Raw genomic sequence first — 56907 nt, forward strand, 5'->3', positions numbered from 1 at the left:
TGCCGGCCGTGCTGCTGCTGCCGATCGCCGGCGCACTGGCCGACCGGGTCGACCGCCGGAAGATCATGATCGTCACCGACACCGTGGCGGCGGCCGGCATGCTCGCGCTCGGCGGGCTTCTCTGGGCCGACCTGCTGGAGGTCTGGCACATCTACCTGGTGGCCTGCACCGGCGCGGTCTGCTCGGCCTTCCAACGCCCGGCCTACCTGGCCGCGATCACCCAGCTGGTACCGAAGCGCTACCTCGGCCAGGCCAACGGCCTGGCCCAACTCGGCACCGGTGCGGGCGACATGATGGCCGTCCTGGCCGGCGGCGTGCTGGTCTCGCTGATCGGCCTGCACGGCGTGGTGCTCTTCGACATGGCGACCTTCCTGACCGGCGTCACCTGCCTGCTGCTGGTCCGCTTCCCGGACGCGATGTTCGACAAGCAGGAGGAGCCGCTGCTGCGCGAGGTGGTCACCGGCTGGCGCTACATCGTGCGCCGGCACAGCCTGGTGGCGATGGTGGTCTTCTTCGTGGTGTTCAACTACCTCTTCGCGGTGGCCACCGTGCTGGTCACCCCGATGGTGCTGGCCGGCGGCTCGGCCGTGCAGCTCGGTGTGATCACCGCGGTGGGCGGCGTCGGCGCCATGACCGGCGCCCTGGTGATGGCCCTGTGGGGCGGCACCCGGCGGCGCGCGACCGGCATGATCGGCTTCACCTCGGTGGTCGGCCTGGCCGCGATCGTGACCGGCAGCCGCCCGCAGGCCGCCCTCACCGCCTGCGGGCTCTTCGTCCTCTGGGCGGCGCTGATGATCCTCAACTCGCACTGGATGGCACTGATCCAGACCAAGGTCGGGATGGAGCTCCAGGGCCGCGTACTGGCCACCAACCAGATGCTGGCGATGTCGATGATGCCGCTCGGCTTCCTCACCGCCGGCCCGCTCTCCGACCACGTCTTCGAGCCGCTGATGCGCCCCGGCGGCGCGCTCGCCGACTCGGTCGGGATGGTCCTCGGCACCGGACCGGGCCGCGGCGCCGGCCTGCTGCTCGTCGTGGTCGGCGCGGTGCTGGCGCTCTGGGGCCTGCTCGGCCTCGCCTACCGGCCGCTGCGGCTGATCGAGGACCTGCTGCCGGACGCGCTGCCGGACGCCGAGATCGGTGACAAGGACGCCATCCAGGCCGCGGCCGACCGGCAGCTGGCGCTCGCCGAGGCCGCCCGCACGGGCCGCGCCGTGCTCCCGGGCCCGGCCCGGGGCGGCGGCGCCCCCGAACCGGTCGAGGACGAGCCCGTCGCGCGCGTCCCCGCCTCCACCGGCCGCCGGTAGGCACGACGCCGAACGCCCCCGCCCCTCCACCGGACCGACGGAGGGGCGGGGGCGCTGCGCTTCCCCGGCGCTCGCTACTCGGCGCGCTTGAAGGAGTAGTTGAAGTCGGTCGTGCCGAAGGCGCGCATCAGCTGGATCCAGAACGGCATCAGCATCTCCATGCCCCGGGCGGAGGAGATCCCCCCGAGGTCGATCACCGACCCGGCCGGCCAGCCGAACTCCTGCAGCAGGGACACCACTTCGGCCTTCGCACCGGCGTCGTCCCCGGCCACGAACAGGTTGTGCTCGCCCGGCACCCGGCCCGGGTCGACCATCACCGGCGCGGACAGCGTGTTCAGCGCCTTCACCACCCGGGCCTGCGGGAACTCCCGCTGGATCTGCTCGCCCACGCTGTCGGTGTTCACCGGGTTCAGGCTGAGCTCGCCCTCCGCCGAGAAGACCAGCGGGTTGGAGACGTCCACGAGGACCTTCCCGGCCAGCCGATCGGCGCCCGCCGCCCGAAGGGCCGCCAGCGAGACCGTCCCGGAGGTCGCGTTCAGCACCACCTCCCCGAACCCGGCGGCGTCCGCGAAGGTGCCGTGGTGCCCGTTCGGGCCGGCCTGCTCCGCCCAGGCGACGGCCTTCTCGTTGTCCTTGGTCCGGGAACCCAGCATCACCTCGTGGCCCAGCGCCACCAGTTTGTCCGCGAGCGTCTGCCCGACCATGCCTGTGCCGATGACTGCGAATCGCACTGTTCGTCCGCCTCTCCCGTCGCGCGCCCGGTGGCGCGTGCCGCGACGACCATAGATCAACAGACCCCCGCCGGAGGGCGGAACGCGTCGAACGGCCGACGGCCGAGTGGACCACCCCGCTGGTGGCCCCGACCCCGCCACCGAACCATGGGCGCCATGAACCGAACCAACAGACGCCCCGCCCGGGCCGCAGCCCTGCTCACGGGCCTCGCCCTGCTGGCCCCGGCAGCCACCGCCCGCGCCGACGTCACCACCGTCTCCGTCACCACCGAGCGCACCGCCTGGGACCGCGACGAACCCGGACTCGGGCCCGACGAGGTCGCCAAGTCCGACTTCGGCGTCCGCTTCTCCACCGCCCTCGACGGCCAGGTCTTCGCCCAGCCGCTGGTCATCGGCCCGACCGTGGTCGTCGCCACCGAGACCAACCACGTCTACGGGATCAACGCCAACACCGGGAAGATCACCTGGCACCGGGAGAACGGCCCGGCCTGGCCCTCCGCCGCCATCGGCTGCTCCGACCCCGGTCCCAACGTCGGCACCACCTCCACCCCGGTGTACGACCCGGCCACCGGCACCGTCTACCTCACCAGCAAGGTCAACGACGGGCCCGACGACAAGCACCCGCACTACTACGTGCACGCCGTCGACGCCCGGAGCGGCGCCGAGCGCAGCGGCTGGCCGGTCACCGTCCAGGGCGACCCGGTCAACGCCCCCGGAAAGCCGTTCAACGCCTACCGCTCGCTCCAGCGCCCCGGGCTGCTGCTCCTCGACGGCCACCTCTACTTCGGCTTCGGCTCGCTCTGCGGCATCGGCGACTACATCGGCACCCTGGCCGGCCTGGACACCGCGACCCGCAAACTCACCCTCTGGTCCACGGTGGCCGGTTCCGACACCCAGCGGGCCTCCATCTGGATGGCCGGCAGCGGCCTCGTCTCCGACGGCCCCGGCCGGATCATCCTCGCCACCGCCAACGGCCAGGGCGCCGGCGCCTCACCCGCCCAGGGCCCCGGCAACAAGCCGCCCGGCGGACTCGGCGAATCGGTGATCCGCTTCGCCGTCAACGGCGACGGCACCTTCACCCCGAAGGACTTCTTCAGCCCCTCCAACAACGCCACCCTCGACAAGAAGGACACCGACCTCGGCTCCGGCGGCCCGGTCGCCCTCCCCACCGACGTCTTCGGCACCCCCGCCCACCCCCGGCTGCTCGTCCAGGTCGGCAAGGACGGCCGGATCTTCCTGCTCGACCGCGACGACCTCGGCGGCATGGGCCAGGGCCCCGGCGGCACCGACAAGGCCGTCGGCATCACCGGTCCCCACGGCGGGGTCTGGGGCCACCCGGCGGTCTGGGGCGGCGACGGCGGCTACGTCTACACCGTCGAGAACTTCGGCAAACTGCGCGCCCTCAAGTACTCCGTCACCGCCTCCGGCACCCCGCAGCTGACCAGCGCCGGCACCAGTGCCGAGGACTTCCTCAAGATGTCCGGCTCACCCGTCGTCACCTCCGACGGCACCCGGTCCGGCTCCGCCCTGGTCTGGGTCATCTGGTCCGGCACCGGCCAGTACGGCGAGGGCGGCGAACTGCGCGCCTACGACCCGGTGCCGGTGGGCGGCACACTCAGGCTGCGCCGCTCCTTCCCGCTCGGCACGGTCAGCAAGTTCTCCGTCCCGGCCACCGACAAGGGCCGGATCTACGTCGGCACCAAGGACCACCACCTGGTCGCCCTCGGACGTCCCTCGGCCTTCGCCTGACCCCGCACGAGACCGTCGGCGCACGCCACCGCTCCGGGTGGCGCCGGGAAGCGGCCTCGGTCACGCCTCTCTCCTCGCCGCCAGGCGCCGCGCGGCTCAGCGGACGGATGCTCAGGTCCCGCGCTGGGCAGCGTACTCGGACCGGAGGTCAGCTCGCCCGAGCTACCACGAAGGCGGGCAGGGCGAGCAGGAAGTCCCGGGCCTCGGCGGCCTCCCCGGACGGAACGTCCGGCGGGGGAGCGGCTGCCAGCACCTCGGCGATCTCCCGGTCGGCGGCGGCGACCAGCCCGGCGGCGGCCTCCCGGGCGCTCTCCACGCAGTCGTACGCCGACATCCGGTCGAGCAGCCAGCGGACGTCCTCCGCGGCGCCGGGGCCGCGCTGTGCCCGGGTGCCGTGCAGGTAGTGCTCGGCGCGGGCGCGTTCGGCGGGGGTGCAGCGCTCCAGCAGGTGGATCAGCATCAGGGTGCGCTTGCCCTCCCAGAGGTCCCCGGCGATCTCCTTGCCGTAGTCGGCCAGGGTACCGACCAGGTTGAGCACGTCGTCCTGGATCTGGTAGGCCGCACCGAGGTACCAGCCGAACCGGTCCAGCCGGGCGGCGTCGGTTTCCGCGCCCTCGGCGACCAGCAGGCCGGTCCGGCACGGGTAGAGGAAGGTGTACCAGGACGTCTTCTTGAGGCACATCCGGTAGTAGTCGGCGGGCGCCAGCGTGCAGGCGTTGTCGCGGATCCAGGCGATCTCCATCGCCTGGCCCTCCAGCGACTGGCGGCACATCAGCTCGGTCTCCTCGAACAACCGCCAGGCCAGCTCGCCGCCCAGCTCCCGCCGGTTGGCCATCAGCCGTTGCAGCCCGAGCAGGTTGGTCGCGTTGCCGACGTTCAGCGCGACCTCGACCCCGTAGGCGGCGGAGAGCGTGGGCTCGCCGCGGCGCAGCTCGCTGCCGTCCTGGATGTCGTCGTGGATCAGGAACGCGTTGTGGAACAGCTCGACCGTCACCGCCGGGTTGAGCGCGCGCTGCGGGCGGCCGCCGAACGCGGCGCAGGTGGCCAGACAGAGCGCGGACCGCAGCCCTTTGCACGGCCGGGCCGGGTAGTCGGCGGCCAGCTCGTACAGGTACGGCGGGCTCTGCTCGGGGATGTGGCGCAGCAGCGCCGCCACCGTCCGCTCCCGGTACCGGGCCAGGACCCGTTCGACCAGCTCTTCCCCGCCGGGGAGCGGTGGCGCCGGGGCCGTCACCCCTGGTGGCCTTCGGCCCCGTCGGGGTGCTCGGCCGGGCTCTGCCGCGGGCCGAAGGTCTCCTGCATCGACCGGTTGGCGAAGCCGGGGGCGAGGGTGCTCAGGTTGAGCAGCAGGTCGATGACGTCGTGCGCGTTGTCGGCGAGCCGCCGGGTGTGCTCCGCAGCCTCGCCGCCGGTGTTGCCGAGCAGCCGGTCACTGACGGCGTCGATCAGCTGGTGGGTGTTCTCCGACACCCGCTGCACCAGGCGGCCGAACTCCTCCGGATCGACCCGGTGTTCGCCGGTGAGCCGGTCGCCGGTCGCCTTGGCGTCGGCCAGCCCGGCGGCCAGCTCCCGCTCCAGCACCGCGGCCGCCTCCATGACGGCCTGCGAGCCCTGCTCGCCCAACTCGCTGAACCGACCGGCGTCGGGCATGGCTGACCTCCTGGTTCGCGCCCCGGGGGACCGGGGCAGGCCGGGCCGGCGGCCGGGCAGAGCGCCGCCTCGGTCGCCGATCGTACAGGCTCGTGCGCGGAGCGTGCCGACGATCTTGCAGGGTGTCACCGCTCCGGCGGGGCGCCTTCCGTCCGGCGGGCGCCCCCTGTCCGGGCGGTGCGCCGAGCCGTTCGCGCGCGCCGCGCCCCGGGGTGGCCGGCGCCTCGTTCCCGCAGGTCGGAGCCGTTCCGGAGGCCGCGGTCCGGCGAGTCGGCCCATGCTTCCCGGGTGGTCACTGATAGTAGTTGCGTGGTTGCGCTGCGGGCCCCCTGGGCGGGTCCGGCCGGCCGATCTCGACAGGTGCGCGCCGCTGCCGCAGTGCTGCTCGCCGCGGTGCCCGGGTGCTGGACAAGGAGCGGTCATGGGTGGCAGACAGCGCCCGCCGAGGGCACGGGGCGCCCGGTCGGGCAAGGGCGCCGGAGCGGCGCGGGCCCGGGTGGGCGGCCGGGCGGACGGCGGAGCCGGGCGGGCCGTAGAGAAGGCCCGGCGGCTCAACGGCCGGGCGAGGGGCCGGGTGGACGCCAAGCTGGAGATCGCCCGCCTGGAGGGCTATCTCGCCTGGGAGGCCGAGGTGTCGGCCGCCGAACGGGACGCCCGGGCCTTCGCCGACCGGTTCCCCTGGCTCTCGCCCGGCGAGCGGGAGGGCCTCGAACAGGCCTACACGGCGGACCGCCTGCGCTACGCCGAGGACGTGGTCGACCGGGCCGTGGAGCGGTGCCAACAGCTGGCGGCCCGCTACCGCAGCGAATGCCGCCGGATCTGTGCGCGCTGGGCCGCCGTCTGCGTCGGTGTGACCCTCGCGGCCGCGCTCTGCGCGGCGGTGCCCGCAGCCCTGCGCGGCTGACCGGGCGGGAACGGGACCCGCCGGGGCGACCCGGGCGGAACGGCCGGAGACCGGACAGGGCCCGCCACGCGCGATGCGGCGTGGCGGGCCCTGTTTGCGTCCTGCGGGCGGCCGTGGATCAGCGGATCGACGGATCGACGGATCGGTGGATCGGCCGATCGGTGGATCGGCGGATCAGTGGTGGCCGTGGCCGCTGGTGATCTCCTCGTGCTCCTCGGCGGTGGGCTTGGAGATCTGGCTGCCCTGGCCGTAGAAGCCGCGCGAGAGCTGGGCCCGAATGCGCGTGAACAGGCCGACCTTGCGGGCCACCCCGTTCTCGTCCACCTCGGCCGGCAGTTCGATCGGCTGCGGCTGCGCGTGCGAGGTGAGCGTGTACAACCGCTCCTGCGGCAGCGGCGCGTGCACCTCGACGAACTCGCCGTGCTGCAGCCGGTTGATGACACCGGTCTCCCGGCCGTGCAGCACCTTCTCCTTGTCGCGCCGCTGGAGGCCCAGGCACCACCGCTTGGTGATCACGAAGACCACCACCGGAACGACGAAGAAGCCGACCCGGACGGCATTGGTGATCGTGTTGATCGACAGCTCGAAGTGCGTGGCGAGCAGGTCGTTGCCGCCGCCGGCCAGCAGGAGCAGGTAGAGGCCGACCCAGGCGGCGCCGTAGGCGGTCCGCACCGGCGCGTTGCGCGGGCGGTCCGCGATGTGGTGCTCGCCCCGGTCCCCGGTGACCCAGGCCTCGATGAACGGGTAGCCCCAGACCGCCACCAGTACCAGCGGGAAGATCATCAGCGGGATGAAGACCCCGAGGTTCAGGGTGTGGCCCCACAGGCCGATCTCCCAGCCCGGCATGATCCGGATCAGGCCCTCGGAGAAGCCCATGTACCAGTCGGGCTGCGCGTCCGTCGTGACCTGGTCCGGGCGGTACGGGCCGTACAGCCAGATCGGGTTGACGGTGGCGATCGCCGACATCACGGCGACGACGCCGAACACCAGGAAGAAGAACCCGCCCGCCTTCGCCATGTAGACCGGCATCAACGGCATGCCGACGACGTTCTGCTCGGTGCGCCCGGGCCCCGAGAACTGGGTGTGCTTGTGGTAGAAGACCAGGATCAGGTGGGCCACCAGCAGGCCCAGCATGATCCCCGGGATCAGCAGGACGTGCACGGTGAACAGCCGCGGCACGATGTCGACGCCGGGGAACTGGCTGCCGAAGAGGAAGAACATCAGGTACGTGCCGACGATCGGCACGGCCAGGATCGCGCCCTCCATGAACCGGATGCCGGTGCCGGAGAGCAGGTCGTCGGGCAGCGAGTAGCCCATGAAGCCGTCGAACATGCCGAGGATGAGCAGACCGGCACCGAAGAGCCAGTTGATCTCGCGGGGCTTGCGGAACGCGCCGGTGAAGAAGACGCGCATCATGTGCACCAGCATGGCCGCGACGAACACGATCGCGGACCAGTGGTGGATCTGCCGCATCAGCAGTCCGCCGCGGATGTCGAAGCTGATGTTGACCGTCGAGCGGTAGGCCTCGGACATCTGGATGCCCCGGAGCGGGAGGTACTGCCCCTCGTAGATCACCTCGCCCATGGAGGGCTTGAAGAAGAGGGTCAGCCAGACGCCCGTCAGGATGATGATGATGAAGGTGTACAGGCAGATCTCGCCCAGCATGAAGGACCAGTGGTCCGGGAAGATCTTGCGGATGTTGGACTTGGCCAGCGCGTAGATGCCGAGCCGGCCGTCGGCCCAGTCGGCGAGGGCCTCGGCCTTGTTCGCGGGCGCCGCACGCGTGCTGGTGCTCGGTCCCCGGCGCGACTGCTGGTCGGCTGTCACGACGGGCTCCCCGGCGTCCGCTGCGTACCGACCGCGGAGCCCGCCTGCGGAGCTGCCGGCCGGCGGATTGATGTGATCATGGGACCTCTCGATACGGGGCCGCCGGGTTCGCCGGCGCGCGGATCCGCCGATCCGCTGGCCACGTTGCTCAAAGTGATGGGGCGCTTACTCTGTCATGCTGTCGGCAGGGGGCCGCCTGTGCACGTCCATCGGCCCTGACGGCCGCTCGTGTCGGGCCGTCCGGGGGGTGTGGGGGCCGATCGGCCGCCGGTGGGACCGGCTGTGGTGCGCCCGGGTGCTGTTGACGGGGCGCTGAACCGTTTCGGCGCGCGCCGTGCGCCGGGAGGGCGCGTTCGCAGGCCTACGCTGCGCCAATGGTGGATCACCGGGAACTCTTCGAGGACGTGACCGCGACCCTGGCCCGCGCCGGGTTCGACACCGGGAAGGGCCCGTCGGGCCTGCGGATCGGCCACCGGCCACAGGGTGTGGTGGTCGGCTGGACCCCCGCGCCGACGCCCGCCCGTTCGCCCGGGCCTTCGCCCGTGCCCGTTGACGGGCAGTCGCCCGACGACGGCATCCGGGCGGCGGTGAGCGGGGCGGTCGCCGTGGTGCTGCGCGAGTCCGGCTACCAGGTCGCCGAGGCCGGGAGGGACGGGCTGCTGGTGACGTCCGGTCCCGGCCCGGCCCCGGCGGCGGCCGCCCGGGCGGACGAGGGGGACGTCGTCCCCGAACAGTGGTGGGGCTGACGGGCAGCGGTGGGGCCGGCGTCGGGCAGGGGGTCAGGGCCGGTGGTGACCGCGGTCCTGCCCGTTCGCGTTCGCGTGGCCGTGTCCGTGTCCGTTCGCGCTCGCGTTCGCGTGCCCGCTCGTGTTCCCGTGGCCGTTCGCGAGGTAGTGGCGCAGCGCGTGGACGGGAAGGAACAGCCAACAGGTGGCGAACCACAGCATCACGCCCGCGGCGATCCCCGCGGCGGCCGCCGCGCCGGTGGCGACCCGCAGCAGGAGCAGCAGGGCGGAGCCGACGGCGAGGGCCAGCAACACCAGCCCGGCCCCGACCAGCCGTGCCGCGCCGTCCACCAGCTGGGGCTTGAGCCGGCGGCCGGCCAGCACCCGGTGGTACGAGACGGGCGCGGTCAGCGCGGCCGTGGCCAGGGCGCCCAGGACGACCGCCACCACGTAGAGCCCGCGGTCGAAGGCGCCGAGTTCGGCGAAACGGGGCATGAAGGCGACGCTCAGCAGGAAGCCGAACAGGATCTGCGAGCCGGTCTGCGCCACCCGGACCTCCTGGAGCATTTCGCTCCAGCGCCGGTCGGCCCGCTCCTCCGGCGATTCCTGCCGGCCCGTCCGGGGCTGTGTCCGGGTCTGCTCGGGGGTGGCGGCCGGGCCGCCGGACTCCTGGGTCGTCATGGCCATCGCCTCCCGTGCGCGGCGCGTCCGTGCCGGTCGCTCCGGTGTCCCGGACGGATCCGGCCGCTCCGGCGACGGGAACGCGGGCTTGCTGACCCGGCGTGTATCCGGGCAGGGCCCGGGCAAACGCCGACGCAGGGCGACGCGCGGGCCGGGACCGTCCGGCCGGTCGGGCGTCCGGCGTGGGTCCGAGTGTCCGGCGTGCTGCTTCAGGCGTGGGTCAGCGTCCCAGGGCGTGCTCCAGCTCGCGCTTGTTCATCTTCGAACGGCCCTTGATGTTGCGGTGCTTGGCCTCGTTGTACAGCTGGTCGTAAGTGGGCCCCTGGGCGCCCTGGTGCGAGCGCCGGCCGCCCCGCCGCCCGGAGGAGACGTCGTGCGTGGAGGAGCGGCTGGCGGTCTTCGACTCGCCGTGGCGGGCCCGTTCCTTGTTCACCGTCCGGGCGGCGATCTCCTCGGCCCGCTCCCTGCTCTCGCCGCGGTCGAGCGCGCTCTCCTTGATGTGTTCGTACTGCCGTTCCCGCTTGGGGCTCGATCCTCGGGGCATGGCGGTCTCCTCCCGGGGTTCCCGGCCCGCCGGCCCTTCCGGTCGCGGGTACGGCCGGGCCGGATCTCCCTGCGTCGCGTCTACCCGGGTGACCGGCGGCGAACCACGGCGAAACCGGACGGACCGTGCGGCGGTCGTCGCAGGGCCGGTCCGGCGACTCCTCGGGGTCGGGGCGTCACCGCGGTCGGTGCCCTGCGGCGACCGGCCGCCGGACCGGCCGAACGGGCCTATCGTGGAAGGATCCGGCAGGCGCGGGCGGGAGGAGCCGAGCCCATGAACCGTCACACGCCGAAGAACACCGGCCCGGCGGTCGAACCGGGCGGGATCACGATCGAGACGCGGCCGTGGGCCGAAGGGACGGTGCTCACCCTCCGTGGTGAGCTTGACCTGGACACCGCCGGTTCGGTGGAGGCCGCCCTCGACGCCGCGCTGGCCGGTCCCGCCACCGTCGTCGTGCTCGACTGCGGGGGCCTGGAGTTCTGCGACTCGACCGGTCTGAACGCGATGCTGCGCGCCAGGGCCCGGGCCGAGGCCGTCGGCAGCCGGATCGAACTGGCCCGGCCCCGCCCCCTGGTGCTGCGGATGCTCGAACTCACCGGCGCCACCGAAGCGTTCCGGATCAGGGACGGGACGCCGCCGTAGCGGCCGCCCCGTCGAGGGTGCCCGCCCCGCGCTGGGGGCGCGTCGGCGCCGGGGCTCCGGGGATGCTCCGTGGAGTCTCCGTGCAGGCTCCGGAGATGACAACTGTCACAGGAATGGCGGGCCCTGACGCACTTCCGGGCCTGGTGGCGGGGGCCCTAGCGTATGGGGCATGACGAAGAGCATCGAGCAGGACCGCGACCGCACCGACCTCCGGGTGAGCATCATCGGCGGCCACAAGCTGGCCGGGGCGACCGTCCACGAGCGGACGGTGACGGCCTCGCTGATCGGCGGCGCCGACATCGACCTGACCGACGTGGACCTCCCGGACGGCGCCGAGCTGCGGATCACCAAGCTGAGCCTGATCGGTGGCGTGCACCTCACCGTCCGGCCGAACGTGCGCGTGCAGGTGGGCGGCCTGCGACTGGGCGGGGTCAGCGACGACGGGCCGACCGAGCCCGGCGGCCCGACCGTCCGGGTGGACGCCTGGGGTCTGCTCGGCGGGGTACGCGTGGACCGGGCGTAGCCGGACTTCGCGCAGTCGGCGGCCGGCCCGGTCGGGAGGCCGCCGCCGACGGGCCGCTCACGCCACCCGGGGCAGCGGTGCTTGTCCCGGGGCGCTCAGAACGGAACGGCGGGACCGGACGGGGCCTGCCGTCGCGAGAGGACCACTCTCCGCCGCCGGACCCGGCCCTCGTCCGGGTCGACGGCGATCACCTCGGCGGTGATCCGCCGGCCGACCTCCACGTCCTCGGTCCGTGCCCGCCCCCAGGGCAGATCCGAGGGGCCGACCGATCCCAGTGGTTTCGTGGGGAACCCGTCCAACGTCACCGCCACCCCGTGAGAGCGGGAGATCTCCGTCGCCACCCCGCTGCAGAGGTCACCGACCCGGATCGTCGACAGAAAGCTCCGCACGGCCTGATCGTTCGACGCTGCGTCCATGCCGGTCAGCGTTTCACGGAGGCCGCGCCGACTTGAAGGTCTGCTCACCCGGACCCGCGCCGGTCGAGGCCCGGCCTCACCGCGGTTTCGCCGCCTGCGGGGTTGCTGCCGGCGGGGGCGCTGCCTCCGCCGCCGTTCGGAGCAGGTCGAGGAAGGCGGCGGCGGCCGGTGGTACGGACTGGCCGCGACGGGTGGCGGTCTGCACCAGACGGACGGGGGTGTCCTCGGGGTGCAGGGCGACGAGGGCCACGTCGGGTCGCGCGGCGCGGGCGGCCAGCGAGGGGATGAGCGTCGGCCCGAGCCCGGCGGAGACCAGGCCCAGCTTGGCCGTCCAGCCCGCCACCTCGTACTCGACGCGCGGCCGGAAGCCGCTGCGGAGACAGGCGGACAGCAGGGTGGATTCGGCCTGTCGGCTGCCGGCGATCCAGCTCTCCCCGGCCAGTTCGGACAGCCGCAGCCGGCTCCGGGCGGCCAGCGGATGGTCGTGGGGGAGGGCCACCAGGACGGCGTCCTCGGCCAGCGGCCGGAGGTCGAACGCATCGCCGTCGTAAGGCTGTTCGGGATACCCGACGACCACGGCGAGATCGATCTCGCCGTCCCGCAGCCGGTCGAGCAGCGCGGCCGAGAGCCCTTCCGTGAGCGAGATCGAGACCCGGGGGTGTGCGTCCCTGAAGGCCGCCAGTGTGCCCGGGACCAGGGCGGCGTTGGCACTGTCGAAGGCGCCGACCCGCAGCCGGCCGTGGTTCAGCCCGGCCAGGGCGGCCAGCTCGCGCCGGGTGCCGTCGAGCCGGTCGAGCATCGCGTCCGCGTGCGGCAGCAGGGTGCGGCCCTGCTCGGTGAGGCGGACGCCGCGCGCCAGCCGGTCGAACAGCACCACCCCGAGCTCGGCCTCCAGGGTGGAGATCTGACGGGAGATCGCCGACTGCGTGAACCCGAGTCGCTCCCCGGCGGCGGTGAACGAGCCCGAGCGGGCGGCGGTGCGGAAGACTTCGAACCAGGCCATGTCCATTCCGCATGGCTACCATGCGAGACATTCGCTTGTCGCCTGGATGATCCCTTTCTAGCGTGGACGGCATGGAAAAGATCGCATTTCTCGGGCTGGGCCGGATGGGCCTGCCGATGGCCCGTCGACTCGCCGCCGCCGGACACCCGTTGACGGTGTGGAACCGCAGTCCCGCCAGGACCGAGGGTCTGGACGCCGCATCCTCCCCCGCCGAGGCCGTGCAGGGGGCCGGCCTCGTCATCACCATGCTGGCCGACCCGGCGGCGGTCGAGTCGGTGGCCGACCGGTTCGCGGCGGAGCTGGCGGCCGGGGCACTCTGGACCGACATGTCGTCCATCGGCCCGGACGCCACCGCCGCCCTGCGCCGCCGGCTTCCGGACGGTGTGGCCATGGTGGACGCCCCGGTGCTGGGCAGTGTCGGCCCGGCGGCCTCCGGTCAGCTGACCGTGCTGGCCGGTGGGCGGCCGGAGGACCTCGACCGGGTGCAGCCCGTGCTCGACGTCCTCGGCACCGTGGTCCGCTGCGGCGGCCCCGGTGCGGGTGCCGCCCTCAAGCTCGTACTGATCAGCGCGATGGTCGGGGGAGTCGCGGTGATCGGCGAGGCGCTCGCGCTCGCCGACTCCCTGGGCCTGCCGGAGGAGCTGACGCTCGGTGCGCTCTCCCGGGGGCCGCTGGGTGGTGCGGTGGCACGCGCCCGGAGCACGGACTCCGACTTCCCCGTCCGGCTGGCGGCGAAGGACCTCGCCCTGGCGGGCGGCGGCCCGGTCCTCGGTGCCGTCCGGGACGTCCTGCTCGCCCACCCGGACGTCGCCGAGCAGGACCTCGCCCGGGTGGTCGACGCGATGCGGCGGCGGTAGTAGGGGGACGGCCCGGCCCGGACCCCCGTGCCGGGCCGGGCCGCCCCGATCCGGCCGCCCCGGCGTCGGCCGCCACGATCTCGCAGCCCCGGGGCCGGCCGGTTGCGGGGGTCAGGCCGCCCAGCGGGAGACGGCGAACCCTGAACCGGTGCGCCGGACTTCGGCGGCCCCGGAGCCTCCGAAGTGTGCCGGGATGACCAACTCCCGCTCGTCGGACGCCCGTTCGAGGACGCGCAGTCGGCTGGCGGCGGCCTGCGCCGGGTCCTCGCAGAAGCAGCTGTTGCTGGAGGGGTGCAGGAGCTGCACCGGGCTGTGCAGCAAGTCGCCGACGAAGACGGCCCGTTCGCCGTGCGAGGCGAGCCGCAGCACCGAGGATCCGGGGCTGTGGCCGGGCGCCGTCTCCAGGGTCAGCCCGTCGTCGATCCGGTGGGTGTCCTCCCACAGCACCGCCTGCCCGGCCCGCTCGACCGGGAGGATGCTGTCGGCGTACATCAGCCGGCGGTCCTCCCTGCGGCCGCGTTCGGCCTCGGTGCCGGCCGCCGGGAGCGGGGCGCCGTCGGCCGCGTCGGCGGCCAGTGCGGCGTGGTCGGCGGCCGGCATGAGGTACACGGCGTTGGGGAAGGCCGGCACCCAGGCGCCGTCCCGGTCAACGGTGTTCCAGCCGACGTGGTCGGCGTGCAGGTGGGTGTTGACCACCACGTCGACCTCCTCCGGCCGCACGCCCGCCGCGGCGAGCCGGGCGGGGAAGTCGCCCTGCCGCTGGTGGAACTGCGGGGTGTGCGGGCGCTCGCGCCCGTTGCCGACGCCGGTGTCCACCAGGACGGTACGGCCCTTGTGGCGGATCACCCAGGTCTGCAGCGCGGCCACGTAGCTGTCGGTCGACGGATCCCAGTGGTCGGGCGCCAGCCAGTCCTCGTTCTCCTTCCAGGCGGTCGCCGCCAACCCGGGCACGATGGCCTGGGCCGGCGCGAACGGCCCCTGCCACTCCACGACCCTGATGATCTCGGCGTCCCCGAGCACGATCCGTTCCATGATCCCTCTCCCCACAAGCTCCGGCGGCGCTCTCTCGTCCCCCGCTGCTCCAGAGCCTAGGAGGAGCAGATTGAGTGGCTCAATACCTGTTCTGCTCACTTCGATACGCGATCGGCTCAGTGCCGCTCCGCGCGGGCTAGCATGGGCTCATGGACGTGGTCAGTGACGCGATTTCGGCCGTGCGGATCGGACGGCCCTCCTCCAACCGGCTGCGGGTGGCGGGCCGGTGGTGCACCCGGATTCCCGGGTACGACGGGGCGGGGTTCCACGTCGTACTGGAGGGCGGCTGCTGGCTGCTGCCGGACGGCGGCGCGCCCGTCAGCCTCGGTGCCGGTGACGCGGTGCTGCTGCCGCACGGCACGGGCCACGTGATCGCGAGCGAGCCGCTGGAGCCGGCCGAGGCCGAGCGGGCGGTGCCGATCGACCGTCTCCTCGGACCCGGCCGGCCGGTGCCGCCCCCGGCGTCGCCACCCATGGGCAGTGCCGAACCGGGTGCTCCCGTGGCCGAGTTGCTCTGTGGGAAGTACCGGCTGGACCACAGCCGCACGCACCCGCTGATGCGCGAGCTGCCGGATGTCGTCCATCTGCCGAACCGGGTCGGAAGCCACCCTCAACTGCGCTCGGCCGTCGACCTGTTGGGCGGCGAGCTGGGAGCGGACCAGGCCGGCGCGGCGCTGGCGGTGCCGAGCCTGATCGACCTGCTGTTGGTGTACATGGTGCGGGCCTGGCTGACGCGGGAGCCGGGCCCGGACGCTGTCCCGGCCTCGGCCGGCCCGCCGGGGCCTGCGACCGGGGCGCCGGAGCCGCCGACCGGCGCCCGCTGGCCGGCGGCCCTCGGCGACCCGGTGGTGGCCGCCGCTCTGCGCGCGGTGCACGAGGACCCGGCCCGCGCCTGGAGCGCCGACGACCTCGCCGCCGAGGCCGGGGTGTCGCGCGCGACGCTCACCCGCCGCTTCACCGCCCTGGTCGGCCGGCCGCCGATGGCCTACCTCACCTGGTGGCGGATGACCCGTGCCGCCTCCCTGCTCCGGCAGACCGACGACCCGCTGGACGCGATCGCCCGCCGGGTCGGCTACAGCACGCCGTACGCCCTCTCGCACGCTTTCAGCCGTCTCTTCGGCACGACCCCGGGCCGTTACCGTGCCCGCGGGGCGCGCGAGATCGCCGTCGGCTGAGGCGGTTGCGCCGCCATTCACCGCCCTCCGATCAAACTCTTGAACACAAGATCCGACTTGCCCTGTCCGTGTCAAGAAATTGTGGAGGCGGTGCGGGGGTGATGTGATGCTCCGGTTCTGCTTCGACCTGTTCGGGTCCGCTCAGGTCCGTACCAGGTCACGACCGTTTGGCGTGTCGATTCGTCCGTTCTGTCATGCACTGCCAGTTTGGTACTCGGAGGTTCCTCCAAGTTTCAATCGCGGATAGGTGTTCATGAAGATAACGAATAGCCCTCGACTGGCCAGGTCTTGGATTTACTTATTGACGTCATGCCGCGGCGACGGATTAACTCCTCCCACCCCGCCGCAGTGTTGCGGCACCGTCAGGGAGGCACCCCCCACATGAACGCAATGACGCGTCGCCTCGTCATCGGCACCGCCGCGGTCTCGATGGCCCTGTCCATGGCCGCCTGTGGCAAGGCCGGCGGCGACAAGAAGGACAGCGCGAGCTCCGGCGACACCAAGTCCATCGGCCTGCTGCTTCCGGAGAACGCCTCCTCCACGCGTTACGAGTCCTTCGACCGGCCGTTCATCGAGGCGAAGGTCAAGTCCCTCTGCCCGGACTGCAAGGTGCAGTACAGCAACGCCGAGGGCAGCGCCGCCAAGCAGAAGCAGCAGTTCGACACCCTGATCGCCCAGGGCGTGAAGGTGATCGTGCTGGACGCCTTCGACGCCAAGTCCACCCAGTCCTGGGTGAAGGAGGCGGCCGACAAGGGCGTCAAGGTCATCGCCTACGACCGCCTGGCCACCGGCCCGGTCTCGGCCTACGTCTCGTTCGACAACGAGAAGGTCGGCGAGCTCCAGGGTCAGGCCCTGCTGGACGCGCTCGGCGCCAAGGCCGCGGACGCCAACATCGTCATGATCAACGGTGACGAGGCCGACCCGAACGCCGCCAAGTTCAAGTCGGGTGCGCACAAGGCGCTGGACGGCAAGGTCAAGAAGGTCGTCTACGAGCAGTCCGGTGAGTGGAAGCCCACCGTGGCGGGCCAGAAGATCGGCGCCGCCATCACCCAGTTCGGCAAGGACGGCTTCCAGGCCGTTTACTCCGCCAACGACGGCATGGCGGGCGCCATCGTCACCCAGCTGAAGTCCGCCGGCATCAGCGTGCCGGTCGGCGGCCAGGACGCCGGCCTCGACGCCGTGCAGCGCATCGTGGCGGGCGACCAGGCCTACACCATCTACAAGGCGTACAAGCCGCTCGCCGAGAGCGCCGCCGAACTCGCCGTCAACCTGCTCCAGGGCAAGGACATCAAGGGCGTCGCCTCCGCCACCGTGGACAGCGACACCGACAAGGGCATCCCGGCCAAGCTGCTGGAGCCCAAGGTCGTCACCAAGGCGAACATCAACGACACCGTGATCGCCGACGGCCTCTACAAGGCCGCGGACATCTGCACCGCGGACTTCGCCGCCGCCTGCACCGCCGCCGGCATCAAGTAACGCGCCGGCCGGGCGAAGTGGCCACGGCGCTCCCCGTTCACCCGGGGAGCGCCGGCCCACGGCCCCGCTCGACCCCACCCACCCCACGCACTACCCCGCAGGAGATGGTTCACGTGACGGGCGCACCCGTACTGGCGCTGCGCGAGGTCTCCAAGCGCTTCGGCGCCGTCCAGGCACTCACCGACGTCGACCTCGACGTCCACGCCGGCGAAGTCGTCGCGCTGGTCGGCGACAACGGCGCCGGCAAGTCGACCCTGGTCAAGACGATCGCCGGCGTCCACCCGATCGACGAGGGCACCATCAGCTGGGAGGGCCGTGCCGTGCGCATCGGCCGCCCCCAGGACGCCCAGGCACTCGGTGTCGCCACCGTCTACCAGGACCTCGCGCTCTGCGACAACCTCGACGTCGTCGCCAACCTCTTCCTCGGCCGTGAGCTGCGCCGCCACGGCACGCTGGACGAGGTCGCCATGGAGCGGCGCGCCAAGGAGCTGCTGGACACCCTCTCGATCCGGATCCCCAGCGTGCGGATCCCGATCGCCGCGCTGTCCGGCGGTCAGCGCCAGGTCGTCGCCATCGCCCGTGCGCTGGTCGGCGACCCCAAGATCGTCATCCTCGACGAGCCGACCGCCGCCCTCGGTGTCGAGCAGACCGCGCAGGTCCTCGACCTGGTCGAGCGGCTGCGCGAGCGCGGCCTCGGCGTGATCCTGATCAGCCACAACATGGCGGACGTCAAGGCGGTCGCCGACACCGTCGCCGTCCTGCGCCTGGGCCGCAACAACGGGGTCTTCCCGGTGGCCGGGACCTCGCACGAGGAGATCATCTCCGCCATCACCGGCGCCACCGACAACGCCGTCACCCGGCGCCAGGCACGCATCGCGGAGGAAGCGAAGTGAGCACCAGCCAGACCACCCCGACCCAGCCCGCCGCACCGGCCACGGATCCCCGGCTCCTGGTCCGCCAGGGAGGCCTCGCCGGCTACCTGGAGGAGTTCCAGCGCAAGATCAAGAGCGGTGACCTGGGCTCGCTCCCGGTCGTCATCGGCCTGATCCTGATCGCCGCCATCTTCCAGAGCGTCACCGGCCACTTCCTCCAGGCCGACAACCTGACCAACATCACCAAGTGGATCGCCGGTCCCGGCCTCATCGCCGTCGGCGTGGTGTTCGTCCTGCTGCTCGGCGAGATCGACCTCTCGCTCGGCTCCGTCGCCGGCGTCTGTGCGGCCGTCACCTCCGTCCTGGCGGTGCGCGAAGGCCTCAACGAGGGCCTGGCGGTCCTGCTCGCCATCGGCGTCGCGGTCGCCATGGGCGCCCTGCACGGCTTCTTCTTCGCCAAGATCGGCGTGCCCGCCTTCGTCGTCACCCTCGCCGGCATGCTCGCCTGGAGCGGTCTGCAGGACTACGTGCTCGGCAAGCTCGGCACCGTCAACAACATCAACGACGGCCTCGTCGCCAACCTCGACACGTACTTCATCGGCGACGGCGACATCCTCTACGCCTGGCTGCTCGCCCTCGTCGCGATAGCCGTCTTCCTGGCCGGGCAGCTCCTGGACGCCCGCCGCCGCACCGAGGCCGGCCTGCCCGCCCGCAGCACCAGCGAGATCGCGCTGCGCACCGGCGCCCTCGCCGTGCTCGCCCTGGCCGGCGCCTACACGCTCAACCAGGACCGCGGCCTGCCGCTGCCCCTGGTCATCCTGCTGGGCGTGGTCGTGCTGACCGACTTCGTGCTGCGCCGCACCTCGTACGGCCGTCAGATCTTCGCCGTCGGCGGCGGCATCGAGGCGGCCCGCCGGGCTGGCATCAACGTCGCCCGGGTCCGCATCTCGGTGTTCATGATCTCGGCCGGTCTGGCCGGCCTCGGCGGCCTCTTCATCGCCTCGCAGCAGGGCTCCGCCGACAAGACGCTCGGTGGCGGCAACGTCCTGATGAGCGCCATCGCGGCGGCCGTCATCGGCGGCACCAGCCTCTTCGGCGGGCGCGGCAAGACCTGGTCGGCGCTGCTCGGCATCCTGGTCATCCAGTCGATCACCACCGGTCTGGACATGGTCCACGCCGCGCAGGCCATCCAGTACATGATCACCGGCGCGGTCCTGCTCGCCGCCGTGGTGCTCGACTCGGTCTCCCGCCGCACCCAGAAGTCCTCCGGACGCGGCTGACCCCAGACGGGCGGCGGCCGACCCCGCGCCCACGAACGGCCCGGTACCCACCCCCACGGGTACCGGGCCTCCGCCGTGCCCGGGGGCTCCGCCGTTCTCGGGGCCGGGGGTTTCCGGGTCGGGGCTTCCCGGGTGCGGCACGGGCCGACCGGGACCTTGGTCCCGTTCGTACGGGCCGTTCGCACCGCCTGTTGCGGCGACCGGACCACGCACCCTGGAAAGGAGCCCGCCGCCGGGCCGGAGCAGGCCGGCGGTCCGCATCCGGAGAGTGAGGAAGTGCCCCGTCCATGTCCGACGAGATCGTGTACCGCATGGTGGACGCCTTCTTCACCCACTGCCAGGACTGCGAGGAGCCGAGTCACCCGAACTGCCATCCGTACGCGCACTGGCGGCTCTACCTGGACCTCGACCACGAGACCGTGCAGCGGATCCGCCGGTGGGCGCGGGACCCGGCCACCGTGTCGGGCACACCGGCCGATCGGGCCGTCCTGCTGAGCTGGCTCGACGCCCAGGAAGCGTGACCGGCCCCGCCGACACGGCCGTCCGGCCCCCGGACGGCCGTGTCGGCGGGGGCGCCGGGGAACCGGGCCTCCAGCCGGCCGTCGCGCACCCGGGTCTCGAACACCGGCTGCGCGGGGGTGGCCGGCCCGTGCACGACCTCGCCGTCGGCCTGCCGGAACGTGCTGTCGTGCATGTGAGCGCCCGTCGTGCCCGCGCGGGCGTCGTGCCCGTCGTGCCCGTCGTGCCCGTCGTGCCCGTGCGGGCGTCGTGCGCGCGAGGCCGGGAGCCCGAAACGGCGGGCGCGGCCGGATCGTTCTCCTTGTCGACTGCTCTGCCCAGCCCGGAAGGAGATCCGCCATGGCGGTACACGAATCGGTGGTCGACGCGATCGGTGGCACGCCGCTGTTCCGGCTCGCCCGGCTCGGCGCGGGGATCGCCGCCCCCGTGTACGCCAAGGCTGAGTTCCTCAACATCGGTGGGAGCGTCAAGGACCGGGCCGCCCTGTCCATGGTGCTGGCGGCCGAGCGGGACGGCCTGCTGCGCCCCGGCGGGACGATCGTCGAGGCGACGTCCGGCAACACCGGGATCGGTCTGACGATCGTCGGCCGCCGGCGCGGCTACCGCGTGATCGCCGGAGTGTCGGACCGTTCCGCGCCGGAGAAGTCGGACATCCTCCGGGCCTACGGCGCGGAGGTCGTGACGGCGCCGACCACCGTGCCCCGCGAGCACCCGGACCACCTCTTCAACGTGGTGAGCCGGCTCGCGGAGGAGATCCCCGGTGCCTGGCTCGCCAACCAGTACGACAATCCCGCCAATCCCGACGCGCACGTCCGGACCACCGGCCCCGAGATCTGGGAGCAGACCGCCGGCCGGGTCACCCACTTCGTGGCGGGGGTCGGCACCGGCGGCACCATCAGCGGCACCGGCGCCCACCTCAAGCAGGTCTCGGGCGGCGCCGTCACCGTGGTCGGGGCGGACCCGGAGGCCTCGCTCTACGCCGGGGGCGACGGCAGCCCGTACTTCGTCGAGAGCATCGGCCACTTCCTCCACCCGGGCACGGCGGAGGACCTCTGGCCGGACTCCTTCCACCGCGAGGTCGTGGACCGCTTCGAACGGATCCCGGACCGGGAGTCCCTGCTGACCGCCCGCCGCCTCGCCCGCGAGGAGGGACTGCTGGCCGGCCCGTCCTCGGGCACGGCGGTGGCGGCCGCCCTGCGGGTGGCGCGCGGCCTCGGCCCGGAGGACCTGGTCGTGGTGCTGCTTCCCGACTCCGGCCGGTCCTACCTCTCCAAGGTGTTCAGCGACGACTGGCTGCGGCAGTGGGGCTTCCTGGAGGAGCCGAGGACGGCCACCGACAGCGAGCGGACGGTGCGCGCGGTGCTGGACGCCGTCCCCCGTACGGTCGGACGGCTGCCCACCGTCGCCGCGGACGCCCCGCTCGCCGACGCCCTTCCGGTGCTGCGCGCCGTGCCCGGTGGCGTCGCGCCCGTGGTGCTGCCCCGCCGGGCGCGCCCGTACGGGGTCAGCGCCACGGAGGTCGTCGGCTCGCTCTCCACGGCGGCCGTCGAGGGCGCGCTCGCCGACGGCCGCGCCAAGCCGGACAGCCTGGTGGGCCAGGTCGGCGGACTGCTGGCCCCGCCCCTGCCGACCGTCGGCATCGGCCAGCCGCTGTCCGTCGCCCGGGCCTCCGTCGGCGCCGGCCACGACGCGGCGCTGGTCCTTCTGGACGGCCGGGCCGTCGCGCTGGTGCACCGGACGGAACTCGTCGAGCATCCCGGGCGGTAGGGCGGTAGGGCGGTAGGGCGGTGGGGCGGTGGGGCGGTGGGGCGGCAGGGCGGTCGCAGGGCGGAGCGGTGCCGCGCCGGCCGAGGCCGTGCAGGACACCCCTCCGGCGCGGGGTTCGCGGCTACGCTGCTGGGAGTACGGCCATGGGCCGCCGCGGTGGAGGGGGAATCGTCGTGCCCGAGGGGGATGGGCTGTCCGGAGCGGGGCCGCGATGAGCCAGGCGGTGCCGGGGCCCGGCATCCGCGTGGTCGCCGCAGGCGCCAGGTCGGTGGCGGTCGGCGGGCCGAACTACGGGCAGATCACCACGGGGGACCATTCGCCGATCACCGTCACGCGGTTCCCCGCGCTGCGCGCGGTGGCCGAAGTCCCGCCGACCGCGGCGCCGGTGGGGATGCCCGGACCGGTGCCGCTGTTCGTCGGACGCGCCGGGGAGCTGTCCCGGATCGAGCGCGCCCTGGCCGCCGGGCCGGGGGCCGTGGTGCACGTGGTGCACGGGCTCGGCGGGGTGGGCAAGAGCGCCCTGGCCGCGCACCACGCGCTGACGTCCGCGCACCGGTACCGCCAGATCGTGTGGATCACGGCCGACGATCCGGCGGGGATCGCGGCGGGCCTGCGCAGGTTCGCCCTCGCACTCGAACCCTCGCTGGCCGTCCTGCCGTCCGAGGCGCTGGTCGAGCGGGCCGTCGCCTGGCTGTCGGAACACCGGGACTGGCTGGTGGTGCTCGACAACGCGGAGACCGCCGAGGACGTCGCCCCGCTGCTGGCCGCGGTCGGGGGCGGGGGCCGGATCCTGGTCACCAGCCGCAGCACGGTCGGCTGGCACCGGATCGGGGCGGGCGAGCAGTCCCTCGGGTCGTTGACGGCCGAGGACGCGATCCGGCTGCTCGGCGCGAGCGCGAAGGCCGGGCCGGGCGGCCCGGACGGCGGTCGGGAGGTGTGCGCGGCGCTGGGCTTCCTCCCGCTGGCCGTCGTCCAGGCGGGTGCCTACCTCGCGCAGACCGGCCTGTCCGGCCGCGACTACGTCCGTCTGATCGCCGAACACCCGGCCGCGGTGTACGCCCGGGGCGACGAGGGCACCGACCCGGGGCGCACGATCGCCCGGGTGTGGCGCGTCACGCTCGACCGCCTCGCCGGCACCCCGCTGGCCGCGGAGGTCCTGCGGGTGCTGGCCTGGTTCGCCCCGGACGCGATCGACCGTGGACTGCTCGACGGCCTGGCGGACGAGGCGGAGCTGACGCACGCACTCGGCCGCCTCGCGGCCTACAGCATGATCACGCGCGAGCCCGGGGACCACGCCGGTGGTGGGTCCGAGCCCCGCCTGACGGTCCACCGGCTGGTCCAGGCACTCGCCCGGACGCCCGACCCCGAGGATCCGCACCGCACGCCGGACGCGGTCGCCAGGGCGCGCACGCAGGCCACCGCACTGCTGGTCGCGGCGATGCCCGGCACGCCGACGGAGGTGCGCACCTGGGCGGGGTGGCAGCGCCTGTCCGGCCACGTCGCCGCCCTGGCCGAGCACGCCGCGGCCGACACCGACAACCTGCACACCGCAGGCCTCCTCAACCAGGCCGGCGTCTTCGCCCGCCTCCGCGGCGACCTCGGGACCGGGATCGCCCACCTGCGCCGGGCCGGCGACGGCTTCCGGCGCCTGGCCGGGCCGGACGACCCCAGCACCCTGATCTGCACCCACAACCTCGCCGACGCCCTGCGCGTGGCAGGTGACGCGGGCCAGGCCGTGCCCCTGTTCGAGCAGACCGTCGCCGCCATGCGCCGCGTCCTCGGCGAGGACCACGTGGCGACCCTGCGGGCGCGGACCAACCTCGCGCTCACCTGGTTGAAGAACACAGGTGAGGTCGAGCGGGCCGTCGCCCTCCTCGAACGCAACCTCGCCGACTACCAGCGGGTCCTCGGCCGGGACCACCCGAACACGATGGTCTGCGGTGAGGCCCTCGCCTCCGCCTACTCCGACTCCGGCGACGTGCTCCGGGCGATCGCGCTCCTGGAGCAGAACCTCGCCGGCCTGCTGGTGGCCCTCGGTCCGGATCATCCGAACACCCTGCACAACCGGAACAACCTGGCCGTCGCCTGCGGGCTGGTCGGCGACACCCGGCGGGCGTGCGCCCTGCTGGAACAGACCCTGGACATCAGCCTCCGCGTGCTGGGTGAGGACCACCCGACCACGCTGTCCACGCGGAACAACCTCGCCTGCGCGGTGGGTGAGGCGGGCGACTCCGAGCGGGCGGTCGCCCTGCTGGAGCGGAACCTCGACGACCGCCGCCGGGTCCTCGGCGAGGACCACCCGGACACCCTGGCGTCCCGTCACAACCTCGCGGCCGCCCACCTCGCGTCGCACGACACCCTGCGGGCCCTCCCCCTGGCCGAGCGGGCCGCCGCCGATGCCCGGCGCCTCCTCGGCCCCGGCCACCCCGGCGCGGTGCCCGTGGTCCGGCTGCTCGCCGACGCCCGTGCCGAGATCGGCGACCTCGAACGGGCGGTTCCCCTGTACACGCAGGTGCTGTCCGACGCCCGGCGCGTCCTCGGGGACGACCACGGGGAGACGATCGCCCTCCAGCGAGGCCTGGGCTGCGCGTACCTCCAGGCCGGTGATGTCAGGGCGGCGGAGGCGCCGCTCGCGGAGGCACTGGCCGGGTGCCGGCGGGTCCTCGGGGAGGACGACCTGGACTCCCAGGGGTTCCACGCCGACCTGACGCTGGCGCGCGCGGTGAGGATGGCCGCCGAGCACGCCGCCGTCTACGAGGTGCTGGACGGGCTCTTCCTCGCCGCGAGGTGGACCTTCGGCGAGGACCACCCCCGGTACCTGCTGCACTGCGAGGTCCTCGCGGCCGCGTACCACCGGCTGGGGGACGCCGAACGGGCGGTGCCGGCCGGACGCACGGCCCTCGCGCTCGCCCGGCGGATCTTCGGTGACGACCACCCGAGGACCGGAGCGGCCGCCGCCGCCCTGGCGGCGATGGCGGCGGGCCCGCCCGGTCCGGTGGACGCGTCCGGCCCGGCGGGGTGACCGCGGCTCCCCTCCGGCCGGTTCTCAGCGGGCCCGGTAGCAGACCGTGTAGCCGAGGTTGGGGTACTCGGGGGGCTGCCACCAGGTTGCGCCGTCCCCGCGGCAGAAGGCGATGTCGTGGTACGTCGGGGTCCGGCCCGTCACCACGACGTTGGCCTGACCGCAGGAGACGGCGGTGAAGGTCACCTGGCTGCCCGAGCCGCTCTTGCTCATGCACTGGTTCACGACGGCCCGCCCCATCGCGTCGGGGTAGTTCATCGAGAGGCAGAGCCGCATGCTCTGGCCGGGCCACCGGGGGACGGTGAAGTACTCGCTCAGCTGGTAGCCCTCCGTCGAGTTGCACCAGCTGCCGGCGCTCTCCCCCTGGGTGCGGGACAGGACGGTGAAGGTGCCCGGCCGGCAGGTCTGAAGGCTCCAGGGGGAGTTGGCGGGGCCGCCGTAGACGCATTGCCCGGGCTTGGCGTAGTAGGCGGTGTTCCGGTTCTGGTAGCTCAGGCAGAGGACGCGGTTGTACTGCGGGTACGTGATGCTCCCCGTCCCGTTGACGGCACTGTCGCAGCCGCTCTTGTCCGTGGTGCCCGCGAGGACCTTGACCACTTTGAAGACGCCGTCACCGCAGTCCACCGGTTTGAGCTTGGTCTGCTGTTCGGTCCCGGTGTTGTCGAAGCAGTCGCCGGCCCGGGCGGTCTCCACCGGGTCCGGCGGAGGGGGCGGAGGGGGCGGCGGGGGCGCGGGTTGCGGCGGTGGCTCCGGTGCGGGCGGTGGCGTGGGTACGGGGGAGGGGACGGGTGGCGGGGTGGGTACGGGAGGCTTCGGAACGGGCGGCAGGGTGGGGGGAGGCTTCGGGTCGGTCCCGCCGATGGCGGCCGTCACAGGGGTCGGCGGTTCCGGGGAAGGGCTGCTGGACTGGTGGGAGTTGACCCACGCGAACAGCAGGATGATCCCGAGGACGATCGCGACGGCCTTGCCGGCCGCGGAGCCGGATCCGCCTCCACCGCCCGGTGAACCGCCCGCCGAGCCGGCTGCCGAGCCGCCTGCCGATCCGCCGGGGGTGGTGCCCGGGGAGGTGCCCGACGAGCCGTGTGACGGACCGGCGGGAGCCGGTGGGCCGACCGGGCTGCCCAGGCCGGGTACGCCCGGGCCGGGCAGCCCGGGGGAGGCCGTCCCACTCGGCGGTCGCGGGATCGGCCGTGACGTGGTGGCCGGCCTGGTCGAGGCGCGCACCGCGGCGCGCCTGAGTGGGAGGACCCACTCACCGGGTGCCGGCCGGCCGGACGGTGTGACCAGCTGACTCCTCCGTGCCAGATCGGCCAGTTCGCGGTCGACGCGGGCCAGCACCTGTGGGTCGGTCGCGCCCTGCTCCCGGGCGATCAGCCGGATGGCCAGCAGGCCGAACTTGAAGGCGTCACCGTGCCGGGTCGCCTTCTCCTCGCCCGGGGGAAGCTGCCATCCGGGCGTCTCGGCCTGGGGCAGCGCGCTCCGGCCGTGGACCCTCATGGCGTCGCAGTCGATGAGGAACGAGGCCGCGCCGGCTCCGTTCGTGAACAGCACGTTCCGCGGGGAGAGGTCGCCGACCGCGATGCCGAGCCCGTGCAGCCGGTCCAGCGTCTCGGCGAGGCCCGCGAGCAGGTTCAGCCGATGACGTGGGGTGATCTTCAGACCGATCCCGGCCACGTAGTCGTCGCGGTTCAGCAGGAACTCGAAGTTCGCCAGCCTGCGGCCCGAGCCGCTCGGGCTCAGCCCCTGGTAGTCGAACGCGAACTCGTCGGGGACCTTCCGCATCAGGAACCCCGTGGCAGCCCCGTGCCTCGTCACCAGCGCGGCGGGCCACGCCGTGCGCTGGAGCAGCCAGCGGGTGTCCTCACCGGCCAGCCCGACCGGCAGGTCCACCATCGCGCGCAGGGCCGCCACGTCCAGCGAGGGCAGCACCTCCGGCAGGTACTCCTTGTAGACGGCCGGCTCCCCGTCGACCGTGCGTCCCTGGACCAGGCGCACGGTGCCCTGGCCGCCCTTGCCCAGGCTCGTGCCGAGGGTGAGGTCGTTGAGGTCGACGGTTCGACCGGGGTCCGTCATGCGGGCCGCCCCGCCCCTGCGCCCGGCCAGATCGCGATCAGCGTCCGGTCGTCGTCGAAGGTCTGGCGGGAGAAGTCCAGGACGTGTGCCAGCCAGGCGGCCGAGGGCGGCTCGGCCAGCTCCCGGGCGAAGAGCGCGCCCACCTGACCGTCCCCGTCGCCCAACGGGTCGCCGAAGCCGTCGGTGCCCACCAGCAACACCTGTCCCGCGACGAGCAGGCACCCGCCCAGCTCCGCCGGGTCCGGGCACCGGGGGAGCGGGACCACGGCGTTGGAGACGATGACGGCGTCCGGGTCGTACTTCGGTGCGAAGAGCGGACGGTACGCGGCCCGGTCGAGGTCGAGGACCCACGCCCCGGAGTCGCCGGCCCTGGACAGCCGGACCTCCAGCCCGCCGGGGACCGGCCGTGCCGTCCCGACGACGAGGGTGGTGGCGAGCAACCGTTCCACCTGGGCCGGATCGGGGGCGGGATGTGCTGCCGGCGCGGGAGCGAGGTGCGGTGCGGGGGCGAGGGGTGGCTCGGGTACGGCTGCGGGATGTGGTGCGGGCCTCGCTGCGGGTGCGGGTGCGGGTCCGGGCGTGGGTGGGGGGCTTGCCGCGGGTGCGGCGCCGGGCCCCGGGCCGGTGCCGGCCAGGATCGCCGTGGCTCGCACCGTCAGCGCCGCCGCCGCCTGCCGCACCACGGCGGCCCAGTCGAACTCGCCCTGACCGGCGTCCAGTTGCCGGAGTACGGCCCCGATCGCCGCCTCACAGGCCAGCATCGAGCCGAGCTCGGGGAGGCTCGCCGCCGACACGCCGTCGGCGACGGCGAACACGATCGTCTCCGAAGCGGCGTGGAAGGTCGCGGCGGCGGAGTCCTGGCGGGGCTTGCGGTAGTAGCGGTGGGAGTTGCCGCGGACGGACGCCAGTCGCAGCCGGGCGTGATCCGTCGACCACCCGTCGGACTCGGTGTCCGCCCGGAAGTACCGTCCCACCGGCGGCCGGGGTTCGAAGACCGGACCCGCGCGGTCGACGACGATCGGGGACCACCGGTCCGGATCGGGCCGGGGCCCGCCCGGGAACGGCGTGCGGGTGTTCGGCGCGGTGTGTGCGCCGGGAGCGTAGGGCGGCGGCGGAGGTGTCGTCGGACGGGCGGGGTCGCCCGGTGAGGTGTCCCGCCAATGAGGGGTGATCGGCCGTTCCACGGTCACACCATGTCGATCGCCACGCGCATCAGGTTCGGGTCGGGCTTTTGGATGATCAGCTCTGGCCTGTTGGCCACCAGGGAGTTGCCCGACTGGATGAGGCTCTCCGTCAGCATCTCGAAGAACACCGTGATGGAGCGGCCGACGTCGGCCCCGGGTACGGAGACGAAGGCGAACTCCGGGCGGGTGGCGACCTCCACCATCGTCCGGGCCTCGGCATGGCCCACACCGACCGCGATGATGTTCGGGGCTGCCTTGGTGACGCCCTTGTCGGTGAGCTGCCGATGGGGCGTGCGCCAGGCCTCGCCGTCGGTGGGGGCGCCGTCGCTCAGGAAGAAGACGACCGGGCGGTGCACGAGGTACCCCTCCCGCTTCAGTCGGGCCACGTCGTCGGGGATCCGCCGGAGCAGGTCGTGGAACGCGGACCCGTAGCTGGTCAGGCCCCGGATGACGAACTGGGGCAGGCGCACCTCGTTGCGGACGTCGGTCAGTGCCAGGCGCTCCTCCACGTCGTCCGCGAATCCCACGATCGCCAACCGGACCTTGTCCGCGAGCATCGGCGCGGCCCGGAGCGACTCGTGGAGGGAGACCAGGCCGTCGGTGAGCTCCCGCTCGCAGACCGCCATCGACCCGGACTCGTCGGCCACCACGTAGGCGGGCAGCAGCACACCCTTGACGTCAGCCACCGGTTCTCCTTCGCTTCCTCACCGTGGCGGACCCTGCTGGTTCGGCCGACCGTCCCGGTCCGCACCCCCGTGAGGACGATCGTCGTCAAGCGCTTCGACAGTAGCCGCACCAACGCGGTCGGTCTACGGATTGTGACGGGTGATCTGCCGGAACTCTTGGTTCCGCGTTGGTTATTGAAGATCAGTTAGCTCGTGCGTTCGCGTGCGGCGTGTCTGTGCACGGTGTGTCCGCGCATTCGTATGTCCGTGTGCCGGTGCCTCGGTTCGTCCGTGTCTCAACGTCGCGGTGCCTCGGTTCGTCGATGGGGCTGGGCCTCGGTGCGTGGCCCCCTGCATCACGCCGCCGGCTCACCGGCCTCCCTCCGGGGTCGGGCGTCCTCCTGCGCGGCGCGGACCGCCGCCGCGTGCGGGTCGGTGCGCTGGTCGTAGTGCCAGAGGGCGGGCAGTGCGGCGGTCAGTACCCCGGTGGATGCGAGGCAGGCCAGTCCACCGGTGCGGAGGGCGGCGCGGATGCCGTAACCGGCGGCGAGCCCGCCGGCCCGGATGTCGCCGAGGGCGGGTCCCGCGGAGCCGATCAGCATCTCCAACCCGGCTGCGCGCCCGCGGAGTTCGTCCGGGATCGACTGGTTCCAGATCGCGGTGCGGAAGGTGTCGCCGACCCAGTTGGCGGCGCCTGCGACCGCGAGGCAGGCCAGCACCGCCCAGACGGTCCCATGAGCGCCACCGCGCGCGCCCCCGCAGAAGGCGGCCGCGACCATCGCGGCGCCGACCAGCGCGCCGGAGGCCAGGACGAGCCGGCCGTGCCGGTGCACCCGCTCGGTCCAGCCGCTGGTCGCGGCGGCCAGCAGGGCCCCCGCCGCCGAGGCCGAGTAGAGCAGTCCGAGGGCCCAGAGGGCGTCCAACTCCTGTGCGAGGAAAGGGAACAGCGCCGTGGGCAGGGCGAACACCGTGGCCGCGAGGTCGACCAGGTAGGTGCCGACCAGGTCCGGCCGCCGCCCCGCGTACCGCAGCCCCTCGGCGAACTCGCGCAGCTGCGGGGCCTCGGCGTCGCGCTCCGACGGGACGGGGCGGACGCGGGCGAGCAGGGCGATCGAGACCAGGAAGGTGGTCAGGTCGATCAGGTAGGCGCACGGCACCCCCGCCGTCGCGATGACGACGCCGGCCGCGGCCGGGGCGGCCAGCCCGGCGATGCTCCACCGCAGTGAGAGCAGCGCGCCGGCCGCGACCAGCTGGTCGTGCGGCACCAGGCGCGGGATCATCGCCTCCACCGAGGGCTGCTGGATCCCCTGAAGCGCCGCCGCGCAGCCGGCCGCGGCGTAGAGCGGCCACAGCATCGGTTTACCGAGCATCGCGTTGACCAGTAGCAACGAGGTCAGTGCGGCCAGCGCGAGCTCGGTCACCAGGGCGACCGTCCGCCGGTCGGCCCGGTCGGCGAGCACCCCGCCGTACAGCCCCAGCACGATCGTCGGGAGCAACTCCACCGCACCGACCGCGCCGACGGCCAACGGCGAGCCGGTGAGGTCGGCGATCTGCAAGGGGATCGCGGTCATCGTGAAGACCGATCCCAGCAGGGTGACGGTGCCGGAGGTCCAGGTCAGCCGGAAGTCGCGGGACGACCGCCACGGGGCGGTGTTCGGCAGTAGCCGGGACGCGAGGCGGCGGACGCGGGAGGGGTGTTCGTGGGGGAGGTGGTCGTCCTGGGCATTCGTCCGCGTGCTCATCGCGGCATCGGTCCCTTCGTCCTTATCACCGATAGATTCCGAGCACGGAACTTAGCAGCGATAAGGTGGCGGTCCAAGCGATTAACGGCGGAAGCGGCAGGCGCCGGAGGCGCGGTCGTCGCGCCCGAAGTGGCGCACGGCGCCTGCGGCGGAAGCGGCGGATGCGGCGGGCATGGCGGACGTGGCGCACGCCGCGGACGTGGCACAGGTGGACGGGAGGCAGGAGCGGCATGGCACTGCAACGCGAAGAGGTGGTCCGGACCGCCCTGCGCCTGCTCAACGAGGTCGGCATCGACGGGCTCACCACACGCCGCCTCGCGCGCGAACTCGGCGTCCAGTCACCGGCGTTGTACTGGCACTTCAAGAACAAGCGGGAGCTGCTCGACCTGATGGCGGAGGCCATGCTGGCCGACGCCCTGCCACCCGACCGCGCGCCGGCGCCGGAGGACTGGCCGCGCTGGCTCGCCGAGGACGCCCGCGCCAAGCGGCGCGCCCTCCTCGCCTACCGGGACGGCGCCCGCGTGCACGCGGGAACCTTGCCCACGGCGGATGAACTGCCCGCGGTGGAAGCACAGTTGAGCGCACTCTGTCAGGCCGGGCTGCGCCCGCGAACGGCCCTGCGGCTGCTGCTCACGATCGACCGGTACGTCATGGGCTGGGTCGCCGAGGAACAGGCCTGGCGTCAGGACGCCGAAGAACGCGCCCAACCGGCTTTCCCGGACGAGGCGTTGAGTGACCTGCCGCTGCTGCGGGAGGCCGCCGACACCCTGCGGATGACCGACCACGACGCCGACTTCGAGTACGGGCTGAGCGTGCTGATCGAGGGCTTCCGCTGCGCAATTGCCGCAGAGGAGGCGGCCGGCAAGGGCCCGACCGGCAGCGGCCCTACCGGCAAGGGCCCGACCAGCAAGGGTTCGACCGGCTCGGGCGGGCGTGAGGCGTGACCGGGTTCGACGGCCCGCGGATCCGCTAGCGTGAACGGCCATGCGAACCCTTGACCCCTCCCGGACCGCACTCGTCCTGGTCGACCTGATGGACCGGATCGTCGCCGCCCCCCTGGCCCCGCGCCCGGGTGCCGACGCGCTCGCCGTCTCGTTGGACCTCGCCGCCGCCTTCCGCAGCGCCGGGGCTCCCGTGGTGGCCGTCCGGGTCGAGCGCCCGAACGTCACCGAGCAGCCACCCGGAAGTGAGCTGGCCGCCGAGGTCGCGGCGGCCGCCGACGCCGTCGTGGTCAAGCGCACCATCGGCGGCTTCCAGGGCACCGGACTGCACGAACTGCTCCAGGCGCGCGGCGTGGACACGCTGGTGTTCGGGGGCATCGCGACCAACCTCGGCGTCGAGTCGACCGCCCGGGCGGCCGCCGACCTCGGCTACGAGCTGGTGTTCGTCGAGGAGGCCATGACCGCCCTGACGGAGGCGGAGCACCGGGCGGCCGTCGACCTGAACCTGCCGCGGTTCGGCGAGGTGGCCGGGCGCGCGGACGTCCGTCTCGGCTGACCCGGGGCCGTCCCGCACCCTGGCCGACCCGGGTGCGGCGCCGCCCGGCGACCGCCGAGGGCCTGCCGGGGTGTGCGTGGCCGCCTCGGTTCAGGCCCTCGGCGGCAGGGATTCGAGTGCCTCGCGCAGCCGGCCGTCGGAGGCGGCGAGCAGCCGGGCGGCGGTCGGCGCGTCCACCCCGGCGAGGATCACCAGCACCGCGTCCTTCGCCCGGCCGCCGGTCGCCGACAGTGCGGCACGGACAGTGGCCTCGTCGGCGCCGGTGGCCTGCGCGACGATGCGGTGTGCCCGGCCGCGCAGCTTCTCGTTCCCGACGCGTACGTCGACCATCAGATTTCCGTACGTCTTGCCGAGCCGGACCATGACGGCGGTCGAGAGCAGGTTCAGCACCAGCTTCTGCGCGGTGCCCGCCTTGAGCCGGGTGGAGCCCGCCACCACCTCGGGCCCGACCTCGGTCTCGACGCCCAGCTCGGCGGCCGCCACCAGGGCGGATCCCCGGGTGCAGGCCAGTCCCACGGTCAGCGCCCCGGCCCCGCGGGCCTGTCGGACGGCCGCGACCGTGTAGGGCGTCCGGCCCGAGGCGGAGACGCCCACGACGGTGTCGGCCGGCGTCAGGGCCAGCGCGGCGAGGTCGGCGACGGCGAGGTCGGCGCGGTCCTCGGCGCCCTCGACGGCGCTCAGCAGGGCGGGCTGCCCGCCCGCGATCAGGCCGACGATCTGACCCGGCGCGGTCCCGAAGGTCGGCGGGCACTCGCTCGCGTCCAGCACCCCGAGCCGTCCGGCCGTGCCCGCGCCGACGTACACCAGCCGGCCGCCCCGGCCCATCCGGGCGGCGACAGCGTCGACCACGGCCGCGATGGCGGGCAGTTGGCCGGCGACCGTCGCGGCGACGGTGCGGTCCTCGGCGTTCATCAGCCGGAGCAGGTCGAGCGTCGCCATCCGGTCGATCCCGGCCCACTCGGGGCGGACCGCCTCCGTCGCCGGTCCGGGTGCGGCCCCGGGCGCGGGCGCTGCCCAGGGCGGGTCCGTCGGCCCGGCGGGTGGTCCGGGTGCTGGACCCGTTGCCGGGTCGGCAGGTGCCCACGGTGCGGGTGCGGGTCTTGGTGCGGGCGTCGGCCCGGGTGGAGCGTTCTCCATGGGGGCACCCTCCCCGCGCATGGGCGGCGCCAACCCGGGCAGGTGCCGGGGGAGGGAGGTGCGTCGTGGACCAGGACCGGATCGTCGCAGTCCTGCTGGAGCGGTACGGCCGCACCTACGCCGAGGAGGCCGGTATCGCCCTGCGCAACACCCCGGCACCGCTCTACCAACTGCTCGTGCTCACCGTGCTCTGCTCGGTCCGGATCGGCGCCGCCACCGCCGTGGCCGCCGCCCGGGAACTGTTTGCGGCAGGCCTCCGGACGCCGCGCGCGATGGCGACGGCGAGCTGGCAGTCCCGGGTGGACGCCCTCGGGCGCGCCCACTACGTCCGGTACGACGAGAGCACCGCGACCGCCCTCGGCCGGGGCGCCGACCTCCTGCTCGACCGCTGGCACGGCGACCTCCGGAGGCTGCGGACCGAGGCGGGCGGCACGTCGGGGAAGGTCGAGGAGCTGCTCCGGGAGTTCCCGCGGATCGGGCCGGTCGGCGCCGGGATCTTCTGTCGCGAGGCCCAGGCCGTCTGGCCGGAGCTGCGGCCCTTCTTCGACGGCCGCGCCCGCGCCGTGGCCGCCGATCTCGGCCTTCCGCGCACCGCGGTGCGACTCGCGGAGCTGGTCCCGCCCGAGGACCTGGGCCGCCTGGCCGCTGCGCTGACCCGGCTCGCCCTGGCGCACGGCGAGCCGAGCGAGCTGCTGTCGGCCACTCCGGACGGGACGGGGGACGAGCAGCCTGCACGTACGCGGGCGACCCAGGCGGCCCGGGCTCCGTCCGGAGGATCGTGACGTCGCCGGTCGGAGACCGCTCGCACCTGACAGCTGTGGCCGGCCCTGACCGTGGGCGGGGTCGGGGGAACCGGGAGGCCGGGGCCACCCGGTCCGCCCTACCGCCCGGCGGCGTGGTGGAGGATGCGGTCGGTCACCAGGCCCGGTTGGTCGGTCGGCAGCGAGTGGCCGGCGTCGGGCACGATCTCCACCCGGGCCGAGGGCACCAGCCTGCCGATGCGGTCGGCGACCTCGCGCGAGTCGTGGATGGCGCTGCGCGCGCCGAGCAGGAACAGCGCGGGCGCGTGCAGACGGCGCAGTTCCTCGTCGGGGAAGACCGGGGGCGCCGGGAGCGCGCGGCGGAATCCCATCGATGCGCGCATCAGACTCATCAGTTCGGCCTCCAGAATGGCGCTGTTGCCCACCAGCCGGGCCAGCCGGGGGCGGACCCGGCGGGGCGCGGCCGAGGCGAGTCCGCCGGCGATCAGCCAGGCGTAGAACCGGGGTCCGAGGTCGGCGAACCCCGCGGGATCCACCAGCGTGAGGGAGGCGGTGCGGCCCGGGTGGTGGATCTGGTGGTTGAGCGCCAGCCAGCCGCCGTAGGAGCAGCCGACGACATGGGCGGCCGGCACCTCCAGTGCGGCCAGGACCTCGTCCAGCCAGGCGGCGCCGTCCCGGCCGTCGCGGATCGGGGTGGTCTGCACGCTCGCGCCGGGCTCGCCGATCGTGTCGACGGCGATGACCGGACGGTGCCGGGCCAGCTCGTCGACGTACCGGTGCCACATCAGCGCGTTTCCGCCCGAGCCGGGCAGCAGCACGATCGGCTCACCGCTGGGCGGGCCGGTCCGGTAGACGCGAGTGGTCCCGAACGCGCTCGGGAGGTCGAGCGCCGTCCGCTGCCCGGGCCACAGTTCCGCAAGCGTGCGCGCGTAGGCGGTGCGGAACCGGTCCTCGGCCTGATCGTTCTTGAACTGGCTGATTCGCATGATACATGTGTATCACAGCATGATACGGGTGTACCACGAGAGGGAGATCCATGAGCGTGCTGGTCGATCACGAGGAACGTCGACGACAGATCGCCGAGGCGCTGCTGCGCATTGCCGACACCCAGGGACTGCAGTCGGCCAGCATGCGGGCGGTCGCCGCCGAGGCCGGCGTCTCCCTGCGCCTCGTGCAGTACTACTTCACGACCAAGGAAGGGCTGCTGCTGGACGCCTTGGCCAGGCTCGGCACCCAGCTCCAGGCCCGCATGGAGCAGTGGATCAGTGCGGCGGGCTCCCCGCCCACGCCGCGCGGCGTCGTGACGGCGATCCTGTCGTGCATCCTGCCGACCGATCCGGAAAGCCGCCGGATCACCAGGACCTACGCCGCCTACTACACGCTGGTGCTCAGCGACCCCGAGGTGCTGGAGAAGCACGGCGCGCGACAGCCGGAGGTGCTGGAGGGCTTCCTCGCTAAGCAGCTCCGCGCGGCCCAGCAGGCCGGGGAGATCGCTTCCGGCAAGGATCCCGAGATGACCGCGGCCGGCCTGCTGGCCATGGTCAACGGCCTCGGCTCAAGCGTGTTGGGAGGTCAGCGCACCGGGGAGGCCGCGCTGGCGGTCCTCACCCATCACCTGGACGAGCTGTTCATCTCGCCGTGAGGGGCGGAGAGGACCGGTGCCGGGGCCTTCGCGACCACGGGGCCCGCAGGGGTCGGGTAGGACGATGAGCAACCGGACCGCCTGCGTCGCCCCACTCCGGCATCGACTGCGGCTCCGGCCACGGCCCTCGCCGTGTGGATAGATCAAGTATCCCAGCATCCGAACGCGGCTGTCACCGTCCTCCGGCAGGAGATTTTGCCGCGATTCGCACATTTAGGGTTGCGGATGACCAGCGAAAACCTCGATCTGACGTGGAGTGGGAATGGCATCCGAACTTGCCGAACTGGCCGGGGAGCTCACCGCCATGGCTGTGGCGGACCATCAGGCCGCGCGCCAGGCGAACAGCAGTGACCCGGCGGAGCAGTTGGCGTGGCGTCGCTTGACCGCGCAGCACGCCGATCGCCTCAACGTGATCATGGACGCGTACGGTTGGCCCACCGCGGAACTGGTCGGTGAGGACGCGGCCCGGGCCGCCTGGCTGATCGCGCAGCACGCCGACCGGCAGCTCGACGTCCAGCGGCGTGCGCTGCGGCTGATGGAGCAGGCGGTGGCCGACGGCCTTGCCGTCCCGCGCGATCTGGCCTTCCTGCGCGACCGCACCCTCGTGAACGAAGGGCGGAAGCAGGTCTACGGCACGCAGATCGCCGGAGTGGAGGACGGGTCGCCGATCCCGTGGCCCTGCGAGGATCCCGAGCGCATGGACGAGCGCCGTGCAGAAGTCGGCATCCCGCCGTTCGACGAGTACGTCGCTCAGTTCTCGCAGTTCCCGGCGGCCTGACCCGTCCCTGGTATCCGGATGATCACCCCCGAGGGCCGGGCCGCCGGACGGATCCCGGCGATCCGGTCCCCTCGGGCGACCCGGGATGCTCCGGCGCTCCGGGGCGCCCCGCAGGCCGGGGCGCCCTGCGGGGCGGGGCGATGCGCAGGCCGGGGTGCTTCGAGGGGCGGGTGCTCCGCGCGCCGAGGTGCTTACGCCATCCAGAAGAAGACCGCCGTCATCCGCCGCTCCTCCAGCTCGGTGCCGTAGTACGTGGTGGCGCTGTGGATCAGGTTGGCGTGGTAGAGCAGCAGTTGGTTGTAGCGGTTGGGGACGCGGACGTCCTCGGTGAACGCGTCGCCGGGGACGTGCCGGGTGCCGAGCGCCTCCACCAGGTTGTTGTGCGGCGCGTTGACCAGGTTGCCACCGAGTCGGCCGCCCGGGAACTGCTGGCGGTAGAAGCTGGTTCCGGCCTCCTTGGGGGCGTTGGGGCTGAGGTAGAGGACGGCGGCGTAGCGGCAGAGCGCCCGGGAGTCGGTGTGCGGGCGGGAGGTCGACTCCCCGGCGCCGACGACCTGGACGCAGTTGTGGTTGAGCGTCCCGCCGCCGGGCGTGCTCTGCACCCAGAGCCGGGAGGCGCCGGTCGCCTTGCGGACCAGCGCCTCCACCCGGGCCAGCTCGTCCGGCTCCAGCCCGGGCATGGTCCGCAGCCCGGGCCAGGCCTCGGGCCGGTAGGGGTAGCCCTCGGTCCATTCGCCGCGGGCCAGTACGCGCTCGCGGACGGCGTCGGGATCGGGTAGGACGTCGTTGATCACCCAGTAGTCCCGGCCGGGCGTGGGTTTGCGGTAGGGCAGGACCGGAAGAGCGGGTCGCCTGATGGGCTGTGAGGGCATGCGCCGACCATAGGGTCGGTGCTCCCCAACAATCTGCCGTGAGCAGGTCAACCTTTCGTCAAGCGACGCGCCCGTGGCGCGGCCTTTCGTCGCTGCTCAGGCCGCTGGTCGGACCGCGTATCCGCCCAGTGCGCCCTCCAGCTGGTCGAAGGCGCGGACCGCGGCCGGACGGATGGCGTCGGCTGTCGATCCGTGTTCCTCCCCGGCCAGCGTGCGGCGGAACACCTCGGCGAAGAGCGTCCGGTGGATCGCGGCGAGCAGGCCGGCGGCGAGCCGGGCGGTGAGGTCGGCGGGCGGGGAGTCGGTGGCTTCGGCGAGGGCGGCGCCGAGGGCGTCCTCGCTCTGCTCGTGGATCTCGCGCAGCCTCGCGACCAGCGCGGGGCTCTCGGTGACGGTGCGGGCGAAGGCGGGGCCGGAGAACCCGAGCGCGGCATCGTGGCGGTCGATCGCGGCCAGGCACTCCCGGCGCAGCGCGGCCAGCGCGGACTCGCCCGGCGCGCGCCCGGCGACCGTCCGGGCGAGCCCGGCGACGATCTCCTCGTGCAGGTCGAGGACCAGGTCCTCCTTGCGCGGGAAGTGGTTGGTGACGGTCATCTTGGCGACGCCGGCGGCCACCGCGACCTCGGCGATCGTCGTCCGGTCGAAGCCCCGCTCGATGAACAGCCGGGTCGCGGCGTGCGAGATCGCCTCGCGGGTGCGGCGCTTGTTGAGCTCGCGCAGGTTGGGGGTGCCGTCGGTCATGGGTGTGAGCCTAGCGCAGATTCGCTGGGTCGGACACAGGAAATAGGCTTGACCCAATCAGTGGGTCGGACCTAAGTTCTTCATCGGCGGCCGGAGCGGTCGCCGGACGGGACGACTCCGGGGAGGGGCCATGGCCGGATCGGCCGCCAGTACGCGCACTTCGGGATCACCGGGTCCGTCCGGCACTTCGGGTCGGTCCCGCCCGTCCCGGCGGTCGGACTCCTCCCGCCCGTCGGACTCCTCCCGCCCGTCGGACTCCTCCCGCAGGCCGTCGGCGGGGAGCGGCCGCGAGCCGTTGCCACCCGGGCTGCTCAGGACGGGCGCCGTGCTCGCGCTGGGCCCGGTGCTGGCCCTGCTCGACACCACGATCGTCAACGTCGGGATCGACTCCGTCGCCCGCGATCTGCACAGTTCGATGGCGGCCGTGCAGTGGGTGTCCACCGGCTACCTGCTGGCCATGTCGCTCGCCATGCCGCTCTCCGGCTGGGCCGCGGGGCGGTTCGGCGCCCGCCGGACGTGGCTGGTCTCGGTCGCGCTCTTCGTCGCGGGCTCCGCCCTCTGCGGCCTGGCCTGGTCCACGGGCAGCCTGATCGCCTTCCGGGTCCTGCAGGGCATCGGCGGCGGCCTGATCCAGCCGCTCGGGCAGACGATCATGGTTCAGGCGGCCGGCCCGTCCCGGATCGGCCGGGTGATGGGCACGCTGATGTTCCCGATAAGCCTGGCGCCGGTCCTCGGGCCGGTCCTCGGCGGCCTCGTCCTGGAGCACCTGGCCTGGCGGTGGATGTTCCTGCTGAACGTCCCGGTCGGTCTGGCAACCCTGCTGCTCGCCGCCCGCCTGGTCCCCTCCGACGGGCAGCGCGCGGAGCCGCGCCCCCGGTTGGACGTCACCGGGCTCGCCCTACTCTCACCGGGCCTGACATTGCTGGTCTACGGGCTCGCCACGATCGGTGGCGCCGCGGGGGCGGGCAGCGGCGCGGCCGTGACGCTCGGCTGCGCGCTGCTGCTCGGGTACGGCGTGCACGCGCGGCGCACCCCGGTCGAGGGCCGCCCGCCGCTGATCGACCTTCGGCTGTTCACCAGGCGCGGCTTCGCGGTGGCCACCGCCAACTCCTTCCTCCAGGGCGCCGCGCTCTACAGCTCGATGTTCCTGGTGCCGCTCTACTACCAACAGGTCGAGCAACGCGGAGCCGTCGAGGCCGGGTTGTTGCTGGCTCCGCAGGCGCTCGGCACGGCGGTGACCTCACTGCTGGCCGCCCGGATCGCCGACCGGATGGCCCCGCGTCCGCTGATCCTGATCGGCATCGCCTGCTCGCTGCTCGGCACGCTGGCCTTCACCCGGCTCGGCGCCGGCACCGGTCCCGCGGACGGCCTGTTGGCCGCTTCACTGGCACTGCGCGGAGCCGGCATGGGCATCATCGTCATCCCCGGGATGGCGGCGGTGTACGGGAGTGTGGCGCGGGTGCAGGTCCCGGCGGCCGCCGGGGCGGTGAACGTGCTCAACCGGGTGGGCGGCGCGCTCGGTACCGCGGTCCTCACGCTGGTCCTCCAGCGCTCGCTGGCCGGTCACCCGGGGCACCCGGCCGTCGCCTTCGGATCCACCTTCTGGTGGGTGCTCGGCCTCTCCGCCCTCGCGATCGCGCCCGCCCTGCTCTACCCGGCCGGCCGCAAGCGCCCCTGACCGGCCGCCGCCGGCGACTTCCGCCGACGACTTCCCGGACCGACGGGCAGCCGACTCACGCCGATAGCCGACTCACGCCGGTGGCCGACTCGGACCGGCCGCCGACGCACTGACCGTCCAGTCTCGAGAGAGGAACCATCCGTGTTCACCAAGCACCCCGGACTTCGCCTGCTCACCGTCCACGCCCACCCCGACGACGAATCGAGCAAGGGCGCGGCCACCCTTGCCCGGTACGCAGCCGAGGGCGTGGAGGTCATCGTCGCGACCTGTACCGGCGGCGAGCGCGGATCCGTCCTCAACCCGGCGCTCGACCGTCCCGAGGTCCGCGCCGATCTCGCCCGGGTCCGGCGTGAGGAGATGGCGGCGGCCCGCGGGATCCTCGGGGTCGACCAGCGGTTCCTGGGATTCACGGATTCCGGCCTGCTTGGCCCGGACGAGCCGCTGGCCGACGGCTGCTTCGCCGGCCAGCCGGTCGAGACCGCCGCGGCGCCACTGGTCGCCCTGATCCGCGAGTTCCGCCCGCATGTCGTCATCACCTACGACGAGACCGGCGGCTACCCGCACCCCGACCATGTGATGACCCACCAGGTCACCGTCGAGGCCTTCGAGGCGGCCGGCGACGCGCACCGCTACCCGGAGGAGGGGGAGCCCTGGCAGCCGTCCAAGCTCTACTACCACCTGGCGCTCTCCAGGGCCTGGTTCCAGACCCTGCACGACGCGATGACGGCGCACGGCGTCGACTCGGCCATGGGCGGGCTGCTCGCGGACTGGCCGGACACCCCGCCCGCGCTCGCCACCACCACACGGATCCGGTGCGCCGAGTGGTTCGCGGTCCGGGACGCCGCACTGCTGGCGCACGCCACCCAGGTCGAGCCGGGCGCCGGGTTCATGGCACACCCGCGCGACATCGAGCGCGAGGCCTGGCCGACCGAGGACTACCACCTCGCCCGGAGCCGGGTACGGACGGCGCTCCCCGAGGCCGACCTGTTCGCCGGCCTGCGCCCCGGGGAGTCGGGCGGATGAGGCGTCTCAGCACCACGGTCCGTGGCGGTCACCCGGGCCGCCCGGACCGGCCAAGCAGCCCGGACTGCCTGAACCGCCCGGGCGGCCCGGACCGTCCGAACCGCCCGAGCCGGCCGGTTCCGCCGGTCCCGCAGGTAGGGTCCGGCCGAGCGGTCTCGACGGCTCCCGCTGCTTGGTCAGCACTGGCCGTCGGCGAGGACGAAGTAGCCGGGGCCGGTCTGCTTCAGGGTGTGGGTGGTGAAGGTGTTCCAGAGCCCCATGGCCTGGCCGGATCCGAGGGCGTAGGTGAGACCACCGCTCTGCGTCGCGCGTCCCGCCTTCACCTGGTTGTAGTTGTTGTCCGTGAAGCACTGCGGTGCGCTGCCGCCGGTGCTCGCCGTCACCGTGACCGAGCGGGCGCCCTCGGTGCCCGCAGCGTCGACGGCGGCCACGGTGTAGGTGTAGGTCGTCCCGGCGCTCAGCCCGGTGTCGGTGAACGAGGCCGTGCTCGGGCCCGCCACCGGGAGGCCGTCCCGGTACACCGCGTACGAGGCGGCGCCGGTGACGGCCTGCCAGGTGAGGGCCACGGTGTCAGGGCCGGTGACGGTCGCGTTGAGCCCGGTGGGCGCGGGCAGCGACGGCGTGGTGGAGCCGCCGCCGTCCAGGCCCCAGAACTGCGCGGTGTAGTAGCTGGAGCAGATCGTGTTGAGGAAGTAGCTGCCGGTGGCCCCGCACTGGTCGGTGCCAGACCCCGGGCTGACCGCGAGACCGTGGCCCATCCCCGCGACCGAGTAGAGCGCCACGGCGGCACGGCCGTTCGCATCGTTGTAGACGGACTGGGTGGTGCTGCCGGGAAGGCTCCGGGTGGCGGACGCGTTCTGTCCGATCCCCCACACGTCCGTCCACTGGTCCCGCAGCTCGGTGGCGTTCACCGGCTTCACGGTCGTGTCGGCGCTGCCCTGCCAGATCGCGACACGCGGCCACGGCCCGGCGTAACCGGGGTCCGCCCGGCGGACCTTGTCACCCCACTGGGCCGGGGTGAGCCGCTGGTCGGTGTTCTGGCAGCCGGACGCGGCGCTCTGGGTGGTGGCGCAGTGGGCGGGCAGACCGGAGTCGATGGCGCCGCCGGCGAACACGTCCGGGTAGTCGGCCAGGAGGTCGGCCGCCATGCCGCCGCCCGCCGAGAGACCGGTGACGAACACCCGGTGGCCGTCCGAGCCGTACAGCGACCGGGCCTTGGCGACCATCTCGACCACCGACGCGGCCTCGCCCGAGCCCCGGCCGTCCTTGCTCGCGTCGAACCAACTGAAGCAGGAGAGGCTGTTGTTGGCGGAGCCGGTCTGCGGGAACACCACGGCAAAGCCGTAGAGGTCGGCGAACTTCGTCCAACCGGAGTTCCGGTAGTAGTCGTTGGCGGTCTGCACACAGCCGTGCAGTGCGACCACCAGCGGTGCCCCGGTCGGCAGACCGGCGGGAGTGTACGCGTACATCGCCAGGTTGCCCGGGTTGGCGCCGAAGCCGGTGACCTGCTGGTACGTTCCGCCGGGGGCGGCGTCGGCCGCGGTTGCAGCGGGGCCTGCGGTGGCGGGCGAGGCGGTGGCCGCGAGCGCGCCCGCCGCCAGCACCGCGGCGGCCGCGCAGCGCGCGAGCCGCCCGCCGCGCCGGGGTGGTAGGGCGCTGGAAGCCGCGGGAGGGGTGGACGCACCGGTGGTCGACAGCACAGTCACGGGGGACTCCAGGGTGGGGGAGGAGTTCGGGCGGGACGTCGTGCAGCGTGGCGCGTCCGTCGGCGGGGCGGTATGTAGCGGGCCTCCGACCTCGGGCGGCCCGTCATGGCCGGGGCCGCCATGGCGCGGTCGTGGCCTTGGGGCCTGGTGTCCTGTCGCATCGGGGTCCGGCTGCTGAGCCCCCGGCCTGCCGAGGAGTCGTGCCCGGCCTGCAGAGCCACTCGGCCCCGGCCCCGCCCCGTGACGGGCCGAGAGTCACCGGCTCCGGCCACCGGCCACAGGCCTGGCCAGAGCCCCGGCCACAGTCCCGACTTCGGCCCCCGGCCCGGTCACGTGACGGGCAAGGGCCGGTCAGGTGACGCACCGGGCCCCGGCTGCCGAAGCGGCCGGGGCCCGGAGAGAACGGAGGGAGGTGGGAGGTGGGGGCGGGCGGTGTCAGAGCGCGGCCAGCAGTCCGCACAGCGCGAGAAGCCCGCAGATGCCAAAGTTGATCAGCTTGTGCGAGAGGAAGACCGCGGCGAACTCGCGGATGGTTGCGCTCGGCCAGTAGTACGCGGCCGTTGGCGAGCCGAACACCTGCCCGTTGACGCCCGTCTTGCGGGCGGTCAGCGCGGCCCGGAAAGCGTGGAAGTTGTTGGTGACGATCACACAGCGGTAGTCGGGCTTGGCCTGTTCCATGATCACCTTGCTGAACAGCAGGTTCTCCTCCGTGGTGCGGGAGCGGTCCTCGCGCTCGATCCGCTCCGTCGGGAACCCGCGCTCGACGAGGTAGTCGGCCATCGCGTGGGCCTCCGGCAGCTTCTCGTCCGGCCCCTGGCCGCCCGAGGTGATCAGCATCGGCGGGTTGCCGCGCGCGGCCTGGTTCTCGAAGACCTCGCGGCCGCGGTTGAGCCGGCTTGCCAGCAGCGGCGGCACGCGGTCGCCGCCGAGCAGGCCGGAGCCGAGCACCACGACGAAGTCCACGTCCCGGCGGGGGCGGTGACGGCCGTACAGGAAGGCGTAGCCCACGAAGCAGACGAACAGGAAGGAGATGTACCCGACCACCAGCGCGGTGGTGCCCGCGAGGATGCCCAGCCGGTAGGAATGGGTGAACAGTGCTGCCACGAGCAGGATGATCACTGCGAGGATGCCGAGACCCGCAAGCAGGGAGAGCAGGTTGGCGGGCCGCCAGCCCTCCTTGCGGATCATCGTCAGACCGTTGGAGACCAGGAACCAGATCAGTGCGAGCGTGCCGATCGCCGGCAGCAGGATGATGGCGACCGCCGCCAGTTCGGCCACCAGCGTGGGCGCCTTGCGCACTTCGGCCAGCAGCGCCAGAGCGAGGAAGGAGACGGCAATGCCAAGCAGGACGGCGTTGCTGAACTGGCGTCGGTCGCGTAGGACCCCGATCCCGCACAGGACGAAGAAGAAGGCTGCTGGGGCGAAGGCGATCATATTTGTATCGTAGGGCCGGGCGGGGTGGTCAGGTGCCGGTCCGGTCGGCCTTGGCGAGGGCCTCGGAGGCCTTGGCGTGTTGGCGGCCCGTCGAGTCCGAACCGTCCTGCTGGTGCGTCGCGGTGGGCACCTGCACCCCGTCAGCCCCGTCAGCCCCGTCAGCCCCGTCGGTCCGGTCGGTCGCGTAAGCCGCGTCGACTTCGTCCGGCCCGTGGGCCGCGGCCGGCGCCGTCCCCCGCACTCCCCGCACTCCCTGTACTCGCCGCACGCCCGGTACCGCTGCCGCGCCCACGCAGGCGAGCGCGACCAGGGCGGCTGTGACCAGCAGCGGCCTGGTGCTGCCCCAGGCGTCGGCGGCCAGCGGTGCCAGCGTGTAGCCGAGCGGCGCGGCCGCCAGTGAGAGCAGCCAGTCGTAGGAGGTGACCCGGGCCAGGACCTGGGCGGGGAACTCCTGTTGCACGACCGTCTGCCAGACCGGGTTGAGGAACCCGAGCCCGGCCATCGCGACCGCGTACGCGGCGACGGTGAGCGGAGCCGGGGCGGTGGTGGCGAGGGCGAGCAACGGTAGTGCGTAGAGGGCGAGGCCGAGGTTGGCGACCATCACCGGGCGGCCCGGGCGGACGCGGCCGGCGATCAGCGATCCGGCGAGCACTCCGAATGCCCCGGCCTGGGTCATCGCGACCCAGACGCCGTCCCCGCCCAGGTCGCGGGCGGCCACCAGCGGGCCGAGGGTGAGCAGTACCGTGCTGGCGCCGTTCCATGCACCGTGGGCGATCAGGCTGGTCCAGTACCAGTCCCGGGAACGGAGTTCGGTCCAGCCCTCGGCCAGGTCGGCGAAGAACGGGCGGCGCTCGGCGGGGGTGTGCCGGACGGTGATGCGTGTCAGCAGGGCGGCGCTGACCGCGAAGGAGGCGGCGTCCAGGACGAAGGCCCAGCCCGCGCCCGCCGTGTACACCAGCACGCCGGCCAGCGCGGGGCCGCCGAGGCGGGCCGCGTTGCCGGTGGACGCCAGCAGGGCGTTGGCCCGCATCCGAAGCGGCCCCTCGACGGTGGCCGCGACGAGAGGGGAGGCCGTCGGCATGGCGAAGGCGGAGGCGGTGCCGCCGATCGCCTCGGCCACGGCGATGTGCAGCAGCCGCGGTTCGGCGCCGATCAGTTCGACGCCGACGGACAACTGCGCGGCGGCCCGGACCAGGTCGGTCACCAGCGCGACCACCCGGGGGTTGAAGCGGTCGCCGACCACCCCGCCCAGTGGGAGCAGGAGCAGCCGGGGCACCATCGCGCAGCCGAGCACGAGGGCCAGTGCGCCGGAGGAGCCGGTGGCCCGCGTGATCGCGATGGCCAGGGCGGCGGGGACGACGGCGTCGCCGAGGGTGGAGATGGTCCGGCCGGCGTAGAGCAACCGGAAGTCGCGGAGTCCCAGTGGATGAGTCACGCCGTGGACTATATTTCGGTGCCGAAATTTCGGCAACGAAATATAGGTTGACGATCAAGGGCGCCTAGACTCGACCCATGGAGCACCCCGAACAACGGTCCGACGAGCCCAGGGACTGGACCGACGGACACGTCGAGCGCTGGCAGCCGGTCCTGCCACACCTCGACCCGGACATCGAGGGCGCCGTCACCCGGATGAACAAGCTCACCCGCCACCTGCGGCGGGTGCGTGAACAGGGCGTTGCCGACTACGGCCTGCAGAAGCACGAGTTCGACACGCTCCACGAGCTGGCCGGGCGTGGCGGCCACGCCCTCCCGTCCGAGCTGCGGGCGGACCTCAACCTGGCGCCGGCCTCCGTGACCGGGCGTCTCGAAGCCCTGGAGCGCCGGGGCTTCGTCGTCCGCACCCCCTCCACCGAGGACCGCCGCCGCGTCGACGTCGAACTGACCGAGGCCGGCCTGGAGGCCTGGCGGCAGGCGCTGGACGTGGTCGGTCGCGAGGAGCAAAGGCTGCTCGGCGTCCTGGCACCCGAGGAGCGCCGGCTCCTCTCCGACCTGCTGCGCCGGGTCCTGCTTGCGGCGGAGGCCCCGGATCCGGCCGACGCACCCGGCCCGGGCGGGCAGCCGAAACCACGCCCCTGACCGCCAGGGCCCGGCCCCCTTCAGGTCCCGGCCGCGCCGTAGGCCGTAGGCCGCCGACGCCGGGCAGACCCGGTGCCCCGCCGTCCGCGCGGACCCGGTCCCGTAGCCCATGACCTCCCGATCACCGTCGCCCCGGCGGACGGTGGCCTCCCTACCACCGCCTCCCCGGCGGGCCCCGGACCGTCACGCGGCTCCGGCTAGTTCCAGGGGCTCACCGAGAGGCGGACGGCGGCATGCGGTCCGAGGAGCGGGGCGGCGGTCGCCGGCAGGTCGATGTGTCCGACCCAGGAGTCGGCGGCAGGGTCCTCGTCCGGGAGCGGGTCGCCCTCGGGGCGGAGGTCCTTGATGGCGCCGGTGATCCGGGAGTTCCAGTGCGCCCAGGCGGCCGGGCGCGGCCCGGACGGGTCCACGTCGACGACGAGGCTGTCGGCGAAGTCGGCGGTCCGCTCCAGATGGTCGCCGAAGCCGAAGAACCCGTGGTGCTCGCGCAGGGAGAACACCCGCAGGTCGAGCGCGTAGCGGAGTGGTCCGGTCTCATCGGGTCGCGGCAGGGCGCTGGAGAGGAAGGTGGTCGCCAGCCGGACGGCCCCGTTCCCCGCAGCCCTGCTCCCGTTCCCCGCGCCCCGGCCTCCGTTCCCCGTGACGCCGTCCCCGTCGTCGCCGTGATCACCGACGCCCCTGGCCGAGCCGTTGCCGTTCCCCACCGGGTCGGAGAGCTGGATGGGGCACCAGTGGGGTGCCACCCGCTCGTGCATCGTCACCGGCAGGCCGCGCACCGATAGGGCGACCTCGGCCTGCCAGGTCACGTCGGGGTCGTCGGCAGGCAGGTCCACCCCCACCAGGTCGGCGCGGACCTGGAGGTCGCCGAAGAGGAAGCGGCGCAGGTTCTGGTATCCCTCCTCGGAGTTGACCAGTCCGTACGGCCCGCTGTGGCTGCGGTGGACGAAGGCCTGCTGGGCGCCGGTGATCTGGGCGTTGGCGATCTGCACCAGCCCGTCACTGCGCGGCCCGACCGTCGCCGCCGAGGCCCCGTGGGCCACGTCGTAGTCGGCCGGGTCGGTGCCCACCAGGCAGAACACCCGCTGCAGCGGGAAGCCGCCGGCGGCCGACTCGGCCGGGCCGGTGCCGTCGTCGTCCGGCATGTCGACGGCCCGCCAGTCGTCGGGCGGTCCGTCCGGGTCGAGGCGGGCCGTCGGTGTCAGGTACCGGTACATGTGGTCCGGCCCGAAGATGTCCGAACCGTTGATGTTGAGGGCGTCGCGCAGTGCTTCGGGGACGCCGAAGCCGACGTCGAAGGTGATCCCGCCGTGCGGCGTGCCGTAGGTGAAGAGTTTGGCCACGTAGTCGGCGGCCCGGCGGCCCGGGCGGCGGTCCGGGATGATCTTCTGCAGCAGGCAGCGGCAGATCAGCCCGCCCATCGAGTGGGCGACCAGGTACACGCTCGGCGCGCCGGTCTTGGCCTGGAGCTTCTCGATCAGGGCCAGCAGGTCGACGGCGGCCGACTCCAGGTCGAAGCGTTGCGGTTTGGCGCCCCAGGAGCTGGAGGAGAGGTCGTAGAAGCGGTGGATCCAGATGCTGTCCGGCGCGATGTTGTCGTGGGTTTCGAGGTACGTCCCCTGACCCCCCTCGACGAAGATGTGGTAGCCCTCGTCAAGGTGCAGCCGCAGTAAGGGACTCTCGAACTGGTAGAAGACGGGGGAGTCTTCGCGCCCGACGCGGATGTGCATCGAGCCCTCGTTGAACCCGTAGAACGGATCCGTGACGGCTTTCTCGATCCCCGAGGTGCCCCCGGCGTAACCCCGGACGTAGATGATCGGGAGCCTGGCGGACGGCGTGCTCATGGCCGGCCTGCCCTCTCCGCGGCCGGTACCGGCCGGCACCGGCCGACCCGTGGAAGTGGAAGTGGAAGTACTCCCTCCAGTGTCGGAGTCCGCACCCGGCCTGTCACCCCCCGGGTGCGGACCGTTGATGACGCGTCACTGCTCGTGTCGGTCCCGTGTCCGACCAGCCTCGGCCGGGCACGGACCGTTGATGGCACGTCACTGCTCGTGTCGCGGTCCGCGTTCCGGGTCCGGCCCCGCGAACCGCTCGACGGCCGCGAAGATCGCCTCCTGCATGGCGGGGCTGCCGGTGTGCCCGGAGTCGTGGATGACCGTCAGCTCCGCGTCCGGCCAGGCCTTGGCCAGTGCCCAGGCGCTGCCCAGCGGTGAGCCGAGGTCCAGTGCGCCGTGGATCAGCACGCCCGGGATTCCCGCCAGCCGTCCGGCGTCGCGCAGGAGTTGGCCGTCCTCCAGGAAGGCGGCATGCGAGAAGTAGTGTGCGGTGATCCGGGTGAAGGCCATCAGCGCGTCGTCCGGGCGGTCGGTGTAGGCGTTCGGCGAGCCGAGCGCCTCGTGCGCGATCACCGCGTCCTCCCACGTGGCCCAGTCGTGCGCGGCCTTGCGCCGGACGGTCTCGTCGGGGCTGTTCAGCAGACGGCTGTACGCGGCCACCAGGTCGCCGTCCCGGTCGGCGGGCGGCAGCGCGTCCCGGAACGCCTCCCAGGCGCCGGGCACGAATCGGGCGACACCGCGGTAGAGCCACTCGGTCTCCTCGGGCCGGGTCATGGTCACCCCGCAGATCACGATCTCCGAGACCCGCTCGGGGTGGGCCTGGGCGTAGGCGAGGATCAGGGTGGACCCCCACGACCCGCCGTAGAGCAGCCACTGCTCGATGCCGAGGTGTTCGCGCAGCCGCTCCATGTCGGCGATCAGGTGCGCGGTGGTGTTGTGCTCCAGGCCGGTGGTCGGGTCGGAGGCGTGCGGCAGGCTCTGCCCGCACCCGCGCTGGGAGAACTGGACCAGGTGGTAGCGCGCGGGGTCGAAGTACTTCCGCCTGCCCGCGTGGAGCCCGGACCCCGGCCCGCCGTGCACCGTCAGCGCGGGCTTGCCCTGCGGGTTGCCCGACGCCTGCCAGTGGATCCGCTGGCCGTCGCCGACGTCCAGCCGGCCCTGCGCGTACGGTTCGCTGAGCGGGTAGAACTCGGTCACTTCGGAGTACCTCCTGGGCGAACGGGCAGGAGATCGCGAGGCTACCCGCCCTCCGCAGCGCCCGTCGAGGCCATTGATCCCGCAGGTGCCGCGGCGGCGGGGGAGCGGGTGCCGGCCGGGCCGGCCTGGCCCGACGGACTGTCAAAAGCCTTGCAGGTCAAGGACTCAGTGCTTTGCCGCCGGGGCAGTGCTTCTCCGGGGTCGGCGCTTCTCCGTAGGCTCGGCGCTCTTCCGCGGGGTCGGCGCTTCTCCGTAGGCTCAGGGCTTCTCCGTGGGGCCGGTGCTTCTCTGCGGGGTCAGCGCTTCTCCGGCGGTAGCAGTGCGGCGAGCCCGTCGAGGATCCGTTCGAGGCCGAAGTCGAACCGGGCGTCCATGGCCGGCTGGGTGAGGTCGTCGGCGAGGGCGACGATGTTGGGGAACTCCTCGACCGGCAGGGCGCGGAAGCGGTCGCCGGCGGCCGCGGCGATCTCGCCGCGGCTCGCGCCCCTGGCCTCGTCGGCGGAGATGGGGGACTGCTCCTGGAGGACGAAGCCCTGGACGTAGGCGCCCAGCAGATAGGTGGTCATGGCGGCGTCGGCGTCGGAGAAGCCAGCCTCGCGCAGCCGGTCCAGCTGCTCCTCCAGCAGTCGCAGCAGGTGCGGGCCGGGGGCGAGCCGCCCGGCGACCACCTTGGCGGCGTCGCGCTTGTCCAGCAGCAGGCGGCGGTAGCGGCGGCCGTAGTCGAGGAACTGGCTGCGCCAGCCGCCCTCGCGCGGGGGTGCGACGGCGTCGGCCATGATCGCGTCGTTGAGCAGGTCGAGCAGCTCGTCCTTGTTGCGGACGTGCCAGTACAGCGAGGCGGCCTTCACGCCCACCTCGGCCGCGACCTTCCGCATGGACAGGCCTGCCAGGCCGTCCCGCTCCAGTACTCGCAGGGCTGCCACGACGAGGGCGTCCCTGGTCAGCGCGGGCTGGGTGTCGGTCTCGTCGTGCGTCGGCATGGGTCTCCGCCCGCCTTCCGTGCCTCCGCGGGTGCTGCCGCCTCCGGCCCCCGCGCCTCGCCGGATTCCAGCGGCCGCGGGAATCCCACTTGCAATCTAACACCGTTAGGGGCACTCTTTCGGTGCCGGTTCATCCCTAACACTGTTAGGGACTTGGAGAATGGAGAAATCCCCATGGGGGAGTCGAGCGCCCTGCGGAAGAGACTCGCGCTGGCGACGCTGTGCATCACCATGTTCATGTCCATGCTGGACAACGTCATCGTCAACATCGCCCTGCCCCGCATCGGGCACGACCTGGACGCCGGGATCGGCGGGCTGGAGTGGGTGGTCGAGGGGTACAGCCTGGTCTACGCCGCGCTGCTGCTCACCGGCGGCGCGCTCGGTGACCGGTACGGCCGCACCCGGGTGTTCCGGCTCGGGCTCGCGCTGTTCACGGCCGGGTCGGCGCTGGCCGCGCTCGCCGGGACCACGGGTGTGCTGGTCACGGCCAGGATGCTCCAGGGCGTCGGCGCCGCGTTGCTCACCCCGGGGAGCCTGGCCATCCTGCGGCACGTCTTCACCGACGAGCGCGAGCGGGCCCGTGCGATCGGGCTCTGGTCGGCGGTCTCCGCACTCGGCCTCTCGGTCGGGCCGGTGATCGGCGGGCCGATGGTCGACCACCTCGGCTGGGCCAGTGTGTTCTGGATCAACGTGCCGATCGGGGTGGCGGGGTTCGTCCTGGCGAGCCGGGTGCTCCCGGTCATCGCCCCGCGGCAGCGGCGGATCGACCTCGGGGGACTGGCGCTTTCCGCGGCCGGCCTCGGCGCACTCGTCTACGCGCTGATCGCGGGCCCGTCCCGGGGCTGGACCGACGCCCGGGTGCTCGGCTGCGCGGTGGCGGCCGCCCTGCTGCTGGCCTGCTTCCTCCTGCTGGAGCGGCGCCTGGCCGAACCCATGCTGGACCTCGGTCTCTTCCGCGACGGCATCCTCGGCGGCGCCCTGCTGAGCGGGTTCATGGTGAGCTTCGGAATGTTCGGCGTGATGTTCTTCCTGCCGCTGCTGATGCAGGGCGTGCTGCGGTGGGCACCGACCGACGCCGGGTACGCGGGCCTGCCGATGGCGGTGATGATCGTCGCGGGTGCCCCGGTCGCGGGGCGGCTGACCGGCCGTCACGGCCCCGGACTGCCGCTGGTTCTGGGTCTGTTGCTCTGCGCCGCAGGGCTCGGCGGGCTCTCCTTCCAGGGCGCCGACGCGCGTTACCCCGAGTACCTGTGGACGCTGTTCACCATGGGCCTCGGCATGGGAATGACGTTCACCCCCGTCTCCATCGCGGTGCTCCAGCGGGTCGGGCCCGCGCAGACCGGGATGGCCTCGGCGACCATCAACACCCTGCGCGAACTGGGCGGCGTGATCGGCGTCGCCGCCCTCGGCGCCGTCCTGACCCACCGCATGACCGGAACTCTCACCGGCTCGCTGGAGCGGCTGGGCGTGGCGCCGGAGTCGGTCGGACGGGCCGCCGACGCCCTGGCCGGCGCGGGCTCCGGGCACGGGAGCGGCTCGGGGGCGGCGCTGTCCGGGCCGGTCCAGGCCGCGGTGGACGGTGCGTTCGTCGACGGGGTGCACCTCGCGGTGCGCTGCGGTTCGGCGGGACTGGCGGCCACCGCCGTCCTGGTCGCCGTCCTGCTCCGACGGAGCGCCCGAGTGGAGCGGCAGGCGGAGAGCGGGCAGACGGCGGCCGGGCAGGTGGAGGACGGGCGGGCGGAGGACGGGCGGGCCGACGGACTGGCGAACGGCCGGCCGGGCGGTCAGGAGCAGCCGGTGCCGTCGGCCGGAGGTAGGCCGGTGGGCGTGAGCGATGCGGTCTGACGAGCTGTCACGGGCGGCTGGCGACCAGTCGGCGAGCACCTGTCGGCGAGTATCTGTCGGCAGTCGGCTTGCGGAGGTCGCCTTCGCGAGGTCACCGTCCGGAGGTCGCCGGTCCGGGGGCCCGGACCGGCGCTCACCGCAGGATGCTCACCGCCAGGCAGCCTCCACTGCGGCCTGGGCGGCGCGGGCCAGCTCGTGCCGCGCCCGCGACCGTCCCAGCCCCCGCGGTCCGGTGAGCCGGGTGAGCCCGCTGGGTCCGGTCGGCCTGGTCGGTCCGTTGGGTCCGGTCGGCCTGGTCGGGGCCATTGACGCCACCGGGGCCGGGATCAGTGGCAGAAACGTCACCTCCGCCACCAGCCCGCGGACCGCGACCACCCGCGCGAGGGAGCTGACCAGGTCGTCCTCGCCGACGAACGCGGCCACGCTGGTCGGCCGCCCGTCCGCCAGCCGGTAGCGGATCGCGACCGGTTGGACGGGGGCACCCGCCCGGGCCGCGGCCTCGAAGAAGGCCGGGCGGAACCGTCCGCTCTCCCGCCCGCACCAGGTCGACCCCTCCGGGAAGACGACCACCGGACGGCCTGCCCGGAGCAGTGCGGCGACGGCGTCGACCGCCGCCGGGAGGGCGCGCAGCCGGTCCCGCTCGATGAGCACCGTGCCGCCCGAGGAGATCAGGGGTCCGAAGACGGGCCACCTGCCCAGCTCGGCCTTCGCGACGGCCCGGCCGGGGCGGCCCGCCGCGATCAGCGGGATGTCCAGCCAGGAGACGTGGTTGGCCACCACCAGCACCCCGCCCTCGGCGGCAGGGCGTGGCGCGAGTCGGACGGCGACCCCGAGGGAGCCGAGCAGGGTGCGCGCCCAGAGCCGGACCAGCCGGTCGCGCACCTCCCGTGGGAGGGCGCGCACCGGCGGGATGAGCACGATGCCCGTCACCAGTACCGGCAGGAAGACGGCGAGCCGGAGCGCCCGGCGGGGGAGCGCCACCGTCGGGACCGGCTCGGTCAGGCACGTCGTGGGCGTGCAGGGAGCCGTGGGCAGCCAGACGCTCACTCGGTTGCGGTTGCGGTTGCGGTTGCGGTTGCTGCGGCAGCGGCTGCGGCTGCGGCAGCGGCTGCGGCAGCGGTTGCGCTGGTTGCGCTGGTTGTGGCAGGGGCGACGGAGGTGCCGGGGCCGGTGGGTGCCGGCACGCCGGAGAGGAAGTGCCGCAGGTAGCGCGGGTCGGTGCGCTCCAGCGACAGCAGCACGTACAGGTCGGCGGTGGCGAAGTCCGGGTCGTGCGCGGGTGCGCCGCAGACCCAGGCGCCCAGCCGCAGGTAGCCGCGGAGCAGCGGCGGCAGGGCGGCTCGTCCGGCACGCGGTACGCCGGTCGCGTCCCACGACCGGTGCGGGGCGACCCGGTACTGCTCGGGCGCCAGGTGCTTGGCGCTGACGGTGTCCCAGACCCGGGCCGCGGTGCCGCCGCCGTCGTCCAACGGGATCGAGCAGCAGCCGCCGACCCAGGTGTTGCCGGTCTCGGCGAGGTAGCGGGCGATGCCGCCCCACATCAGGTTGATCACGGCGCCGTTGCCCCGGTGGCCGGCATCGATGCAGGAGCGGCCCAGCTCCACCAGGCCGTCACGGAGCGGGGCCAGGTTGGACAGGTCGAACTCGCCGTCGGAGTAGAGCCGGCCGGCCCGCCGGGCGGCTTCGGGACGGAGCAGCCGGTAGGTGCCGACGACCGGGCCGTCCTCACCCTCGCGCACCAGCAAGTGGTCGCAGTACTCGTCGAACGGGTCGACGTCCAGGCCGGGCACCGGGCTGTGCAGTACGGCACCGAGTTCGTCGGCGAAGACCTGGTGGCGCAGCCGTTGGGCGGCGCGCAGGTCGTCCTCGTCCCTGGCCAGGGTGACGGTGTAGGCGGCGGCCTCGACGGCGGTGGGCGCAGTGGAGATGGGCGCAGTGGAGATGGGTGGCGTGGTGACGATCGGCGTGGCGGGGGCCGGAGTGGTGGCGGGCCGGGACTGACGCGGGGCGGGCACCGCGGCGGTGAGGCCGGCGGTGTCGCCGGGGAGGACTGCGGGAGGAGTGTACGTGGGGACGGTGGTCATGGCGGACCCTCCAGGGCAGCACGGACGACGGCGGCCACGGATCGCCGTGGCACCGGCCCGGCCCGCTCGAACATCGGGCCTGCGGGCCGGTATCCGTATGTTTTTCCGAGCCGACTGGCGTCCACGTTGCTGTTCGGCGGAGCGCAGATGTGCACCTGCTGAATGCGGGCACCCGGCGCCTTCCGGTCACCCGCCGGGCGCCCGGTCGTCGCCCTGTGCTCCGCTCCACGGGGTGGAAGGCGCGGCCCGGGCGTGCCCCACCGTCAAGGCCCCGAGGACGCTGCTCCCGCGAGCGGTACCCCCGCGAGCGTCGCCCCCGAGGCCGGGGCCCGGCCTCGGGGGCGACGCCTCAGAAGGCCCGCCACCCCTGCGGGTCGACCCCGCCGGGCACGGCGTCGGCCGGTCCGTAGGGCTCGCGGGTGAGGACGAAGGAGCCGAGGTCCAGGTGGCTCACCGAGCCGTCGGCGCGCCGCACCACCCGCAGCGTCTCGCCCGCGTAGTAGTTGTCCAGGCCCGTCCAGGTGCCGTCGGCCTCGGCGCGGAACCGGGAGCTGCGCGGGCTGTTGGTCAACGTGGCCAGCTCCAGCCCGCGGTCGGCCTTGAGCCGCAGGGTGTGCGCGGCGGCGCCCCAGTACCAGGGGCCGGTGAGCGCGAGCAGCTCCTCGTCGACGGAGGTCAGCGGGCGCCAGGGCTCGGGGATGCGGGGCTCGTGCTCGGCGGTGAGCGCGATGAGGTCCGCGGCGATCGGCGCGGAACTGGGATTGCTGGTCGCGTTGGAGAGCACGACGGCGGCCAGGCCGTCCGCCTCGCTGACCCAGAGCCCGGCGGTGAACCCCGGCATCGATCCGGTGTGCCCGTGGAGCACTCGGCCGTCGTGGCGCAGCAGTTGGAGGCCGAGCCCGTAGCCGCTGGTCCAGTCGGCGCCCTCCGGGCCGGTGGAGGCCTGCCGCATCTCGGCGAGGGTGCCGGCGGAGAGCACCTTGTCGTCCCCGCGGGCCAGGAAGGCGGCCCAGCGGGCGAGGTCGGCGGCGGTGGACCAGAGCTGCCCGGCCGGGCCCATAAGGCCGGTGTCGGTGGGCGGCTCCGGCAGCATGACGTCCGCCCAGGGGTGGACGGCGAAGCCTCCGGCGTGCGGGTGCTGGGGGAGCAGGGTGGTGCGGTCCATGCCGAGCGGTTCGAGGATCTCGCGGCGCAGCACCTCGCCCCAGGGTTCGCCGCGCAGTCGCTCGACCAGCGCGCCGAGCAGGGCGTAGCCGGGGTTGGAGTAGTGGTAGCGACGCCCGGCAGGGTGCTTCTGCGGGCGCTCGTCCTCCAGGAGGTCGGCGACGGCCGGGCGCAGCGCACCGTCGGTCCGCTCCCACCAGGGCCCGGGTGTCTCGGCGGCGAGGCCGGCCGAGTGGGCGAGCAGCTGGGCGATGGTGGCGTCGTCGGCCGGGGTGCCGGGCAGGTGACGTCCGAGCGGGTCGGCGAGGTCGAGCAGGCCCTGGTCGCGCAGCCGGAGCACGAGTACGGCGACGAAGGTCTTGGTGAGCGAGCCGATCCGGTACTGGACACCGGCGTCAGGGGCGTGTCCGTCGACCATGCTGCGGGCGCCGCTCCAGACCAGCCGGCCGTCCCGCACCACCGCGGCGACCAGCGAGGGCGTGCGGCCCTCGGCCTGCGCCACCGCGATCCGGTGCAGCAGGGCGCGGCGGGTGGTGGGGAGCAACTCGTCGTACTGGTCGGTCATCTGATCCTCTGCATCCGGTGAGACGGCTGAACGGGTGGGTCGAGCACGGGTCGGGTGACGGCGGCGGGGGAGCGGCGACGACACAGACGGTGCTCTCAACCTATTCTCGTGACCGGCCCCGCTCCACCGGTTTTGCCAGGCACTCCATCACGGCCGGTTCCTCAGGCCGAGCCACCGTCCTCCGCCGACCCGCCGACCCGCCGACCCGCCGACCGCCGACCCACCGGCACACTGGCGGAACCGCCGGACGCCTGCGCGCGGTCTGGGCAGGCATGCGCGTGACGATGATCCTTCCCGCCCTGACGGAGGCGACCAGCCCGCTGTTCAGGCCGATCAAGTACTCCCTCTTCCCGCCGCTCGGCCTGGCCACGCTGGCCGGATACCTGAGCCCCGACGACGAGGTCGAGCTCCACGACGAGCACGTGGAGCGGATCGACCTCGAAACGCTGCCGACCCCCGACCTGCTGGTCGTCCAGCCCTACATCACCTCCGCCAGGCGCAGCTACGAGATCGCCGACCACTTCCGGGCCCGGGGCGTGCACGTGGCGATGGGCGGGCTGCACGTCACCTCGCTCCCCGACGAGGCCGCGGCGCACGCGGACACGGTGTTCACCGGCCCGGGCGAGGACACCTGGCCGCAGTTCCTCCAGGACTTCCGGGCAGGCCGGCCCCTGCGCCGCTACGACTCCCGGCTGCGGACCCTCGCCGGACTCCCGCCGGTGCGGCGGGACCTGATCAAGCGCCACCGCTACCTCGTGCCCAACTCGATCGTGGTCTCGCGCGGCTGTCCGCACCACTGCGACTTCTGCTACAAGGACGCCTTCTTCGAAGGCGGCAAGTCGTTCTACACCCAGGCCGTCGACGGCGCGCTCGCGGAGATCGACCGGCTCCCCGGCAAGCACCTCTACTTCCTCGACGACCACCTGCTGGGCAACCGGCGCTTCGCCGAGGCCCTGTTCGACGGGATGGCCGGGACGGGTCGGCTCTGGCAGGCGGCGGGCACGGTCGAGTCGGTACTCAGGCCCGGTCTGCTGGAGCGGGCCGTGGACGCCGGGCTGCGCAGCCTGTTCGTCGGCTTCGAGACGGTCAACGACGCCAACCTCGCCGAGCGCAGGAAGAACCAGAACATCGGCCGCGACTACGCCGCCGTCGTCCGACGCCTCCACGACTCAGGGGTCATGGTCAACGCCAGCTTCGTCTTCGGCCTGGACCAGGACGGCCCGGACGTCTTCGACCGGACCGTGGAGTGGGCCGTCGAGCAGGGCATCGAGACGGCGACCTTCCACATCATGACGCCGTACCCGTCGACCGGCCTGTGGAAGCAGCTGGAGGCCGAGGACCGCATCGTCCACCGGGACTGGGACCTCTACGACACCCGGCACGTCGTTTACCGGCCGAAGGGAATGACGGCGCGCCAGCTGGAGGACGGCTACTGGCGGGCCTACCGCGACTTCTACCGCTGGTCGAACATCTGGCGCGGCTCCGCCGCCCAGCCGGGCCCGCACGAACGGCTGCGGCACCTCGCCTAC

The 56907-nt window shown here is 73.4% G+C and carries 50 protein-coding genes (1 of these 50 only partly in view); 24 read left to right on the plus strand and 26 right to left on the minus strand.

Annotated features, from left to right (window positions below; all coding sequences use genetic code 11):
• Positions 1–1307, plus strand: a 1307-nt coding sequence (locus tag J5Y04_RS12900; RefSeq protein WP_209412131.1) for an MFS transporter, incomplete at its 5' end; no start/stop codon positions are given.
• 74 nt (positions 1308–1381) lie between these two features.
• Here J5Y04_RS12900 and J5Y04_RS12905 read toward each other — a convergent pair.
• Positions 1382–2038: an NADPH-dependent F420 reductase gene (locus J5Y04_RS12905; protein WP_209412132.1), complete on the minus strand. Its 657-nt coding sequence runs from the start codon at positions 2036–2038 to the stop codon at positions 1382–1384.
• Positions 2039–2194: 156 nt separating this feature from the next.
• Between J5Y04_RS12905 and J5Y04_RS12910 the strand changes: the two genes are divergently transcribed.
• The gene (locus J5Y04_RS12910) at positions 2195–3787 is read left to right on the plus strand and encodes a PQQ-binding-like beta-propeller repeat protein (protein ID WP_209412133.1); all 1593 of its coding nucleotides are present in this window, start codon (positions 2195–2197) and stop codon (positions 3785–3787) included.
• A gap of 148 nt (positions 3788–3935) precedes the next feature.
• Here J5Y04_RS12910 and J5Y04_RS12915 read toward each other — a convergent pair whose 3' ends face one another.
• On the minus strand, positions 3936–5021 hold the full coding sequence (locus J5Y04_RS12915) for a polyprenyl synthetase family protein (RefSeq protein WP_209412134.1): 1086 nt from the start codon (positions 5019–5021) through the stop codon (positions 3936–3938).
• Entirely contained in the window at positions 5018–5437 is a 420-nt protein-coding gene (locus J5Y04_RS12920; protein WP_209412135.1) for a hypothetical protein, read from the minus strand. The genes J5Y04_RS12915 and J5Y04_RS12920 overlap by 4 nt, the downstream gene beginning before the upstream one ends.
• Before the next feature lie 421 nt (positions 5438–5858).
• Between J5Y04_RS12920 and J5Y04_RS12925 the strand changes: the two genes are divergently transcribed.
• A complete protein-coding gene (locus tag J5Y04_RS12925) occupies positions 5859–6341 on the plus strand; it encodes a hypothetical protein (protein ID WP_209412136.1) in 483 nt (160 codons plus the stop codon).
• 174 nt (positions 6342–6515) lie between these two features.
• Here the strand turns inward: J5Y04_RS12925 and J5Y04_RS12930 are convergent, their stop codons facing one another.
• Positions 6516–8168: a ubiquinol-cytochrome c reductase cytochrome b subunit gene (locus tag J5Y04_RS12930; protein ID WP_209412137.1), complete on the minus strand. Its 1653-nt coding sequence runs from the start codon at positions 8166–8168 to the stop codon at positions 6516–6518.
• A 374-nt stretch (positions 8169–8542) separates the two neighbouring features.
• On the opposite strand from J5Y04_RS12930, the gene J5Y04_RS12935 reads away from it, so the two are divergent.
• A complete protein-coding gene (locus tag J5Y04_RS12935; RefSeq protein WP_209412138.1) occupies positions 8543–8914 on the plus strand; it encodes a hypothetical protein in 372 nt (123 codons plus the stop codon).
• Positions 8915–8947: 33 nt separating this feature from the next.
• Here the strand turns inward: J5Y04_RS12935 and J5Y04_RS12940 are convergent, their stop codons facing one another.
• Positions 8948–9574, minus strand: a complete 627-nt coding sequence (locus J5Y04_RS12940) for a DUF6328 family protein (protein ID WP_209412139.1) — start codon at positions 9572–9574, stop codon at positions 8948–8950.
• Positions 9575–9794: 220 nt separating this feature from the next.
• A complete protein-coding gene (locus J5Y04_RS12945) occupies positions 9795–10118 on the minus strand; it encodes a plasmid stabilization protein (RefSeq protein ID WP_209412140.1) in 324 nt (107 codons plus the stop codon).
• Positions 10119–10391: 273 nt separating this feature from the next.
• On the opposite strand from J5Y04_RS12945, the gene J5Y04_RS12950 reads away from it, so the two are divergent.
• Together J5Y04_RS12950 and J5Y04_RS12955 are read left to right on the plus strand one after the other, a co-directional pair.
• Complete coding sequence (locus J5Y04_RS12950) at positions 10392–10760, plus strand: STAS domain-containing protein (RefSeq protein WP_209412141.1); 369 nt, start codon at positions 10392–10394, stop codon at positions 10758–10760.
• 169 nt (positions 10761–10929) lie between these two features.
• Positions 10930–11283, plus strand: coding sequence for a hypothetical protein (locus J5Y04_RS12955; protein WP_209412142.1), 354 nt, complete (start codon positions 10930–10932; stop codon positions 11281–11283).
• Positions 11284–11378: 95 nt separating this feature from the next.
• Here the strand turns inward: J5Y04_RS12955 and J5Y04_RS12960 are convergent, their stop codons facing one another.
• A complete protein-coding gene (locus J5Y04_RS12960; RefSeq protein ID WP_209412143.1) occupies positions 11379–11699 on the minus strand; it encodes a hypothetical protein in 321 nt (106 codons plus the stop codon).
• A gap of 76 nt (positions 11700–11775) precedes the next feature.
• Entirely contained in the window at positions 11776–12702 is a 927-nt protein-coding gene (locus J5Y04_RS12965) for a LysR family transcriptional regulator (protein WP_245204752.1), read from the minus strand.
• A 71-nt stretch (positions 12703–12773) separates the two neighbouring features.
• On the opposite strand from J5Y04_RS12965, the gene J5Y04_RS12970 reads away from it, so the two are divergent.
• Positions 12774–13559, plus strand: a complete 786-nt coding sequence (locus J5Y04_RS12970; protein ID WP_209412145.1) for an NAD(P)-dependent oxidoreductase — start codon at positions 12774–12776, stop codon at positions 13557–13559.
• A gap of 111 nt (positions 13560–13670) precedes the next feature.
• On the opposite strand, the gene J5Y04_RS12975 is transcribed toward J5Y04_RS12970, so the two are convergent.
• Positions 13671–14591 (minus strand): MBL fold metallo-hydrolase, encoded by a 921-nt coding sequence (locus tag J5Y04_RS12975; RefSeq protein ID WP_209412146.1) that lies wholly within the window; start codon positions 14589–14591, stop codon positions 13671–13673.
• Between the two features lie 149 nt (positions 14592–14740).
• On the opposite strand from J5Y04_RS12975, the gene J5Y04_RS12980 reads away from it, so the two are divergent.
• The 7 genes from J5Y04_RS12980 (at position 14741) to J5Y04_RS13010 (ending at position 24702) form a co-directional block, all read left to right on the plus strand.
• The gene (locus J5Y04_RS12980; RefSeq protein WP_209412147.1) at positions 14741–15766 is read left to right on the plus strand and encodes an AraC family transcriptional regulator; all 1026 of its coding nucleotides are present in this window, start codon (positions 14741–14743) and stop codon (positions 15764–15766) included.
• Between the two features lie 381 nt (positions 15767–16147).
• Complete coding sequence (locus tag J5Y04_RS12985) at positions 16148–17242, plus strand: sugar ABC transporter substrate-binding protein (protein ID WP_209412148.1); 1095 nt, start codon at positions 16148–16150, stop codon at positions 17240–17242.
• A 104-nt stretch (positions 17243–17346) separates the two neighbouring features.
• On the plus strand, positions 17347–18135 hold the full coding sequence (locus J5Y04_RS12990) for an ATP-binding cassette domain-containing protein (RefSeq protein ID WP_148646991.1): 789 nt from the start codon (positions 17347–17349) through the stop codon (positions 18133–18135).
• Complete coding sequence (locus J5Y04_RS12995; RefSeq protein ID WP_148646992.1) at positions 18132–19394, plus strand: sugar ABC transporter permease; 1263 nt, start codon at positions 18132–18134, stop codon at positions 19392–19394. The genes J5Y04_RS12990 and J5Y04_RS12995 overlap by 4 nt, the downstream gene beginning before the upstream one ends.
• 287 nt (positions 19395–19681) lie before the next feature.
• A complete protein-coding gene (locus tag J5Y04_RS13000) occupies positions 19682–19915 on the plus strand; it encodes a hypothetical protein (RefSeq protein WP_209412149.1) in 234 nt (77 codons plus the stop codon).
• Between the two features lie 337 nt (positions 19916–20252).
• On the plus strand, positions 20253–21680 hold the full coding sequence (locus J5Y04_RS13005; protein ID WP_209412150.1) for a pyridoxal-phosphate dependent enzyme: 1428 nt from the start codon (positions 20253–20255) through the stop codon (positions 21678–21680).
• Positions 21681–21891: 211 nt separating this feature from the next.
• Positions 21892–24702, plus strand: coding sequence for a tetratricopeptide repeat protein (locus tag J5Y04_RS13010; RefSeq protein WP_209412151.1), 2811 nt, complete (start codon positions 21892–21894; stop codon positions 24700–24702).
• A 24-nt stretch (positions 24703–24726) separates the two neighbouring features.
• Here J5Y04_RS13010 and J5Y04_RS13015 read toward each other — a convergent pair whose 3' ends face one another.
• The 4 genes from J5Y04_RS13015 to J5Y04_RS13030 form a co-directional block, all read right to left on the minus strand.
• Positions 24727–26775 (minus strand): hypothetical protein, encoded by a 2049-nt coding sequence (locus tag J5Y04_RS13015; protein WP_209412152.1) that lies wholly within the window; start codon positions 26773–26775, stop codon positions 24727–24729.
• Positions 26772–27749 carry a protein phosphatase 2C domain-containing protein gene (locus tag J5Y04_RS13020; protein ID WP_209412153.1) on the minus strand — a complete coding sequence of 326 codons (978 nt, stop codon included), beginning with the start codon at positions 27747–27749 and terminating at the stop codon, positions 26772–26774. The genes J5Y04_RS13015 and J5Y04_RS13020 overlap by 4 nt, the downstream gene beginning before the upstream one ends.
• Positions 27750–27961: 212 nt before the next feature.
• Entirely contained in the window at positions 27962–28645 is a 684-nt protein-coding gene (locus J5Y04_RS13025) for a VWA domain-containing protein (RefSeq protein ID WP_209412154.1), read from the minus strand.
• A gap of 335 nt (positions 28646–28980) precedes the next feature.
• Positions 28981–30366, minus strand: coding sequence for an MFS transporter (locus J5Y04_RS13030; protein WP_209412155.1), 1386 nt, complete (start codon positions 30364–30366; stop codon positions 28981–28983).
• A 230-nt stretch (positions 30367–30596) separates the two neighbouring features.
• Between J5Y04_RS13030 and J5Y04_RS13035 the strand changes: the two genes are divergently transcribed.
• The gene (locus tag J5Y04_RS13035) at positions 30597–31310 is read left to right on the plus strand and encodes a TetR/AcrR family transcriptional regulator C-terminal domain-containing protein (protein WP_209412156.1); all 714 of its coding nucleotides are present in this window, start codon (positions 30597–30599) and stop codon (positions 31308–31310) included.
• Between the two features lie 40 nt (positions 31311–31350).
• Entirely contained in the window at positions 31351–31863 is a 513-nt protein-coding gene (locus J5Y04_RS13040) for an isochorismatase family protein (RefSeq protein ID WP_209412157.1), read from the plus strand.
• Positions 31864–31953: 90 nt separating this feature from the next.
• On the opposite strand, the gene murQ is transcribed toward J5Y04_RS13040, so the two are convergent.
• Positions 31954–32802 carry an N-acetylmuramic acid 6-phosphate etherase gene (gene murQ / locus J5Y04_RS13045; RefSeq protein ID WP_245204776.1) on the minus strand — a complete coding sequence of 283 codons (849 nt, stop codon included), beginning with the start codon at positions 32800–32802 and terminating at the stop codon, positions 31954–31956.
• A gap of 263 nt (positions 32803–33065) precedes the next feature.
• Between murQ and J5Y04_RS13050 the strand changes: the two genes are divergently transcribed.
• Positions 33066–33782: an endonuclease gene (locus tag J5Y04_RS13050; RefSeq protein WP_374106012.1), complete on the plus strand. Its 717-nt coding sequence runs from the start codon at positions 33066–33068 to the stop codon at positions 33780–33782.
• A 98-nt stretch (positions 33783–33880) separates the two neighbouring features.
• On the opposite strand, the gene J5Y04_RS13055 is transcribed toward J5Y04_RS13050, so the two are convergent.
• Positions 33881–34747, minus strand: coding sequence for an alpha/beta fold hydrolase (locus tag J5Y04_RS13055; RefSeq protein ID WP_209412159.1), 867 nt, complete (start codon positions 34745–34747; stop codon positions 33881–33883).
• A 56-nt stretch (positions 34748–34803) separates the two neighbouring features.
• On the opposite strand from J5Y04_RS13055, the gene J5Y04_RS13060 reads away from it, so the two are divergent.
• Together J5Y04_RS13060 and J5Y04_RS13065 are read left to right on the plus strand one after the other, a co-directional pair.
• Complete coding sequence (locus J5Y04_RS13060; RefSeq protein WP_209412367.1) at positions 34804–35403, plus strand: TetR/AcrR family transcriptional regulator; 600 nt, start codon at positions 34804–34806, stop codon at positions 35401–35403.
• Between the two features lie 262 nt (positions 35404–35665).
• Positions 35666–36181, plus strand: a complete 516-nt coding sequence (locus tag J5Y04_RS13065; protein ID WP_209412160.1) for a DUF6624 domain-containing protein — start codon at positions 35666–35668, stop codon at positions 36179–36181.
• A gap of 191 nt (positions 36182–36372) precedes the next feature.
• On the opposite strand, the gene J5Y04_RS13070 is transcribed toward J5Y04_RS13065, so the two are convergent.
• Together J5Y04_RS13070 and J5Y04_RS13075 are read right to left on the minus strand one after the other, a co-directional pair.
• The gene (locus tag J5Y04_RS13070; protein ID WP_148647004.1) at positions 36373–37053 is read right to left on the minus strand and encodes a DUF6445 family protein; all 681 of its coding nucleotides are present in this window, start codon (positions 37051–37053) and stop codon (positions 36373–36375) included.
• Positions 37054–37149: 96 nt separating this feature from the next.
• Complete coding sequence (locus J5Y04_RS13075; RefSeq protein ID WP_209412161.1) at positions 37150–37794, minus strand: TetR/AcrR family transcriptional regulator; 645 nt, start codon at positions 37792–37794, stop codon at positions 37150–37152.
• Between the two features lie 325 nt (positions 37795–38119).
• Here J5Y04_RS13075 and J5Y04_RS13080 point away from each other — a divergent pair, with 325 nt between their 5' ends.
• Complete coding sequence (locus J5Y04_RS13080; protein ID WP_307853089.1) at positions 38120–39472, plus strand: MDR family MFS transporter; 1353 nt, start codon at positions 38120–38122, stop codon at positions 39470–39472.
• Positions 39473–39613: 141 nt separating this feature from the next.
• Positions 39614–40495 carry a mycothiol conjugate amidase Mca gene (gene mca / locus J5Y04_RS13085; RefSeq protein WP_209412163.1) on the plus strand — a complete coding sequence of 294 codons (882 nt, stop codon included), beginning with the start codon at positions 39614–39616 and terminating at the stop codon, positions 40493–40495.
• Between the two features lie 176 nt (positions 40496–40671).
• On the opposite strand, the gene J5Y04_RS13090 is transcribed toward mca, so the two are convergent.
• The 3 genes from J5Y04_RS13090 to J5Y04_RS13100 form a co-directional block, all read right to left on the minus strand.
• On the minus strand, positions 40672–41964 hold the full coding sequence (locus tag J5Y04_RS13090; protein WP_245204780.1) for a PHB depolymerase family esterase: 1293 nt from the start codon (positions 41962–41964) through the stop codon (positions 40672–40674).
• 672 nt (positions 41965–42636) lie between these two features.
• Positions 42637–43635, minus strand: a complete 999-nt coding sequence (locus J5Y04_RS13095; protein WP_209412164.1) for a YdcF family protein — start codon at positions 43633–43635, stop codon at positions 42637–42639.
• Positions 43636–43663: 28 nt separating this feature from the next.
• Positions 43664–45070 carry an MFS transporter gene (locus tag J5Y04_RS13100; protein ID WP_209412165.1) on the minus strand — a complete coding sequence of 469 codons (1407 nt, stop codon included), beginning with the start codon at positions 45068–45070 and terminating at the stop codon, positions 43664–43666.
• A 77-nt stretch (positions 45071–45147) separates the two neighbouring features.
• Here J5Y04_RS13100 and J5Y04_RS13105 point away from each other — a divergent pair, with 77 nt between their 5' ends.
• Positions 45148–45711: a MarR family winged helix-turn-helix transcriptional regulator gene (locus J5Y04_RS13105; protein ID WP_209412166.1), complete on the plus strand. Its 564-nt coding sequence runs from the start codon at positions 45148–45150 to the stop codon at positions 45709–45711.
• Between the two features lie 197 nt (positions 45712–45908).
• Here J5Y04_RS13105 and J5Y04_RS13110 read toward each other — a convergent pair whose 3' ends face one another.
• The 3 genes from J5Y04_RS13110 to J5Y04_RS13120 form a co-directional block, all read right to left on the minus strand.
• Positions 45909–47552, minus strand: a complete 1644-nt coding sequence (locus tag J5Y04_RS13110; RefSeq protein WP_209412167.1) for an alpha/beta fold hydrolase — start codon at positions 47550–47552, stop codon at positions 45909–45911.
• A gap of 198 nt (positions 47553–47750) precedes the next feature.
• Positions 47751–48740 (minus strand): prolyl aminopeptidase, encoded by a 990-nt coding sequence (pip, locus tag J5Y04_RS13115; RefSeq protein ID WP_209412168.1) that lies wholly within the window; start codon positions 48738–48740, stop codon positions 47751–47753.
• A gap of 296 nt (positions 48741–49036) precedes the next feature.
• Positions 49037–49720, minus strand: a complete 684-nt coding sequence (locus J5Y04_RS13120) for a TetR/AcrR family transcriptional regulator (RefSeq protein WP_209412169.1) — start codon at positions 49718–49720, stop codon at positions 49037–49039.
• A 174-nt stretch (positions 49721–49894) separates the two neighbouring features.
• Here J5Y04_RS13120 and J5Y04_RS13125 point away from each other — a divergent pair, with 174 nt between their 5' ends.
• Complete coding sequence (locus J5Y04_RS13125; protein ID WP_245204754.1) at positions 49895–51565, plus strand: MFS transporter; 1671 nt, start codon at positions 49895–49897, stop codon at positions 51563–51565.
• 147 nt (positions 51566–51712) lie between these two features.
• On the opposite strand, the gene J5Y04_RS43185 is transcribed toward J5Y04_RS13125, so the two are convergent.
• The 3 genes from J5Y04_RS43185 to J5Y04_RS13140 all read right to left on the minus strand — a co-directional run bounded on the left by J5Y04_RS43185 (position 51713) and on the right by J5Y04_RS13140 (position 55378).
• The gene (locus tag J5Y04_RS43185) at positions 51713–52612 is read right to left on the minus strand and encodes a lysophospholipid acyltransferase family protein (RefSeq protein ID WP_307853091.1); all 900 of its coding nucleotides are present in this window, start codon (positions 52610–52612) and stop codon (positions 51713–51715) included.
• Complete coding sequence (locus J5Y04_RS13135; RefSeq protein ID WP_374106021.1) at positions 52609–53526, minus strand: GNAT family N-acetyltransferase; 918 nt, start codon at positions 53524–53526, stop codon at positions 52609–52611. The genes J5Y04_RS43185 and J5Y04_RS13135 overlap by 4 nt, the downstream gene beginning before the upstream one ends.
• Positions 53527–53998: 472 nt before the next feature.
• A complete protein-coding gene (locus tag J5Y04_RS13140) occupies positions 53999–55378 on the minus strand; it encodes a serine hydrolase (protein WP_209412171.1) in 1380 nt (459 codons plus the stop codon).
• Positions 55379–55662: 284 nt separating this feature from the next.
• Between J5Y04_RS13140 and J5Y04_RS13145 the strand changes: the two genes are divergently transcribed.
• Positions 55663–56907, plus strand: partial view of a radical SAM protein gene (locus J5Y04_RS13145; RefSeq protein WP_245204782.1) — the 5' portion only. Its footprint extends 207 nt past the window's final position; only the first 1245 of its 1452 coding nucleotides appear in the window; it begins with the start codon at positions 55663–55665; its stop codon lies off the right edge, out of view.

It is taken from the genome of Kitasatospora sp. RG8 (assembly GCF_017813315.1).
Classification (GTDB): domain Bacteria; phylum Actinomycetota; class Actinomycetes; order Streptomycetales; family Streptomycetaceae; genus Kitasatospora.

Coding starts and splice junctions, on each gene's coding strand:
- J5Y04_RS13010 (WP_209412151.1), top strand. CDS start 21,892: ATGAGCCAGGCGGTGCCGGGGCCCGGCATCCGCGTGGTCGCCGCAGGC.
- J5Y04_RS12985 (WP_209412148.1), top strand. CDS start 16,148: ATGAACGCAATGACGCGTCGCCTCGTCATCGGCACCGCCGCGGTCTCG.
- J5Y04_RS13005 (WP_209412150.1), top strand. CDS start 20,253: ATGGCGGTACACGAATCGGTGGTCGACGCGATCGGTGGCACGCCGCTG.
- J5Y04_RS13110 (WP_209412167.1), bottom strand. CDS start 47,552: ATGAGCACGCCGTCCGCCAGGCTCCCGATCATCTACGTCCGGGGTTAC.
- J5Y04_RS13000 (WP_209412149.1), top strand. CDS start 19,682: ATGTCCGACGAGATCGTGTACCGCATGGTGGACGCCTTCTTCACCCAC.
- J5Y04_RS13035 (WP_209412156.1), top strand. CDS start 30,597: ATGGCACTGCAACGCGAAGAGGTGGTCCGGACCGCCCTGCGCCTGCTC.
- J5Y04_RS12945 (WP_209412140.1), bottom strand. CDS start 10,118: ATGCCCCGAGGATCGAGCCCCAAGCGGGAACGGCAGTACGAACACATC.
- J5Y04_RS13015 (WP_209412152.1), bottom strand. CDS start 26,775: ATGACGGACCCCGGTCGAACCGTCGACCTCAACGACCTCACCCTCGGC.
- J5Y04_RS13055 (WP_209412159.1), bottom strand. CDS start 34,747: ATGCGAATCAGCCAGTTCAAGAACGATCAGGCCGAGGACCGGTTCCGC.
- J5Y04_RS12975 (WP_209412146.1), bottom strand. CDS start 14,591: ATGGAACGGATCGTGCTCGGGGACGCCGAGATCATCAGGGTCGTGGAG.
- J5Y04_RS13065 (WP_209412160.1), top strand. CDS start 35,666: ATGGCATCCGAACTTGCCGAACTGGCCGGGGAGCTCACCGCCATGGCT.
- J5Y04_RS13120 (WP_209412169.1), bottom strand. CDS start 49,720: ATGCCGACGCACGACGAGACCGACACCCAGCCCGCGCTGACCAGGGAC.
- J5Y04_RS12965 (WP_245204752.1), bottom strand. CDS start 12,702: ATGGCCTGGTTCGAAGTCTTCCGCACCGCCGCCCGCTCGGGCTCGTTC.
- J5Y04_RS12940 (WP_209412139.1), bottom strand. CDS start 9,574: ATGACGACCCAGGAGTCCGGCGGCCCGGCCGCCACCCCCGAGCAGACC.
- J5Y04_RS12955 (WP_209412142.1), top strand. CDS start 10,930: ATGACGAAGAGCATCGAGCAGGACCGCGACCGCACCGACCTCCGGGTG.
- murQ (WP_245204776.1), bottom strand. CDS start 32,802: ATGGCGACGCTCGACCTGCTCCGGCTGATGAACGCCGAGGACCGCACC.
- J5Y04_RS12925 (WP_209412136.1), top strand. CDS start 5,859: ATGGGTGGCAGACAGCGCCCGCCGAGGGCACGGGGCGCCCGGTCGGGC.
- J5Y04_RS13070 (WP_148647004.1), bottom strand. CDS start 37,053: ATGCCCTCACAGCCCATCAGGCGACCCGCTCTTCCGGTCCTGCCCTAC.
- J5Y04_RS12960 (WP_209412143.1), bottom strand. CDS start 11,699: ATGGACGCAGCGTCGAACGATCAGGCCGTGCGGAGCTTTCTGTCGACG.
- J5Y04_RS13075 (WP_209412161.1), bottom strand. CDS start 37,794: ATGACCGACGGCACCCCCAACCTGCGCGAGCTCAACAAGCGCCGCACC.
- J5Y04_RS12950 (WP_209412141.1), top strand. CDS start 10,392: ATGAACCGTCACACGCCGAAGAACACCGGCCCGGCGGTCGAACCGGGC.
- J5Y04_RS13140 (WP_209412171.1), bottom strand. CDS start 55,378: ATGACCGACCAGTACGACGAGTTGCTCCCCACCACCCGCCGCGCCCTG.
- J5Y04_RS13040 (WP_209412157.1), top strand. CDS start 31,351: ATGCGAACCCTTGACCCCTCCCGGACCGCACTCGTCCTGGTCGACCTG.
- J5Y04_RS12980 (WP_209412147.1), top strand. CDS start 14,741: ATGGACGTGGTCAGTGACGCGATTTCGGCCGTGCGGATCGGACGGCCC.
- J5Y04_RS13105 (WP_209412166.1), top strand. CDS start 45,148: ATGGAGCACCCCGAACAACGGTCCGACGAGCCCAGGGACTGGACCGAC.
- J5Y04_RS12920 (WP_209412135.1), bottom strand. CDS start 5,437: ATGCCCGACGCCGGTCGGTTCAGCGAGTTGGGCGAGCAGGGCTCGCAG.
- J5Y04_RS12935 (WP_209412138.1), top strand. CDS start 8,543: ATGGTGGATCACCGGGAACTCTTCGAGGACGTGACCGCGACCCTGGCC.
- J5Y04_RS13125 (WP_245204754.1), top strand. CDS start 49,895: ATGGGGGAGTCGAGCGCCCTGCGGAAGAGACTCGCGCTGGCGACGCTG.
- J5Y04_RS12970 (WP_209412145.1), top strand. CDS start 12,774: ATGGAAAAGATCGCATTTCTCGGGCTGGGCCGGATGGGCCTGCCGATG.
- J5Y04_RS13095 (WP_209412164.1), bottom strand. CDS start 43,635: ATGATCGCCTTCGCCCCAGCAGCCTTCTTCTTCGTCCTGTGCGGGATC.
- J5Y04_RS13030 (WP_209412155.1), bottom strand. CDS start 30,366: ATGAGCACGCGGACGAATGCCCAGGACGACCACCTCCCCCACGAACAC.
- J5Y04_RS12990 (WP_148646991.1), top strand. CDS start 17,347: ATGGTTCACGTGACGGGCGCACCCGTACTGGCGCTGCGCGAGGTCTCC.
- J5Y04_RS13090 (WP_245204780.1), bottom strand. CDS start 41,964: ATGTACGCGTACACTCCCGCCGGTCTGCCGACCGGGGCACCGCTGGTG.
- J5Y04_RS12910 (WP_209412133.1), top strand. CDS start 2,195: ATGAACCGAACCAACAGACGCCCCGCCCGGGCCGCAGCCCTGCTCACG.